This is a genomic window from Cellulomonas terrae (assembly GCF_007990265.1).
GTDB lineage: Bacteria > Actinomycetota > Actinomycetes > Actinomycetales > Cellulomonadaceae > Cellulomonas > Cellulomonas terrae.
The window spans coordinates 343,796-385,134 of record NZ_BJWH01000002.1; the positions used below are offsets into that span (position 1 = coordinate 343,796).

General features: G+C 73.1%; 42 protein-coding genes (1 of these 42 cut by a window edge). 24 read left to right on the top strand and 18 right to left on the bottom strand.

Annotated elements, in window-relative coordinates; all coding sequences use genetic code 11:
• The 4 genes in view from ribH to CTE05_RS03705 are tightly spaced (at most 20 nt apart) and all read left to right on the top strand, a layout consistent with a single transcriptional unit that may run on beyond the window.
• Positions 1 to 423, top strand: the 3' portion of a protein-coding gene (gene ribH / locus CTE05_RS03690) for a 6,7-dimethyl-8-ribityllumazine synthase (RefSeq protein ID WP_146844743.1). The gene continues 72 nt to the left of window position 1, outside the view; 423 of the gene's 495 nt are visible here — the last part of the coding sequence; the start codon falls outside the window, past its left edge; its stop codon occupies positions 421 to 423.
• Complete coding sequence (locus CTE05_RS03695) at positions 420 to 683, top strand: phosphoribosyl-ATP diphosphatase (RefSeq protein ID WP_056027473.1); 264 nt, start codon at positions 420 to 422, stop codon at positions 681 to 683. Before ribH ends, CTE05_RS03695 begins: the two co-directional genes overlap by 4 nt.
• Positions 684 to 694: 11 nt before the next feature.
• Positions 695 to 1,543, top strand: coding sequence for an ATP phosphoribosyltransferase (gene hisG / locus CTE05_RS03700; protein WP_146844744.1), 849 nt, complete (start codon positions 695 to 697; stop codon positions 1,541 to 1,543).
• A 20-nt stretch (positions 1,544 to 1,563) separates the two neighbouring features.
• Complete coding sequence (locus CTE05_RS03705) at positions 1,564 to 1,998, top strand: PH domain-containing protein (protein WP_246123238.1); 435 nt, start codon at positions 1,564 to 1,566, stop codon at positions 1,996 to 1,998.
• 3 nt (positions 1,999 to 2,001) lie between these two features.
• On the opposite strand, the gene CTE05_RS03710 is transcribed toward CTE05_RS03705, so the two are convergent.
• Positions 2,002 to 3,108 (bottom strand): DUF3866 family protein, encoded by a 1,107-nt coding sequence (locus tag CTE05_RS03710; protein WP_146844745.1) that lies wholly within the window; start codon positions 3,106 to 3,108, stop codon positions 2,002 to 2,004.
• A gap of 34 nt (positions 3,109 to 3,142) precedes the next feature.
• Here CTE05_RS03710 and CTE05_RS03715 point away from each other — a divergent pair, with 34 nt between their 5' ends.
• From CTE05_RS03715 to CTE05_RS03760, 10 genes are all read left to right on the top strand, one after another.
• A complete protein-coding gene (locus CTE05_RS03715) occupies positions 3,143 to 4,156 on the top strand; it encodes a helix-turn-helix transcriptional regulator (RefSeq protein WP_146844746.1) in 1,014 nt (337 codons plus the stop codon).
• Positions 4,149 to 5,111 (top strand): helix-turn-helix transcriptional regulator, encoded by a 963-nt coding sequence (locus tag CTE05_RS03720; protein WP_146844747.1) that lies wholly within the window; start codon positions 4,149 to 4,151, stop codon positions 5,109 to 5,111. Before CTE05_RS03715 ends, CTE05_RS03720 begins: the two co-directional genes overlap by 8 nt.
• Before the next feature lie 2 nt (positions 5,112 to 5,113).
• Entirely contained in the window at positions 5,114 to 5,437 is a 324-nt protein-coding gene (locus CTE05_RS03725; RefSeq protein ID WP_146844748.1) for a hypothetical protein, read from the top strand.
• A gap of 72 nt (positions 5,438 to 5,509) precedes the next feature.
• Positions 5,510 to 5,824 (top strand): Sec-independent protein translocase subunit TatA, encoded by a 315-nt coding sequence (gene tatA / locus CTE05_RS03730; RefSeq protein WP_146844749.1) that lies wholly within the window; start codon positions 5,510 to 5,512, stop codon positions 5,822 to 5,824.
• Positions 5,825 to 5,867: 43 nt separating this feature from the next.
• The gene (gene tatC / locus CTE05_RS03735) at positions 5,868 to 6,662 is read left to right on the top strand and encodes a twin-arginine translocase subunit TatC (protein ID WP_146844750.1); all 795 of its coding nucleotides are present in this window, start codon (positions 5,868 to 5,870) and stop codon (positions 6,660 to 6,662) included.
• Complete coding sequence (locus CTE05_RS03740; protein ID WP_146844751.1) at positions 6,659 to 7,573, top strand: diacylglycerol/lipid kinase family protein; 915 nt, start codon at positions 6,659 to 6,661, stop codon at positions 7,571 to 7,573. Before tatC ends, CTE05_RS03740 begins: the two co-directional genes overlap by 4 nt.
• A gap of 95 nt (positions 7,574 to 7,668) precedes the next feature.
• The gene (locus CTE05_RS03745; RefSeq protein WP_246123239.1) at positions 7,669 to 10,488 is read left to right on the top strand and encodes a DEAD/DEAH box helicase; all 2,820 of its coding nucleotides are present in this window, start codon (positions 7,669 to 7,671) and stop codon (positions 10,486 to 10,488) included.
• A gap of 52 nt (positions 10,489 to 10,540) precedes the next feature.
• Positions 10,541 to 12,169: an amidohydrolase gene (locus CTE05_RS03750; protein ID WP_146844753.1), complete on the top strand. Its 1,629-nt coding sequence runs from the start codon at positions 10,541 to 10,543 to the stop codon at positions 12,167 to 12,169.
• Positions 12,170 to 12,587: 418 nt separating this feature from the next.
• Positions 12,588 to 14,153: an apolipoprotein N-acyltransferase gene (gene lnt, locus CTE05_RS03755; protein ID WP_146844754.1), complete on the top strand. Its 1,566-nt coding sequence runs from the start codon at positions 12,588 to 12,590 to the stop codon at positions 14,151 to 14,153.
• Positions 14,150 to 14,920 (top strand): polyprenol monophosphomannose synthase, encoded by a 771-nt coding sequence (locus CTE05_RS03760; RefSeq protein ID WP_146844755.1) that lies wholly within the window; start codon positions 14,150 to 14,152, stop codon positions 14,918 to 14,920. The genes lnt and CTE05_RS03760 overlap by 4 nt, the downstream gene beginning before the upstream one ends.
• A gap of 27 nt (positions 14,921 to 14,947) precedes the next feature.
• Here CTE05_RS03760 and CTE05_RS03765 read toward each other — a convergent pair whose 3' ends face one another.
• On the bottom strand, positions 14,948 to 15,292 hold the full coding sequence (locus tag CTE05_RS03765) for an RNA polymerase-binding protein RbpA (RefSeq protein ID WP_055914529.1): 345 nt from the start codon (positions 15,290 to 15,292) through the stop codon (positions 14,948 to 14,950).
• 197 nt (positions 15,293 to 15,489) lie between these two features.
• On the opposite strand from CTE05_RS03765, the gene CTE05_RS03770 reads away from it, so the two are divergent.
• Positions 15,490 to 16,440 carry an aldo/keto reductase gene (locus tag CTE05_RS03770; protein WP_146844756.1) on the top strand — a complete coding sequence of 317 codons (951 nt, stop codon included), beginning with the start codon at positions 15,490 to 15,492 and terminating at the stop codon, positions 16,438 to 16,440.
• 20 nt (positions 16,441 to 16,460) lie between these two features.
• On the opposite strand, the gene CTE05_RS03775 is transcribed toward CTE05_RS03770, so the two are convergent.
• The 3 genes from CTE05_RS03775 to CTE05_RS03785 form a co-directional block, all read right to left on the bottom strand.
• Positions 16,461 to 16,967, bottom strand: coding sequence for a hypothetical protein (locus tag CTE05_RS03775; protein ID WP_146844757.1), 507 nt, complete (start codon positions 16,965 to 16,967; stop codon positions 16,461 to 16,463).
• Positions 16,968 to 17,056: 89 nt separating this feature from the next.
• Positions 17,057 to 17,530 carry a heme-degrading domain-containing protein gene (locus CTE05_RS03780; RefSeq protein WP_146844758.1) on the bottom strand — a complete coding sequence of 158 codons (474 nt, stop codon included), beginning with the start codon at positions 17,528 to 17,530 and terminating at the stop codon, positions 17,057 to 17,059.
• On the bottom strand, positions 17,527 to 19,818 hold the full coding sequence (locus CTE05_RS03785) for an LLM class flavin-dependent oxidoreductase (RefSeq protein ID WP_146844759.1): 2,292 nt from the start codon (positions 19,816 to 19,818) through the stop codon (positions 17,527 to 17,529). Before CTE05_RS03785 ends, CTE05_RS03780 begins: the two co-directional genes overlap by 4 nt.
• Before the next feature lie 111 nt (positions 19,819 to 19,929).
• On the opposite strand from CTE05_RS03785, the gene CTE05_RS03790 reads away from it, so the two are divergent.
• Genes CTE05_RS03790 through CTE05_RS03805 form a run of 4 tightly spaced genes read left to right on the top strand, consistent with a single transcriptional unit; the run spans position 19,930 to position 23,662 of the window.
• Positions 19,930 to 20,379 (top strand): helix-turn-helix transcriptional regulator, encoded by a 450-nt coding sequence (locus tag CTE05_RS03790; RefSeq protein WP_146844760.1) that lies wholly within the window; start codon positions 19,930 to 19,932, stop codon positions 20,377 to 20,379.
• A gap of 5 nt (positions 20,380 to 20,384) precedes the next feature.
• Complete coding sequence (locus tag CTE05_RS03795; protein WP_146844761.1) at positions 20,385 to 20,795, top strand: VOC family protein; 411 nt, start codon at positions 20,385 to 20,387, stop codon at positions 20,793 to 20,795.
• A gap of 50 nt (positions 20,796 to 20,845) precedes the next feature.
• Positions 20,846 to 23,209 carry an ATP-binding cassette domain-containing protein gene (locus tag CTE05_RS03800; protein ID WP_146844762.1) on the top strand — a complete coding sequence of 788 codons (2,364 nt, stop codon included), beginning with the start codon at positions 20,846 to 20,848 and terminating at the stop codon, positions 23,207 to 23,209.
• Between the two features lie 27 nt (positions 23,210 to 23,236).
• A complete protein-coding gene (locus CTE05_RS03805) occupies positions 23,237 to 23,662 on the top strand; it encodes an iron chaperone (protein WP_146844763.1) in 426 nt (141 codons plus the stop codon).
• Positions 23,663 to 23,665: 3 nt separating this feature from the next.
• Here the strand turns inward: CTE05_RS03805 and CTE05_RS03810 are convergent, their stop codons facing one another.
• The 4 genes from CTE05_RS03810 to CTE05_RS03825 form a co-directional block, all read right to left on the bottom strand.
• Positions 23,666 to 24,667, bottom strand: coding sequence for a tyrosine-type recombinase/integrase (locus tag CTE05_RS03810; RefSeq protein WP_146844764.1), 1,002 nt, complete (start codon positions 24,665 to 24,667; stop codon positions 23,666 to 23,668).
• A 471-nt stretch (positions 24,668 to 25,138) separates the two neighbouring features.
• Positions 25,139 to 25,639: a GNAT family N-acetyltransferase gene (locus CTE05_RS03815; protein ID WP_146844765.1), complete on the bottom strand. Its 501-nt coding sequence runs from the start codon at positions 25,637 to 25,639 to the stop codon at positions 25,139 to 25,141.
• Positions 25,640 to 25,674: 35 nt separating this feature from the next.
• Positions 25,675 to 25,836 (bottom strand): hypothetical protein, encoded by a 162-nt coding sequence (locus tag CTE05_RS03820; protein ID WP_186814723.1) that lies wholly within the window; start codon positions 25,834 to 25,836, stop codon positions 25,675 to 25,677.
• Between the two features lie 60 nt (positions 25,837 to 25,896).
• Positions 25,897 to 26,541 carry an MBL fold metallo-hydrolase gene (locus tag CTE05_RS03825; protein WP_222595400.1) on the bottom strand — a complete coding sequence of 215 codons (645 nt, stop codon included), beginning with the start codon at positions 26,539 to 26,541 and terminating at the stop codon, positions 25,897 to 25,899.
• Between the two features lie 77 nt (positions 26,542 to 26,618).
• Between CTE05_RS03825 and CTE05_RS03830 the strand changes: the two genes are divergently transcribed.
• Positions 26,619 to 27,383, top strand: coding sequence for a ParA family protein (locus CTE05_RS03830; protein ID WP_146844766.1), 765 nt, complete (start codon positions 26,619 to 26,621; stop codon positions 27,381 to 27,383).
• Between the two features lie 52 nt (positions 27,384 to 27,435).
• Here CTE05_RS03830 and CTE05_RS03835 read toward each other — a convergent pair whose 3' ends face one another.
• The 8 genes from CTE05_RS03835 to clsA all read right to left on the bottom strand — a co-directional run bounded on the left by CTE05_RS03835 (position 27,436) and on the right by clsA (position 33,268).
• On the bottom strand, positions 27,436 to 28,029 hold the full coding sequence (locus CTE05_RS03835; RefSeq protein ID WP_055914562.1) for a MerR family transcriptional regulator: 594 nt from the start codon (positions 28,027 to 28,029) through the stop codon (positions 27,436 to 27,438).
• 182 nt (positions 28,030 to 28,211) lie between these two features.
• The gene (locus CTE05_RS03840; RefSeq protein WP_146844768.1) at positions 28,212 to 28,736 is read right to left on the bottom strand and encodes a bifunctional nuclease family protein; all 525 of its coding nucleotides are present in this window, start codon (positions 28,734 to 28,736) and stop codon (positions 28,212 to 28,214) included.
• 69 nt (positions 28,737 to 28,805) lie between these two features.
• The gene (gene ftsR / locus CTE05_RS03845) at positions 28,806 to 29,567 is read right to left on the bottom strand and encodes a transcriptional regulator FtsR (RefSeq protein WP_246123240.1); all 762 of its coding nucleotides are present in this window, start codon (positions 29,565 to 29,567) and stop codon (positions 28,806 to 28,808) included.
• A 40-nt stretch (positions 29,568 to 29,607) separates the two neighbouring features.
• The gene (locus CTE05_RS03850) at positions 29,608 to 30,072 is read right to left on the bottom strand and encodes an FHA domain-containing protein (RefSeq protein ID WP_146844769.1); all 465 of its coding nucleotides are present in this window, start codon (positions 30,070 to 30,072) and stop codon (positions 29,608 to 29,610) included.
• Positions 30,073 to 30,214: 142 nt separating this feature from the next.
• On the bottom strand, positions 30,215 to 31,402 hold the full coding sequence (locus CTE05_RS03855; RefSeq protein WP_146844770.1) for a DUF881 domain-containing protein: 1,188 nt from the start codon (positions 31,400 to 31,402) through the stop codon (positions 30,215 to 30,217).
• Positions 31,399 to 31,731 (bottom strand): small basic family protein, encoded by a 333-nt coding sequence (locus tag CTE05_RS03860; protein WP_056027523.1) that lies wholly within the window; start codon positions 31,729 to 31,731, stop codon positions 31,399 to 31,401. Before CTE05_RS03860 ends, CTE05_RS03855 begins: the two co-directional genes overlap by 4 nt.
• Positions 31,728 to 32,672, bottom strand: a complete 945-nt coding sequence (locus CTE05_RS03865; protein WP_146844771.1) for a DUF881 domain-containing protein — start codon at positions 32,670 to 32,672, stop codon at positions 31,728 to 31,730. Before CTE05_RS03865 ends, CTE05_RS03860 begins: the two co-directional genes overlap by 4 nt.
• Positions 32,669 to 33,268 (bottom strand): cardiolipin synthase ClsA, encoded by a 600-nt coding sequence (gene clsA, locus CTE05_RS03870; protein ID WP_246123241.1) that lies wholly within the window; start codon positions 33,266 to 33,268, stop codon positions 32,669 to 32,671. Before clsA ends, CTE05_RS03865 begins: the two co-directional genes overlap by 4 nt.
• Positions 33,269 to 33,372: 104 nt before the next feature.
• On the opposite strand from clsA, the gene CTE05_RS03875 reads away from it, so the two are divergent.
• Positions 33,373 to 33,786, top strand: a complete 414-nt coding sequence (locus CTE05_RS03875) for a CoA-binding protein (RefSeq protein ID WP_146844772.1) — start codon at positions 33,373 to 33,375, stop codon at positions 33,784 to 33,786.
• A gap of 258 nt (positions 33,787 to 34,044) precedes the next feature.
• Positions 34,045 to 35,808, top strand: coding sequence for a DEAD/DEAH box helicase (locus tag CTE05_RS03880; protein ID WP_146844773.1), 1,764 nt, complete (start codon positions 34,045 to 34,047; stop codon positions 35,806 to 35,808).
• Positions 35,809 to 35,860: 52 nt separating this feature from the next.
• Here the strand turns inward: CTE05_RS03880 and CTE05_RS03885 are convergent, their stop codons facing one another.
• Positions 35,861 to 38,596 (bottom strand): substrate-binding domain-containing protein, encoded by a 2,736-nt coding sequence (locus tag CTE05_RS03885; protein WP_307724277.1) that lies wholly within the window; start codon positions 38,594 to 38,596, stop codon positions 35,861 to 35,863.
• 167 nt (positions 38,597 to 38,763) lie between these two features.
• Here CTE05_RS03885 and CTE05_RS03890 point away from each other — a divergent pair, with 167 nt between their 5' ends.
• Both CTE05_RS03890 and CTE05_RS03895 read left to right on the top strand, forming a co-directional pair.
• Complete coding sequence (locus CTE05_RS03890; protein ID WP_246123242.1) at positions 38,764 to 39,753, top strand: LacI family DNA-binding transcriptional regulator; 990 nt, start codon at positions 38,764 to 38,766, stop codon at positions 39,751 to 39,753.
• A gap of 210 nt (positions 39,754 to 39,963) precedes the next feature.
• A partial coding sequence (locus tag CTE05_RS03895) for a glycoside hydrolase family 6 protein (protein WP_246123243.1) occupies positions 39,964 to 41,339 on the top strand: 1,376 nt, incomplete at its 3' end.

The window sequence follows — 41,339 nt, forward strand, 5'->3', positions numbered from 1 at the left end:
TGGCACACCGTCGTCATGGACGGCCTGCTCGCCGGCGCGCAGCGTGCGCTCGCCGCGGCGCACGTCGAGGACGTCACGGTCGTCCGCGTCCCGGGGACGTTCGAGCTGCCGGTCGCCGCTCAGGTCGCGGCCGAGAACGGTGCCGACGCGGTCGTCGCGCTCGGCGTCGTCATCCGCGGCGGCACGCCCCACTTCGAGTACGTCTGCCAGGGCGCGACCCTCGGCCTCACGGACGTCGGCATCCGGACCGGGGTGCCCGTCGGGTTCGGCGTGCTCACCTGCGACAACGAGGAGCAGGCGCTCGACCGGGCCGGTCTCGAGGGGTCGCACGAGGACAAGGGCGCCGAGGCGGCCGAGGCCGCGGTCGCAACCGTGGTCGCCCTGCGCACGCTCCGTCCGGGGACGTCTAGAGTCTCCGCGTGAAAACCTTCGACACCCTGTTCGCCGAGCTCTCGGAGAAGGCCGTGACCCGCCCCGCGGGCTCCGGCACGGTCGCGGAGCTGGACACCGGCGTGCACGGCATCGGCAAGAAGGTCGTCGAGGAGGCTGCCGAGGTCTGGATGGCCGCCGAGCACGAGTCGGACGAGCGGACGGCCGAGGAGATCTCGCAGCTCCTCTACCACCTGCAGGTGTTGATGATCGCGCGCGGGCTCACGCTCGCCGACGTCTACACCCACCTCTGAGGAGAACGACCGTGCTGAGGATCGCCGTCCCGAACAAGGGCTCCCTGTCGGAGCCCGCCGTCGAGATGCTCAGGGAGGCCGGGTACCGGCAGCGTCGCGACTCCCGCGAGCTCGTGCTGCCCGACCCGGACAACGACGTCGAGTTCTTCTTCCTGCGTCCCCGCGACATCGCCGTGTACGTCGGTGCGGGGACGGTCGACGTCGGCATCACCGGCCGCGACCTCATGCTGGACTCCGAGTCGGCCGCGGTCGAGCACCTGCCGCTCGGCTTCGCGCGCTCGACGTTCCGGTTCGCCGGGACCGCGGGGGAGTGGACCGACGTCAAGCAGGTCGGGGGCCGCCGCGTCGCGACGTCGTACCCCGTGCTCGTCCGGTCCTACCTGCGCTCGCTCGGCATCGAGCCGGCGGGCGTCGTGCGCCTGGACGGTGCCGTCGAGTCCGCCATCAAGCTCGGCGTCGCCGACGTGATCGCCGACGTCGTCGAGACCGGAACCACGCTGCGTGCGGCCGGGCTGGAGATCTTCGCGGAGCCGATCCTGCGCTCCGAGGCCGTGCTGGTCCGGCGCGCCGACGGTGACGAGCCGGCCGGCCTCGACGTGCTCACGCGTCGGATCCAGGGCGTGCTGACGGCCCGCGAGTACGTGCTCATGGACTACGACGTGCCGCTCGGGCTGGTCGACGCGGCCGTCGCGATCACGCCCGGCCTGGAGTCGCCGACCGTCTCGCCGCTGCACAACCGCGACTGGGCGGCCGTGCGGGCGATGGTCCGGCGCGACCAGACCAACCGGGTCATGGACTCCCTGTACGACATCGGTGCGCGCGCGATCCTCGTGACGTCGATCCACGCGTGCCGGCTCTGAACGGTGAACGAGGGGCAGTCGTGGACGACCTGACGGCTCCCTTCCGACCCCGTCTCGCGCGCGTCGTGACGCTGGCGCTGGCGCTGCTCGTGCTGGGGTCGACGGTGGCGATCATGCTGGCGATGACCGTGCTCTCGACCGGGGACCGCATCGGCTTCGCGCTGGTCGGCGGGCTCATCGTCTGGTTCCTCTGGCGGCAGGCGTCCGTCGTGGCACGGGTCGACGACGACGGGCTCACCGTCCGGAACCTCGTCTTCACGCGGCGCCTGGAGTGGGCCGAGATCGTGTCGGTCCGGTTCGGGTCGGGCCGGCCCTGGGTGCAGCTCGACCTGTCCGACGGCGACACGCTCGCGGTCATGGGGATCCAGCGCGCCGACGGCGACTTCGCCGACGCCGAGGCGCGCCGCCTCGCGATGCTGGTCGCGAGGCACACGGCCACCCCGCGGGACGACTGAGCCCTACAGCTCCGTCGCGTGCACCCCGGCCGCGGCGGCCGCGAGGAACGCCTCGGGGTCCTGGTCGAGGCCGCGGCCCATCGTCGACAGCCGGACCGGCGAGCCGGCGAGCGCCCCGCGCAGGTCGGCTCCCGCCGGGACCTCGACGAGCCGGTGCCGCGCGGCCAGGGCGGCGGCCTGCTCGCGGACGCGCACCCCGAGGTCCCCCTCGAGCAGTGGGACGACCACGTCGGCGGGGGCGAGCGCGACCCGGCCGTAGGCCGTCAGGGAGTGGTGCGACACGCCGAGGTGGCGTTCGCGCTGGTCCGCGCCCGAGACGCGCAGCGAGGCGACCGGTCGACCGCCGAGCGCACCGACCGCGTTCACCGCCTCCCCGGCGGCGACGCCCGAGAAGCCCCACCGGGTCCCCGTGCCGAGGTTGCCGGGCCCCTGCGCGACGACGACGAGGTCCGCGCCGACGACGTGGCGGGCCGCGAGCAGCCCGGTGTGCACCGTGACGGCCTCGAGATCTCCGCCGAACGACTGCCCGGTGGTGATGCACGCCTCGACCCAGCGCGCGGAGCGCAGCCCGGCCACGGTGCGCGAGAACCACGCCGGCAGGGCGCCACCATCGGTCATCACGTACGCGACGCGTGGCATCGGCCGGCCGGCACGGTCGGCGGCGAACCGGGCGCCGGCGACGATCGCGGGCAGCGCGGAGTGGAGGTCGGCGACGACGACGGGCAGTCCGTCCAGGTCGTCGGCGTCCCGCAGGAGCTCGTGGTGCGGCGACTCCTGGTCGTCGACGCCCAGGACCATCGCCTGCAGCGGGGTGTAGCGCGCCTTGACCAGGTGACCCGGCCCCGCGGGCGGGTCGGGGGGAGTGCGGTCGGGCAGGGCGATGACGAGCGCGTAGCCTCCGGTGCCGAGCCCGCGCGCGAGCGCGGAGACGTTCAGGAGCACCCGGTCGCCGATCTCCGGGCTCCCCACGAGCGCCGGGAACGCCAGCGCGCGGACCGTGTCACCGGCCGTCGCGGTGCCGACGGGAGCCTCCAGCTCGACCGTCACCTCGGCGGCGCCGGGCCACGTGGCCCCGAGCGACACCACGACACCCGCACGCCACGTGATCACGCGCCCACGCTACCGGCCACTACGGTGGTCCTCGATGGCCGCTGCGATCCCCCCCGCCGAACGCCTGCTCAACCTCGTCATCGCCCTGGTCAACACGGCCGGGCGGATGACGAAGGAGCAGGTGCGCACCAGCGTCGCCGGGTACCAGGAGGCACCGTCCGACGACGCCTTCGAGCGGATGTTCGAGCGCGACAAGGACACCCTGCGCGACCTCGGCATCCCGATCCTCACGGTGACGGACGCCGGGCACGGCGACGACATCGGCTACCGGGTCGACCTGGACGCCTACGCGCTGCCGCCGCTCGAGCTGACCGCCGCCGAGCTCGGCGTGCTCGCGATGGCCGCCCAGGTGTGGCAGGACCAGGCGGTCCGCGCCGACACCACGCGAGCGCTCACCAAGCTCCGGGCGGTCGGCCAGGCGCCGGAGTCGACCGACCTCGTCGCCGGGCTCGCGCCCCGCGTGCGTGCGGGCGGCGGCGCCTTCGGACCGCTCGTCGACGCCGTGCAGGCCCGTCAGGCGGTCCGGTTCACCTATCGCGCGGCCACCACGGGCGAGGTCCGCGAGCGCACCGTCGAGCCGTGGAAGCTGCTGGCGCGCCGCGGCGGCTGGGTCCTGGTCGGTCGCGACCGGGACCGGGACGCCAGCCGGTCGTTCCGGCTGAGCCGGATCGAGGGCGCGGTCCGGACGGTCGGCGAGCCCGGCTCGTTCGCGGCCCCCTCCGCCGAGGAGCTCGCGGACGCGCTCCAGACGTGGGGGAGCGGGCCGGAGCGCGTCGCGACGCTCGCGATCCTGCCGGAGCGTGCGAGCGCCCCCCGGGCGCGTGCGGTGCCCGCGCCCCCGGGGGAGCCGGACTGGTCTGCCGACCCTCTGCTCGCGCACCGCGACCTCGTCCACGTGCCGTTCCGCGCCGAGTGGGAGCTCGCCGAGGAGCTGGTCGGGTACGGCGACGCGGTCGTGGTGCTCGCACCCCCGGGGCTGCGGGAGTCGGTCCTGCACCTGCTGCGCACCGCGGCGACGCTCGACGGGGCGGTGGGCACCGTTGGCTGAGCGGGCGAGCGACCGGCTCCTGCGGATGCTCGGGATGATCACGTACCTGGACCGCCACGAGGGTGTCCCGGTGGAGGCGATCGCCGAGCAGTTCGGGGTGACCACGCGCCAGGTCATGGACGACATCGACACCCTGTGGGTCACCGGCACGCCGGGCTACTACCCGCACGACCTCATCGACTTCGACGCGGCCTCCTACGAGCAGGGCGTCGTCCGGCTCACCGAGTCGCGCGGCATGACCCGGCCGCTGCGCCTCGGGGCGCGCGAGGCGGTCGCCCTCGTCGCAGCCCTGCGTGCTGTCGAGGCGGCGCTCGGCGACGCCATGGACCCGGAACGCGCCGCGGTCCTGCGCTCCGCGCTCACGAAGCTGACGGCCGCGACCGGCGACGCTGCGGCCGCGGTGGACGTGCAGCTCTCGGTCGACGCCGCCCCGGAGGTCGCGGCAGCCGTCGCGACGGCCCTGCGCCACGGCCGCCGGCTGCACCTGCGGTACGTCAACGCCTCCGACGTGACCACCGAGCGTGACGTCGACCCGATCCGCCTCGTGACCGACGACGAGCGCTCCTACCTGCTCGCGTGGTGCCTGCTCGTGGACGGGGAGCGCCTCTTCCGGGTCGACCGGGTGCTGTCCGCCGAGGTGCTCGACGCCGACGCCGAGGACCACGAGGTGCCGGCCGGTGCCGAGGTCTTCTCACCCGGCCCCGAGGGCGAGCTGGTCACCCTCCACCTGACGAGCCAGGGCCGTTGGGTGGCAGAGACGACGCCGGTGGACGCGGTGCGCAACCACGAGGACGGGTCGTTCGAGATGGACGTGCGCGTGGTCCAGCACGCCTGGCTGCGCCACCTGGTGCTGCAGGTGGCCGACGACGTGCTCGAGATCCGGCCGGCGCGCATCGCGCAGGAGGTCGCAGCGGCCGCACGGGCCGCGCTGCGCGCGTACGGGGAGAGGATCTGACGATGCTCTGGTTCTCGGTCTGGACCGTCCTGGTCCTGGCGACCCTCGGCGGAGCGTTCCTGCTCGGGCGGAGCCTGTGGCGCTCCGCCGTCGCGCTCGGCCACGAGCTGGCCCGCGCGGCCGAGGTCACCGCGCAGCTGGCGGAGCGCGTGGACGAGCTCCAGGCGGCAGCGGGACCGCGGGACACCGGTCCGACGCTGTTCGCCGATCGGGCCGTCCTGCGTGCCCGGCTCGACGCTCTGCGCGAGGCGGCTGCCGGTCGTCGGGCGGAGCGTGAGCAGCGGCACGTGGCCACCCGGCTCCGGTGGCAGGCGTACTGGCGGTAGCCGGCTGCACTCGATCCCCAGGTGACGCGGGTACTATCACCCGGTCATCGAGATTCCGACGGAGGACCTGACGTGTTGCGAAACATCAGCGCCTGGCACGTGATCATCGTGGTGCTCGTGGTCGTCCTGCTGTTCGGCGCCAAGCGCCTCCCCGACCTGGCCAAGAGCGTCGGCCAGTCGATGAAGATCTTCAAGCACGAGGTCAAGGACCTGCGGGACGACGACGCCCCCGCGACCACGACGACCGCGACCCCTCCGGTGGCCCCGCCCGGCGTGACGGCCGTCGGCGCCCCGCCCGCCGTTCCCCCGACGGTCGAGCCCCAGTACGTGACCCCGGTCCGGCCCACCACGGAGCCGACCGAGGGCAACGCCCCGCCGAAGGCCTGACCCTCACGTGAACGCTCGCCGCGGGGGTGAACCCGGCGGCCGGATGCCGCTGCGCGCACATCTGGTCGAGCTCCGCCGACGCGTCTTCCTGGCCGCGATCGGCGTGGTCGTCGGCGCGGTCATCGGCTGGTTCCTGTACGACCCGGTGTTCACCGCGCTCCAGCGGCCCATCGAGCTCGTGGCAGCGGAGCGCGACGACCTCATCACGCTGAACTTCGCCGGCATCGCCACCTCGTTCGACATGCAGGTGAAGGTGTCGTTCTTCCTCGGCATCATCCTGTCGAGCCCCTGGTGGCTGTACCAGTTCTGGGCGTTCGTGACGCCCGGGCTGACCCGCAAGGAACGCGGGTACGCCATCGGCTTCGTCGCCGTCGCGGTGCCGCTGTTCCTCGCGGGCGCGTTCATGGCGTGGTGGGTGCTGCCCAACGCGGTGCGGCTGCTGACCGAGTTCACGCCGACGGGCGCGACCAACATCATCGACGCCCAGACGTACCTCGGCTTCGTCATGCGGATCATGCTGGCGTTCGGGATCGCGTTCCTGCTGCCCATCATCATGGTCGCGCTCAACTTCGCCGGGATCGGCACCGCCGCCACGTGGCGCAAGGGCTGGCGGTGGGCGGTCCTGCTGTCGTTCGTGTTCGCCGCGATCGTCACCCCGACGCCCGACGCGATCACCATGCTCGCCGTCGCCATCCCGATGAGCGCGCTGTACTTCCTGGCCCTCGGCGTCTGCGTCCTGCACGACCGTCGCGTCGACCGCCGCCGGGTGGCCGCCGGCCTGCCGCGGCTGGACGGCACGATGGCCGACGAACCCGGCACCGCGGCCGGCCCGGCGTGATCCACCTCGGTCTGGTCGTCAACCCGACCGCCGGCAAGGGGCGCGGCACGCAGGCGGGTCGTCAGGCGCACGAGCTCCTGCGCGCCCGCGGTCACAAGGTCGAGGACCTGTCGGCCTCCACGCTCGCGCAGGCGACGGACCGGGCGCGGGCGGCGGCGGTCCAGGGGCTCGACGCGCTGGTCGTGGTCGGCGGCGACGGGATGGTCCACCTCGGCGTGAACGTCGTCGCGGGCACCGGCCTGCCGCTCGGCATCGTCGCCGCGGGGACCGGCAACGACATCGCCCGCACCCTCGCGCTCCCGCGCGGCGACGTGCAGGCCTCGGTGGCGGCCGTCGAGCACGGCTTGCTGGACGGGCCGCGCCGGGTGGACGCCGTCCGGGTCGGCTCTCCGGAGCACGCGGCGCACGAGTGGTTCCTCGGCGTCCTCTCGTGCGGCTTCGACGCCGCGATCAACGCGCGCGCGAACGAGATGACCTGGCCGAAGGGGTCCGGTCGCTACGTCCGGGCGCTCGCCGCCGAGCTCGGCCGGTTCCGGCCCTACGGGTACCGCGTGACGCTCGACGACTCCGTGTGGGAGTCGGCCGGCACGCTCGTCGCGGTCGCCAACGTCCCGTGGATCGGCGGGGGCGTGCAGATCGCGCCCGACGCGGTGATCGACGACGGTCTGCTCGACGTCGTCGTCGCCGGTCCGTTCTCCAAGCCCGGGGTCGTGAAGATCTTCCCGGGCCTCTACCAGGGCAAGCACATCGGCCACCCGTCGGTCGACGTGCGCCGGAGCCGGTCCGTGCTGATCGAGCCGCTCACCGACCTCGGACCGGTCCCGCCGGTGGCGTTCGCGGACGGCGAGCGCATCGGCCCGCTGCCCCTGCGGGTCACGGTCGACCCCGGCGCGCTGTCCGTCCTCTGCTGAGCGCGCCGTGGGCGTGCGGCCCGGGGTGGTGTGCCTAGGGTGTGCAGGTGGTATCCCGCTCCCGGAGATCCGTCCCGCCGTCCTCGTCACCGCGCGTGAGCGCGCCGCCCGCTGAACCCTCACCGGCCGAGCGCTACGCCGCGGCCCGGCGCCGGGCCGAGATCGACCGCAGCGAGCTCGGGCAGTTCCGCGAGCTGCTGGGCTTCCCCCTCGACGAGTTCCAGGTCGAGGCCTGCCAGGCGCTGGAGCGGGGGAGCGGCGTGCTGGTGGCTGCACCGACCGGCGCGGGCAAGACCGTGGTCGGGGAGTTCGCGGTGCACCTCGCGCTCGCGTCGGGCCGCAAGGCGTTCTACACGACGCCCATCAAGGCACTGTCCAACCAGAAGTACTCGGACCTCGTCCGCCGCTACGGTGCCGACCAGGTCGGTCTGCTCACCGGGGACACCACCATCAACGGCGACGCACCCGTCGTCGTGATGACCACCGAGGTCCTGCGCAACATGCTCTACGCGGGGTCGACGACCCTGCAGGGCCTCGGGTTCGTGGTCATGGACGAGGTGCACTACCTCGCCGACCGGTTCCGCGGCCCGGTCTGGGAGGAGGTGATCATCCACCTCACCGACGACGTGCAGCTGGTCTCGCTGTCCGCCACCGTGTCCAACGCGGAGGAGTTCGGGGACTGGTTGGCGACGGTGCGCGGGGACACCACCGTGGTGGTCAGCGAGCACCGACCCGTCCCGCTCGGTCAGCACGTCCTGGTCCGCGGGGACCTGCTCGACCTGTACGCGGGTCACGTCGACCCGACCGCACCGGGCGTCGACCCGCCGATCAACCCGGACCTCACGCACCTCCTGCGACGCAGCAACCGCGAGGAGCCGGGGCAGCCGCGGCGTGGCCCGCGCGACCGTGGGGGGCGTCCCCGTCCGGGCGGCGGACGTCCCGGCGGAGGTCGTCCGACGCCGCGGTTCGCGGTGGTCGACGCCCTGGACCGCGACGGGCTGCTCCCCGCGATCGTCTTCATCTTCTCGCGGGCCGGGTGCCAGGGTGCCGTGCAGCAGTGCCTGGCCGCCGGCGTCCGGCTGACCACGCCCGCGGAGGTCTCCGAGATCCGTCGGATCGTGGAGGAGCGCTGCGCCGCCGTCCCGCCCGAGGACCTCGACGTCCTCGGCTACTGGGAGTTCAGCGACGCGCTGCAGCGCGGGGTCGCCGCGCACCACGCCGGCATGCTCCCGCTGTTCAAGGAGACGGTGGAGGACCTGTTCTCGCGCGGCCTGGTCAAGGTGGTGTTCGCCACGGAGACGCTCGCGCTCGGCATCAACATGCCCGCGCGGTCCGTGGTCATGGAGAAGCTGGTCAAGTGGGACGGCTCGAACCACGTCGACGTCACACCGGGGGAGTACACGCAGCTGACGGGGCGCGCCGGCCGGCGCGGGATCGACACCGAGGGCCACGCGGTCGTCGTCGCGCACCCCGGGCTCGACCCCGTGCAGCTCGCGGGGCTCGCGTCCAAGCGCCTGTACCCGCTGCGCTCGAGCTTCCGTCCGACGTACAACATGGCCGTCAACCTCGTCGCGCAGGTCGGCCGGGACCGTGCGCGAGACGTGCTCGAGACGTCCTTCGCGCAGTTCCAGGCGGACCGGGGCGTGGTCGGCCTCGCGCGGCAGGCACAGGGCCATGCAGAGGCCCTGGAGGGGTATGCCCGCGCGATGGTGTGCCACCTGGGCGACTTCGCGGAGTACGCGGACCTGCGACGCCAGATCACGGCGCGCGAGAAGGACCTGACCCGGGCCGAGGCGTCCGCCCGCCGCGCCGAGGTCGCACGCACGCTCGAGGGCCTGCGGGTGGGAGACGTGCTGGAGATCCCCGTCGGGCGGCGGTCCGGGCACGCGGTCGTCATCGACCCGGGCGGCGCCGCCGGGTTCGACGGCCCGAAGCCGACGGTCCTCACCGTCGACCGCCATGTGCGCAAGCTCACCGTCGCGGACGTCGGGACCGGGGTGAGCACGGTGGGCTTCCTGCGCGTGCCGAAGGGCTTCACCGCGCGGGTGCCCGCGGCGCGTCGTGACCTCGCGGCGGCCCTGCGGTCCTCCGTCGGCACCGGGACCGGTCCCACGCGCAAGGACCGGCCCAAGGCCGGGCGGCGCGCCGCGCAGGACGACGCCGAGATCGCCGCCCTGCGCCGGCGGCTGCGTGCGCACCCGTGCCACAGCTGCCCGGACCGCGAGGAGCACGCCCGCTGGGCGGAGCGGTGGGCGCGCCTGGCGGCCGAGCACGACGCCCTCGTCGCACGCATCGCCGGGCGGACGGGCTCGATCGCCGCCGTCTTCGACCGGATCTGCGACATCCTGCTGCGGCTCGGCTACCTGGCCACGACGACCGACGACGCCGGCCGCACCGCGCTCCAGGTGACCGACGACGGTCGGTGGCTCCGCCGCCTCTACGCCGAGAACGACCTGCTCCTCGCCGAGTGCCTGCGACGCGGGGTCTTCGACGAGCTCGACGCGCCCGGCCTGGCCGCCGCCGTCTCGACGCTCGTGTACCGCTCCCGGCGCGACGACCAGGGGGAGCCGCGCATCCCCGGCGGCCCGAACAGCCGGCTCGGCGTCGCGCTCGACGGCTGCGTCCGCGCGTGGTCGGAGCTCGACGACCTCGAGACCGAGCACAAGGTCGAGACGATCCAGCCGCTCGACGCGGGCCTGGTCGAGGCGGTCCACCGATGGGCCGCAGGACGCAGCCTCGACGCCGTCCTCAAGGGCGGCGAGCTCTCGGCGGGGGACTTCGTGCGGTGGTGCAAGCAGGTCATCGACGTGCTCGACCAGGTCTCCCAGGCGGCACCTCACCAGCGGCTGCGGGACACGGCCCGGCAGGCGGTGGACGCCCTCCGACGCGGGGTCGTGGCGTACTCGTCGGTCTAGCCCGGCGCCTTCACCCGGTTTGTCGGGCTGACCTGCCCTATCGTGTGCCACTGTGAGCTCGACCCTGTACCGGCACGGCGTGGTGCACTCCGCCGCCGACCCCTTTGCCGAAGCGATCCTGGTGGACGACGGGACGGTCGTCTGGCTCGGCGCGGACGACACCGCCGACGGTCTGGTGGCGCGCGCCGACGAGGTCGTGGACCTCGACGGTGCGCTCGTCGCACCCGGCTTCGTCGACGCGCACGTCCACGTCCTCGAGACCGGCCTCGCCCTGGACTCGGTCGACCTGTCGCCCGAGGGCGGCGTGCACTCGCTGGCGGACGCCCTCGACGCCGTGCACCGGGCGGCGCGGGACAGGACGTCCGACGCGCCCGTGCTCGGTTTCGGCTGGGACGAGCTGCGGTGGCCCGAGGGCCGCCCGCCCACGCGCGACGAGCTCGACGCGGCGGCCGGCGGGGCACCGGTCTACCTCGCGCGCGTCGACGTGCACTCGGCGGTGGTGTCGAGCGCGCTGTCCGACGCCGCGGGCCTCGACCGGCTGCCGGGGTGGAGCTACGACGGCCGCGTCGAGCGGGATGCCCACCACGCCGCGCGCGACGCCGCTCGCCAGGTCAGCCCCGAGCGGCGGACCGCCCTGTACCGCCGCGCGCTCGAGCACGCCGCCGCCCGCGGCGTCGTGTCCGTGCACGAGCACTCCGCGCCGTCGATCGACACCCGCGCCGGGCTGGTCGAGCTGCTGGAGCTGACCGCCGACGCCGCGAGCGGGCTTCCGCACCTCGTGGCGTACCGCGGGGAGCAGTGCGTGACGGTCGACGACGCACGCGAGATCCTCGCGGCGATCCCTGGCCTGACGGGCATCGGGGGCGACCTCAACGTCGACGGGTCGCTGGGCTCGCACACCGCTGCCGTCCGCTCGCCGTACACGGATGCGCCCGAGAGCTCCGGGGTGCTCTACCTGACCGCCGAGCAGATCTGCAACCACCTGACGGCCGTGACGCGCGCCGGGGTGCAGGGCGGCTTCCACGTCATCGGCGACCGGGCGATGGACGAGCTGCTGCTCGGGCTGCGTGCGGCTGTCGACGTGGAGGGTCCCGACGCGATCGCGCGGATGGGCCACCGGCTCGAGCACGCGGAGATGGTCGACGCCCCGACGCTCGCCGCGCTCGTGCTGCTGGGGGTGCGGCTGAGCATGCAGCCCGCGTTCGACGCCGCGTGGGGTGGTCCCGAGGGGATGTACGCGACCCGGCTCGGTGCGGGGCGCGCCGCCGCACTCAACCCCCTCGCGGACCTGGCCGCCGCCGGCGTGCCGCTCGCGTTCGGGTCCGACTCGCCGGTGACCCCCGTCGACCCCTGGGCGGGCGTCCGGGCGGCCGTGCAGCACCGCGCGGTCGACCAGCGGATCTCCGCGAGGGCGGCGTTCCGTGCGTCCACCCGCGGCGGCTGGCGGGTCGCGGGACTCGACCACACGGGCGCCGGGGAGCTGCGCGTCGGTGCGCCGGCCCATCTCGCCGTCTGGCGCGCGGAGGACCTCACGGTGCAGGCCGCCGAGGGGCAGTTCTCGTCCTGGAGCACCGACGCCCGTGCCGGCATCCCGCTGCTGCCCGACCTCGGCCCCGACGCGCCCGCGCCGGTGTGCCTGCGGACGGTCCGCGGCGGCGTGGTCCTGCACGACACCTTCTGAGACCGGCGGAGCCTCGACCGGGTGAAATCTCGCCCGTTCGCGCACGACCGGATCCGCCCGCTTCGACCGGATCCGACGACACGCGCGGCGACACGCCGAGTCGAACCGGTCAGACGGGACCGATGGTGCGCGGATGACCTGCGAGTACGGCTCCCACCTGCACCGACGCGGCCTTGACACTCCTGAGGATCTCGGTAGGTTCCTCAGGAGATCCACCGTTGCCGACATGCCTACGACGACGCCGTCGCGGCCTGTGAGCGCAGGGGTTGGGGGAGGGCTCCGACCGGGCCCGCGTGTTCAGTAGACAACGGTCCGTGCGCCTGCACGCCGACCGGTACGAAGGACACGCGGGCCGGTCGGTCGGAGCCTCGCGCGGCCCTCTCGTCGGGCCCTCAGCCCGCTGACGTACCCTCCAGGGGTGCCCGCCCGTGAACCCGCCCGCTGGTGGACTCTCGTCCTCGCCGTCTCAGGTGGCCTGCTCACCCGCCTCGCGTTCCCCGAGCCAGGATGGTGGGGGACGGCCTTCCTCGGCGTCGCCTTCCTGTACCTGGCCCTGCGCCGCGACAGCGCGCGCTGGAACGCGCTCGTCGGGCTCCTGTGGGGCCTCACGTTCTTCCTGCCCCTCATCACGTGGGCCGACGAGGCGGTCGGCCTGGTGCCGTGGCTCGCGCTGAGCACGCTCGAGGCGGCGTACTTCGCCCTCTTCGGTGCCGCCTGGAGCTGGGCACGACGGGGCAACGCGGTCTGGCGCAGCATCGGCCTGCAGGTGGTCGTCTTCACGATCCTGTTCGTCGCCACCGAGGAGCTGGCCGCGGCCTGGCCGTTCGGGGGCTTCCCCTGGGGACGCCTCGCGTTCTCCCAGGCCGACTCTCCCCTCGCGGCGCTCGCCTCCCTCGCGGGCACCCCGCTGCTCTCCGGGGCCGTGGTCGCCGTCGGCGTGCTCCTCGCGCGCATCATGCTGGCCGCCCGCCGGCTGGAGATCGGTCGGCTGGTCGTCGCCACGGCGGCCGCCGCGACCGTGCTCGTCGTCGGTCTCCTCGTCCCTCTCGACACGCAGGCGCAGAGCGGGGGCCTGCGGATCGGCGCGGTCCAGGGCAACGTGCCCGGGACGGGTCTGGACGCGTTCGGCCAGCGCCAGGCGGTCCTCGACAACCACGTCGCCGGCACGTTCGCGCTGCTCGACCAGGTGGAGCCCGGTGAGCTCGATCTCGTCCTGTGGCCGGAGAACGGGACCGACATCGACCCGCAGGCCGACCAGGCCGCGGCGGACCTCATCGACGGCGCAGCGCAGGCCGTCGACGCCCCCATGCTCGTCGGGACCGTCGAGTACCCACCGACCGGCGGGCGCTACAACACGGCGGTCCTGTGGGAACCGGGCGTCGGGGTCACCGCGACGTACACCAAGCAGCACCCGGCGCCGTTCGCGGAGTACATCCCGATCCGCTCGTTCGTCCGGCAGTTCTCCTCGGCGGTGGACCTGGTCACTCGGGACATGCTCCCCGGCACCGAGCCCGGCTACGTCCCGCTCGACTCCGAACGGCTCGGGCGCACGGTCGGGATCGGCGACGTCATCTGCTTCGAGGTCGCCTACGACGGCATCGTGCGCGAGGCGGTCCGGGCCGGGGGAGAGGTGCTCGTCGTGCAGACGAACAACGCGTCGTTCGGTGTCTCGGACGAGTCCACGCAGCAGCTGGCGATGTCCCGGATCCGCGCGATCGAGCACGGCCGGGCGACCGTGCAGATCTCGACGGTCGGCGTCAGTGCCGTCATCGAGCCCAACGGCGTGGTCAGCCAGCAGACAGGGCTCTTCACCGCGGAGCAGATGGTGGCTACCCTTCCCCTGCGCGACACGCTGACGCCCGCAACGAGGCTGGGCTCGTGGCCCGCATGGATCATCGACGCCCTCGCGGTGTGCGTGGTGCTCGCCGGTGCAGCCGGGGCGTACCGGGTGCGCCGCGCCGACCGGATCGAGACAGCCGTATGACCGAGGCCCTTGCGCGTGTGCTCGTGATCGTCCCCACCTACGACGAGCGCGAGAACCTGCCCGGCGCACTGGACCGCCTGCGCACGCACGTCCCCGACGCGGACGTGCTCGTCGTCGACGACGGGTCGCCCGACGGCACGGGCGAGCTGGCCGAGAAGATCTCGGAGGCCGAGGCGTCCGAGGGGCGCCAGCGTGTCCACGTGCTGCACCGGGCGGGCAAGCTCGGCCTGGGTACCGCGTACGTGGCCGGATTCGGCTGGGCGCTGGAGCGCGGGTACGACGTCGTGGTCGAGATGGACGCGGACGGGTCGCACCGCGCGGAGGACCTCCCGCGGCTGCTGGACGCGCTCACGGATGCCGACCTCGTGCTGGGCTCGCGGTGGGTGCCCGGGGGGAGCGTGCTCAACTGGCCGGTGAGCCGCCATGTGCTCTCCCGCGGCGCGAACACGTACACGCGGATCGTGCTGGGCATCCCGCTGCGCGACGCGACGGGTGGCTTCCGCGCGTACCGCGCGGGACTGCTCGGCCGGCTCGGTCTCGACGACGTCGCGTCGCAGGGCTACTGCTTCCAGGTGGACATGGCCTGGCGGGCCGTCCGCACGGGCGCGCGGGTGGTCGAGGTCCCGATCACCTTCGTCGAGCGGGCGCTCGGCCAGAGCAAGATGAGCCGCGCCATCGTCGTCGAGGCGCTCGTCAACGTGACCCGGTGGGGGATAGCAGAACGCTCCCGCCGTGTGGCGGGAGCGTTCCGTCGATCTGGGCGCTGAGCGGCCGGGGGCGCCGCTCCGCGCGGGTCAGGCGCTGCGGCGCAGCTTGCCCGACCGGAGCAGGTCGAGGCGCTCGTCGAGCAGCTCCTGGAGCTCTCCGACGGTGCGGCGCTCGAGCAGCATGTCCCAGTGGGTGCGCGGCGGCTTGCCGGCCTTCACCTCGGGCTTGGACGCGTCGCGCAGCAACGCCTCCTCGCCGCAACGGCACTCCCACACCACCGGCACGTCGGCCTCGACCGAGAACGGCAGGATGATGGTGTGCCCGTTGGGACAGTCGTAGTGAGCCTGGAGGCGGGGGGCGAACTCGACGCCGTCTTCCGTCTCCATGCTGTGGGACCCGATGCGCATGCCGCGCAGGGACCGGTTTGCCATCTGGGGAACCTCCGTGCCGTTGTACGGCCGTCGAGAGTGAGAACTTCCACCGGTGTCAACGGTGGCCGCCCCTCCAGTGTTCCAGGAGGACGTGAAGGTCTCGTGAATGCACCTGGTGTGCGGGGGAGAGGCTTAGGGTTGCCCGGGTGAGCAATTCGACCCCTCCCGTTCCCCCAGCCTCTCGCACTGACGCCGAGATGTCTTTTCGACAGCTCGGCGACAGCGGCCTCGTCGTCTCGGTGGCCGGTCTCGGCTGCAACACGTTCGGTGCCACGCTGGCGCCGCACGACGTCCCGGCGCTGGTCGGCGCGGCGCTCGACGCGGGCATCACGTTCTTCGACACGGCGGACGTCTACGGCGGTGTTCCCGGTCAGAGCGAGGAGCTGCTGGGCGAGGCCCTGGCCGGTCGACGTGACGATGTGGTGATCGCGACGAAGTTCGGCATGGACACCCGCGGGCTGAACGGTCCCGACTGGGGTGTCCGGGGGTCTCGGCGCTACGTGCGCCGTGCCGTCGAGAGCTCCCTGCGCCGGTTGCGCACCGACCACGTCGACCTGTTCCAGATGCACGCGCCCGACCCGGTGACGCCCATCGAGGAGACGCTCGCGGCACTGCACGAGCTCGTCGTCGAGGGCAAGGTCCGGTACATCGGGTCCTCGAACTTCGCGGCCTGGCAGGTGGTCGACGCGGACTGGAGCGCCCGCACGGCCGGAGCGACCCCCTTCGTCTCCGCGCAGAACCGGTACAACCTGCTGGACCGCAGCGCCGAGGCTGAGCTGGTCCCGGCAGCGGAGCAGGTCGGTGTCGGCCTCATCCCGTTCGTCCCGCTCGCGTCGGGCCTGCTCACGGGGAAGTACCGGCGCGGCGAGGCCGCACCCGACGGGTCGCGGCTCACCCGGATGCCCGACCGGCTCGCGCGGGCCGACTTCGACACGATCGAGGCACTGGAGTCGCTGGCGGCCGCCTGGGGCATCGACCTCCCGACCCTGGCGCTCGGCGGGCTGGCGGCCCAGCCGGCGGTCGCGACCGTCATCGCCGGTGCGCGCACGCCCGAGCAGCTGCGTGCGAACGTCGCCTCGATCGCCTGGTCGCCGACCCTCGAGCAGCTCGCCGCCATCGACGAGGCGGCGCCCGGCCCGTCGGCCTGACGCGGGCCGCCGCACCGTCCTCACCACTCGAGCACGCGCGCCCGGCTCTCGCCGATCGCGACGACCGCCCAGAGGCGCACCCCGACGTCGTCCGCGGCATCGCGGAGGGCGGGCACCCACTGCGCCTCGAACGCGCCGAGGTCTCCACCAGCGGCACGGACGAGCCCGACGACGACCGACCCGCCGGGCGCGTCCGCCCGCAGGACCGCGTCGAGCACCGCGACGAGCCTGTGAGCCACGGTGCGGTCCGCCCGCACGGGCACGTCGACGACGGGCAGCACGACGGGGGTGGTGTGGTCCGTGGCGTCGAGCAGGACGAACCAGAGCGCCGGCGCTCCGGCCCGCTCAGGTCCGACGAGGTCGAGCAGGACCGCGAGCGCGTCGCTGCCCGACCGCAGCGCGGCGCCGGGTGGGGCGGGCAGGTCGTGGGCGAGCCCGTCGGCCCCGACCGCCACCGGGACGGTCTCCCACAGGGCGTCCTCGTCGGCGTCGTCCCAGTCCTCGTCGAACCATCCGTGCTCCGTCATGCCGTCAGGCTCGGGCGCGCCGGACGGCCGTGGTGACCGCCGGCGCGGATCTGTGCGAGATCACCGCGCCCGTCCGGGCTGTGGGCGCCTCAGGCGAGGTGTGCGACGAGAGCCTCGACGACGAGCGCGTGGTCGTCGGCCTGGGGGAGACCCGAGACCGTCACCACGCCGACGATGCCGACGTCGCGGACGCGCACGGGGAACGCCCCGCCGTGCGCGGCAAACTGCTGCATGGGCAGGTCGTGCTGCGCGGCGAACGTCGTGCCCTTGGCCGTGGCGCGCAGCCCGACGAGGTACGACGACGCCCCGAACCTCTCCACGACGCGGACCTTGCGCTCGATCCAGCTGTCGTTGTCGGGCGTCGTCGCGGGGCGGGCCGCGTGGAAGAGCTGCTGGGTGCCGCGACGGATGTCGACGGTGACCGGCAGGTCGCGCTCCTGGGCGAGCTCGACGAGCAGGCAGCCGAGGCGCCAGGCGTCGTCGTTGGTGAACGTCGCGAAGACGAGGTCGTGCTCCTGCTGCTCGACGCGGGCGATGACGTCGGCGATGTCGTCGGTGCTCATGTCGCCATCGTGGCACGCGTCTCGTCGGGCGTCGGCGTGACCCCGAAGTTCCCGTCGAACACGTGGTCGGGGTCGTACACGGCCTTGAGCCGCCCGAGGCGCGCGAGCGTGGCCGGTGGGAAGGCCTGGGCGAGCCGGGCGGGGGACTGGTTGGTCTCGAAGCTGAGGTAGACCCCGTCCAGGTGGGGTCCGAGCCGCTCCCACCACGCGTCGATCTGCGCGCGCCGGCTGCCCCGGGCGGCGGCGAGGAGCGAGAAGTTCTGCGTCCGGTGGGCGTAGGCCGTGGCCGCGGGGTCGACGTCGTTGACGGCACCCCCGACGGCCCGCAGCTGCACCATGTCGGCGTCGCGGCTGGCGAGCAGGTCGGCGAGCAGCGCGGCGAGCCCCGGCGTCACGTGCTCGACGAGGCCGCCGCGGGTCGCGGGCGCGGAGCCGCCGGTGTGCTCGCCGTGGTGGGCCGCCACGGTCGCGGCGTAGGGCACGAGACGAGCCTGCTGCTGGAGCACGGGCGCCAGGTCGAGGAAGGGCTCGATCGCGGCGACGGCGGCCTCGGCGTCGTCGTTCGCCCAGACGACGATCGCGTACCCGACGGCGGGGTCCTGGCCGCGGGCCGGCACCAGGCTGAGGAAGCTGGTGAGCTCGCGCGGGGAGGACTCGACGAGGTCCGCCCACGCCTGCACGAACGGTGCCGTGTCGGTCGCGTCGACGAGGATCGTCGCGTGCACGACGTCGCCGACCTCGGCCGCCTCGATCTCGACGGCGGTGACGATGCCGAAGTTCGCGCCTGCACCGCGCACCGCCCAGAGCAGGTCGGGCTCGTGGTCCGCGTCGGTCCGCACCAGCCGCCCGTCGGCGAGCACGAGCTCGGCCGCGACGACGTGGTCGAGCGTGAGCCCGTAGGACCGTCCCAGGAAGCCCTGCCCTCCCGCAGTCACGAGCCCGCCGACGCCGACGTCCCCGTAGTCGCCGGAGCTGATCGCCAGCCCGTGCTCGGACAGCGCCGCTGCCACGTCGCCCCAGCGGGCACCCGCACCGAGCCGGACGAGCCGCCGCTCGCGGTCGAGCACCTCGACGGTGTCGAGCGCGCCGACGTCGATGACGATGCCGCCGTCGTTGGTGGACCGGCCGCTGATCCCGTGCCCCCCGCTGCGCACCGCGAACGGCACCTCCTGCGCTCTCGCGAAGGTGATCGCATCACGGACGGCCTCGGCGTCGTGGGGCCGCAGGACGAGCCCGGGGGAGCCCGCGTAGACGTACGACGACCGGACTCGGCCGTACTCCCGGTCGCCGGGCTCGACGGCGGTGTCCACCAGCGACGCGGGGAGTCCGTCGTAGTCGATCCCGGGCCGCCGCTGGGCCAGCGACGCCGCCGCGCGGACAGCGCCGGTCACGGTGCCGGCCGACCGGCGGGCGGCTGCGACGGCGTCGCGCAGGGCGGGCGCGACCTCCTCACCGAACCGCGCGATCGCCACGGGGTCGTCGCTGCCGAGGATGAACGTCGAGACGCCGTCCTCCAGGACGAGGGGGAGCAGGTCCTCGACCCACCGCTCGGGCGGCCCCTGGAGGAAGCCCGCCCCGGAGAAGGACCCCGCACCCAGGTTGAGCAGGCGGCGGACCTCGCGGGGGTCGCGGCCGGCCGCCTGCGCCGCCTCGTCGATCCGGGCGTTGCCCGCGGCAAGGTCGCCGTCCTTCAGGTAGCCGAGGCTCGGCAGCCACCCGTCCGCCTTGCGGCCCACGAGGCCGAGCATCCGGGGCTTGTACGCGCCGAGCCAGATGGGGATGTCGTGGGCGGGTGCCGGACCGCGCTTGGCGCCGTCGACACGGTGGTGGGTCCCGCCGACCCGCAGCGGGGACCGCTCGTTCGTGTCCCAGATGCCGCGGACGACGTCGATCGCCTCGTCCAGCGCGTCCACGCCCTGTCCGGGGGTGAGGCGCGGGGAGCCCATCGCGACGATGGCGTCCCAGAACGCCCCGGAGCCGAGACCCAGCGCGAACCGGCCGCCCGACAGCAGGTCGAGGCTCGCCGCGGCGCGCGCGAGGACCGCCGGAGGACGCAGCGGGAGGTTGAGCACGTTGCCCGCGACGTGGACGCGCTCGGTCGACGCGGCGACCCAGGACAGCAGCGTCCACGTGTCGAGGAACGCCGGCTGGTAGGGGTGGTCCTGGAACGTCACGAGGTCCAGACCGGCGCGCTCGGTGGCCTGCGCGAGCGCGACGACCTGCTGAGGGTCCTTGGCGGCGGGGGTCAGGAACGTGCCGAGCACGAGGTCGTGTCCGTAGTCAGGCATCGAGCGAGCTCCTCATGGTTGAGAGTTCAACTATACCCACGATCCCGCCAGGACGGGGCCGTCGGCGCAGGGGACGCGGCACCGTCGGCACGACGTGGCACGATCGGTGACGTGAGCAGCACGCCCGCGTCGGCCCATCACCTGAGCGACCTCGTGCGTCTCCGACGCGTCCGGGACCGCATCGACCGCGAGTACGCCCAGCCGCTGGACGTCGAGGCGCTCGCGCGAGGGGCGCACATGTCCGCCGGGCACCTCAGCCGCGAGTTCCGCCGCGCGTACGGCGAGTCCCCGTACGCCTACCTCATGACGCGCCGCATCGAGCGCGCGATGTCCCTGCTGCGCCGCGGCGACCTGAGCGTCACCGAGGTCTGCTTCGCGGTGGGCTGCTCGTCGCTCGGGACGTTCAGCACGCGCTTCACCGAGCTGGTCGGCGTGCCTCCGAGCGTCTACCGACGCGAGCACGCAGGCGTCACCGAGGGGATGCCGTCGTGCGTCGCCAAGCAGGTCACCAGGCCGGTCAGGAATCGAGAAGCGCGGACCCCGGAACCCCACCTAGCGTGACCGTCATGGACCTCACCCTGCACTACGCCTTCCTCCCGCACGACGACCCGGACGCCGCGCTGGGGTTCTACCGCGACGCCCTCGGCTTCGAGGTCCGCAACGACGTCGGCTACAACGGCCTGCGCTGGATCACGGTCGGCCCCGCGGACCCGTCGGCCCCGGCGATCGTCCTGCACCCGGCGGCCGCCGAGCCCGGCCTCACCGACGACGAGCGCCGGATGATCGTCGAGATGATGGCCAAGGGCAGCTACGCCGCCATCACCCTGGCCACGCACGACCTCGACGGTGTCTTCGCCCGGCTCGAGGCCAGCGGCGCCGAGGTCGTCCAGGAGCCGACGGACCAGCCGTACGGCGTCCGCGACTGCGCCTTCCGTGACCCGGCGGGCAACCTCCTGCGCATCAACGAGCTCGGCTGAGCGACGCCGGTGGGATCGAGACACGCGCTGCCCACACAGAGGGAGCCAGGATGAGCACGACGACGCATCCCGCGGACAGCCACGACCTGATCCGGGTGCACGGCGCGCGCGAGAACAACCTCAAGGACGTCAGCGTCGAGATCCCGAAGCGCCGCCTGACGGTCTTCACCGGCGTCTCCGGCTCGGGGAAGAGCTCGCTGGTGTTCGACACGATCGCCGCCGACTCGCAGCGGCTGATCAACGAGACGTACAGCGCCTTCGTCCAGGGCTTCATGCCGACGCTCGCACGGCCCGACGTCGACGTCCTCGACGGTCTGACCACGGCGATCATCGTCGACCAGGAGCGGATGGGCGCCAACCCGCGCTCCACCGTCGGCACCGCGACGGACGCCAACGCGATGCTGCGCATCCTGTTCAGCCGGCTCGGCACCCCGCACATCGGACCGCCGCAGGCGTACTCGTTCAACGTCGCCTCGATCAGCGGCGCCGGCGCGGTCACCATCGAGCGCGGCGGCCGGGAGACCAAGGAGCGGCGCAGCTTCAGCATCCTCGGCGGCATGTGCCCGCGCTGCGAGGGCCGCGGCTCGGTCAACGACATCGACCTGACGCAGCTCTACGACGCGAGCAGGTCCCTCAACGAGAACGCCCTGACGATCCCCGGCTACAGCATGGACGGCTGGTACGGACGGATCTTCCGGGGCTGCGGCTTCTTCGACCCCGACAAGCCGATCGCGAGGTACACCAAGCGCGAGCTGGACGCCCTGCTCTACAAGGAACCCACGAAGATCCAGGTCGACGGCATCAACCTCACGTACGAGGGGCTGATCCCACGGCTCCAGAAGTCGTACCTGGCCAAGGACGTCGAGGCGCTGCAGCCGCACATCCGCGCCTTCGTCGAGCGGGCCGTGACGTTCTCGACCTGCCCCGACTGCGACGGCACCCGGCTGAGCAAGGAAGCCCGCTCGTCGACGATCGAGGGCAAGAGCATCGCCGACGTGTGCGCGATGCAGATCAGCGACGTCGCCGAGTGGGTGCGGGGGCTCGACGAGCCGTCCGTCGCGCCGCTGCTCACGGGGCTGCAGCTGCTGCTCGACTCGTTCACCGACATCGGTCTCGGCTACCTGTCCCTCGACCGGTCCTCCGGGACGCTGTCCGGGGGAGAGGCGCAGCGCACCAAGATGATCCGGCACCTCGGCTCGTCCCTGACCGACGTCACCTACGTCTTCGACGAGCCCTCGATCGGCCTGCACCCGCACGACATCCAGCGGATGAACCAGCTGCTGCTCCAGCTGCGGGACAAGGGCAACACCGTGCTCGTCGTCGAGCACAAGCCGGAGATGATCACGATCGCCGACCGCGTCGTCGACCTCGGCCCCGGGGCCGGGGCCGCCGGTGGCACCGTCTGCTTCGAGGGCACCGTCGAGGAGCTGCGGACCAGCGGCACCCTGACCGGCAAGCACCTCGACGACCGCGCGTCGGTGAAGGACGAGGTGCGGTCACCGACCGGCAGGCTCGAGATCCGCGGCGCGACCGCCAACAACCTGCGCGACGTCGACGTCGACGTCCCGCTCGGCGTCCTCGTCGTCATCACGGGCGTCGCCGGCTCCGGCAAGAGCTCGCTCGTCCACGGGTCGATCCCCGAGGGCGACGGTGTCGTGTCCATCGACCAAGGAGCGATCCGGGGGTCACGGCGCAGCAACCCGGCGACCTACACCGGCCTGCTGGAGCCGATCCGCAAGGCGTTCGCCAAGGCCAACGGCGTGAAGCCGGCCTTGTTCAGCGCCAACTCCGAGGGCGCCTGCCCCGCGTGCAACGGCGCCGGCGTCATCTACACGGACCTGGCGATGATGAGCGGCGTCGCCACCGTCTGCGAGGTGTGTGACGGAAAACGCTTTCAGGCCTCTGTGCTCGAGTACCGCCTGGGCGGTCGCGACATCAGCGAGGTCCTCGCCATGTCGGTCACGGAGGCAGAGGAGTTCTTCGGCGCGGGGGAGGCCCGCACCCCGGCCGCCCACGCCGTCCTGTCGCGGCTCGTCGACGTCGGGCTCGGTTACATCAGCCTCGGCCAGCCATTGCCGACGCTGTCCGGCGGGGAGCGGCAGCGACTCAAGCTGGCGACGCACATGGGGGAGAAGGGCACGGTCTACGTGCTCGACGAGCCCACCACCGGTCTGCACCTCGCCGACGTCGAGAACCTGCTCGGCCTGCTCGACCGGCTGGTCGACGCGGGGAAGTCGGTGATCGTGATCGAGCACCACCAGGCGGTCATGGCGCACGCCGACTGGATCATCGACCTCGGGCCCGGCGCCGGCCACGACGGCGGCCTGGTCGTCTTCGAGGGCACGCCCGCGGACCTCGTCGCCACCCGCACGACCCTGACCGGTGAGCACCTCGCCGCCTACGTCAGTGCCTGACCACACACCACGAGAGGAGACCTGACCATGGCGGAGAGCAAGAAGGCCGGAGCGTTCACCGAGGAAGAGCGCGACGCGATGAAGGAGCGCGCCAAGGAGACGCGGCGCGGATCGAAGGCGGCCAACGGCGAGCAGGACCTGCTCGAGAAGATCGCGGAGATGGACGAGGACGACCGCGCGATGGCAGAACGCATCCACGCCATCGTGACGGAGACGGCCCCCGAGCTCGCACCGAAGACCTGGTACGGCCAGCCGGCCTACGCCAAGGACGGCAAGGTCGTCGTCTTCTTCCAGGCCGCCTCGAAGTTCAAGACGCGGTACGCCACTCTCGGCTTCAACGAGGAAGCCCGGCTCGACGACGGCTCGATGTGGCCGACCGCGTTCGCCCTGGTCTCCCTGACCCCGGCCGACGAGAAGCGCATCGCAGAGCTGGTCAAGAAGGCGGTCGGCTAGCGCCTACGGGGTGCGGTCCCGCAGCACCTGACGGGCGGGGGAGAGCAGGGCGGCGTCGCGGACGTCGGCTGCCGTCGCCTTCACGTAGATGCCGGTCGTCTTGAGGTCCTCGTGGCCGAGCAGCGCCTGCACGGCGGGGGCCGGCACGCCGGAACGGATCAGCCCCTTGGCGTAGGTGTGCCGGAAGCCGTGCGCCGACTCGCCCTCCTGCTTGGGGACCCCGGAGCGGGCGATCCACCCGTCGACGAGGTGCCGCAGGGCGCCGCGGGTGAGCGGGACGCCGTCGGCCCGGCGCAGCAGGGGAGACGCGGCGGGGAACGTCCCGAACCGCGCGGTGCGCTCCCGCAGGTACTCCTCGACGAAGGTGATCGCCTCCGGCGGCACGGGCACGATGCGCTGCCGGTTGCCCTTCCCGATGACCGACATCACGACCTCGCCACCGGAGTCGCGTCGCAGGGACTGCTCGGAGACCGCGCACAGCTCGGCGGCGCGGACCCCGGTGGTCGACAGGAGGGCGAAGGTGGCGCGCTCCAGGGCGGGCCAGCGGCGTGCGTGCGGCGCGCGCTCCTCCCACACCGCGTCGGCGAGCCGCTCGAGCTCGTCGTCGTTCCAGCCGGCAGGCAGACGGACGGGACGCTCGGGCGCCTCGATGCGCAGCGTCGGGTCGACGCCGAGGTGCCCCTCCAGCTGGAGCCAGTGGCACAGCAGCCGCAGGGTGCCGACCCGGCGCTGCGTGGTGCTCACGGCCTCCTGGAGCCGGATGACGCGGTACGCGTTCTTGATCTGCGTCTCGGTCAGGTCGTCGACGAGGACCACGGTGAGCGGAGCGGGGTCATCCGGTGCCGGCTTGTCGCCGAGGCGTCCGGTCTGACGCGCGATGACCGTGGCCCACACGACGATGTCCCGGCGGTAGTTCTCCCGTGAGCTCTCCGTGAGGCCACGGCGCGTGAGCGTCGCGCGGTCGATGAGGAACTGGTCGACGACCTCGCTCAGCGGCACACCCATGCAGTGCACGGTAGGTCGGCGTCGAGCCGGAGCAACGGTGCCGCGCCGCAGCTTGCGCGCATGGGGGCGCGTTCGGCGGTGGGACGAGGGGTTCAGATGTTTCTCGCATAGTGCCGCCTATGTGCGTAACAGCACCATGTCCACGCTCAGAAGGGGGTCAGGACGTGGACGCTGTGCTCCGGCGCCCGTGTCGCCACGGCGACCGACGGCGTGGAGTCTCGCGACGGCCGTGCCCTCGCACAGGTCCATCGATGCGAGCGTCCGGGGTCCACGACCAACCGGCCGCCGGGCGACCCGGCTCGTCCGGCGTCCGGTCGTCCGGTCGTCCGGTCGTCCGGTCGTCCAACACGACGATCGTGCCGGCGTCGCCGCCAGACCCTGACGCACGGACGTGTCGGCGACACCTCGCGCCAGGTCGTGAGCCTGCTCCGCGGAGCCCGCCCAGCCACCACGGCCGCAGATTATGACAATTCAGGCCGACGCCGCGTCACGAAGCGTCACGACGTACCGTTCCTCGGTCTGCGACGTGTCCCGTGGGACGACCTGACGCTCACCGGTGCGCGTGAAGCCGGCCCGGACGAACAGGTCCCCGGCGGCATGGTTGCCGTCGAGCAGCCAGAGCGACACGGTCCGTGCGTCCTGCGCGACGGCCGCCTGACGCACGGCGTCGAGCAAGGCCCACCCGACGCCCTGTCGTCTCGACTCGGGCGCGACCCACAGCGCGACGATGTGCCGGTCGTCCACGGGCGAGCCCGGCTCCTGCATCATCGTGACGATCCCGCGGCCCGCACCGTCGACGTCGACGGCGACCCATGTCGTCGTCGTCCGGATGCGCATCCGCCAGTGCGACTCGGTGAACCGTTCTTCCCTGCTCAGCGACGCACCGAACACGTCCGGGTCCTCGCGCAGGGCGCGCAGCCGGACATCCTGGACGAGTCGCCAGTCGTTCTCCACCACCTGTTGGACAAGCACAGTCACAGGATGCCTCACGCCGGAGGGATGGACGCTCAGGCGTCGTCGCGCGCCGTCGGTTCGTCCGCCGGTGCACCACCGTGGCCGGCGGGATCCGGGACGGCGCGTGCGGCGTCGGCGATCTCCTCCTCCGGCCGGGGCGGCACGGTCTCGTCGTACTCCAGCTCGGGCACCTCGTGGCCCACGGACTCCGTCACAACGGTCTCCCTCCGTCGCGACCACCGTACGGGCGGGGGACGTGCTGCGACAGCGGAGACTCAGACATCGATGCCGTCGCCCGGGTCGAGCGAGATCGGCTCCCCCGCGCCACCCAGGCGGCCGAGCAGACCGATCGCCATGCCCTGACCGATCGCACTGAGCAGGGCGTCGTGGACCACCACGACGCGGCCCGGTCCGATGCTGCGCACGTAGTCGACGACCTCACCGAGCTTCAGCCACGGCGCTCCGAGCGGTGCGCACAGCACGTCCACCGTGGCACCCGCCGGGTCGACGTAGGCGTCACCCGGGTGGAGCACGCCCTCGACGAGGTAGCCCACGTTGTGGATGCGCGGCACGTCCTGATGGACCACGGCGTGCCACTCCCCCAGCGCCGCCACGTCGAACCCGCCGGCGGAGAACGTCTCGCCCGCACGGACCGGGTGGACGCGGTCCTCGGGTGCCCCCGCCTCGACGAGCACGTCGACGACAGACTGCGGCGCCCAGACGTCCACGCCGCCCTGGACGGCCTCCACGAGCGGCTCCGTGGCGACGTGGTCCGGGTGCTCGTGCGTGACGAGGACCGCCTCGACCCCGTCGAGCGCACTCGGGAGATCGGAAAAGACCCCCGGGTCGATCACCAGGCGGTCGGGGCCGCGGTCGAGTCGGATGCAGGCGTGTCCCCAGCGCGTCAGACGGATGCTCATCCGAGCAGTCTGTCCTGACCAGCGCGAACGCGCGCGGCGTTTCGCTCCCGACGCGTCGCCCGGCTACGGTTGCGCACGTGCTGGTGCTCGGGGTGTGCAGTCTCAAGGGTGGCGTGGGCAAGACGTCGATCACCCTCGGTCTCGCGTCGGCGGCCCTCGAGCGCGGGCTGCGCACGCTGGTCATCGACATGGACCCCCAGGGCGACAGCACGATGGCGCTCGGCGCACGGCCGCAGACCGGCGACGTCGCATCGGTCCTCGACGAGCCGGGCGAGTCGACGATGACCGCGGCGACCGTGCTGTCCTCCTGGGCCGACGACGGCCTCGACGTGCTCGCCGGGTCGGAACGGTCCGCCGTGCACGACCGCATGGACGGCACCGACGTCGACCGCCTGCGCTACGCGCTGTCGTGGGTGCACGGGTACGACCTCGTCATCGTCGACTGCCCGCCGTCCCTCGGCGGGCTCACGCGGACGGGACTGGCAGCCTGCGACCGCGCGCTCGTCGTCACCGAGCCGGGACTGTTCGCCGTCATGGCGGTCGGTCGGGCGATGCGGACCATCGACGAGCTCCGCCGCGGTCCGGCACCCGCGCTCCAGCCGCTCGGCATCGTCGTCAACCGCGTCCGCTCCCGCTCGATCGAGCAGGCGTTCCGCCTTGAGGAGCTGCAGACGCTGTACGGGCCCCTGGTCCTCACTCCCCCGGTGCCGGAACGCGCAGCACTCCAGCAGGCTCAGGGCGCTGCCCAGCCGGTGCACGCGTGGCCGGGTGCCGCGGCCGCCGAGCTGGCCCGGACGTTCGACGCGCTGCTCGACCGGGCGCTGCGGGCGCCCCGGCACTGACGAACGAGAGAGCGGCCACCCGGACGGGCAGCCGCTCTCGACGTGCGTGGGATCAGCCGGCGGTGCGCGCCTGCCGACGCAGCGCGAGCTCGTCGTGGGCCGACGGCTGGATGACGAGCTCGTCCTCCTCGTCCGCTCGCTCGGTCGGCAGCGCGGCGAGGGTGCCCTCGACCTCCCGCCAGACCCGGCCGACCGCGATGCCGAAGACACCCTGGCCGCCCTGGACCAGGTCGATGACCTCGTCCGCGGACGTGCACTCGTAGACGCTCGCGCCGTCGGACATCAGCGTGATCTGGGCGAGGTCGTCGACCCCGCGCTCACGCAGGTGGCTCACCGCCGTGCGGATCTGCTGCAGGGAGACACCCGTGTCGAGCAGCCGCTTGACCACCTTGAGCACGAGGATGTCGCGGAAGCTGTACAGCCGCTGCGTGCCCGAGCCGGTGGCCGGGCGGATCGACGGCTCGACGAGGCCGGTGCGGGCCCAGTAGTCGAGCTGGCGGTAGGTGATCCCGGCAGCCCGGCACGCGGTGGGGCCGCGGTAGCCCGTCGCGGTGTCGAGGTCAGGGAGGTCGTCGTCGAACAGCATGCCCTGAGCGCGCTGCGGCACTGCCCCGCTGACGCTCTCGGCGCTCTCGTTGCTGGTCACGGATCCTCCACTCGTCGCACGCCGGTCGGCGGACATCTCCCCCGGCTGCTTGTCAGACTAGGCCCGTGGGGGTGCAGACGCCATGACGCCCCACGGGCGTGTCGCGTCGGGCGAGTCTCACCTTCGACCTGAGGGCGAAGGTTCACCCGTTCGGTGCTCACGAGCAACCGTCGGGCACGGCCTCAGCGGCCCTCCCCGCCGCCCTGGTCGTCCGGCTCCACCCCGGTCGTGAAGTCCTCCGGGGTGACGACGTCCAGGAACCGCCGGAACCGCTCGAGGTCCTGCTCCGACGTGGTCGTGCGCACCTCCACGCCGGCCACCGCGACGACCTCGGCGGAGCACAGGACCGGGCACCCGAACCGCAGCGCCATCGCGATCGCGTCCGAGGCGCGCGAGTCCACGCGGGGGCCGGTGCGCAGGACCAGCTCGGCGTGGAACACGCCGTCCTCGAGCCGGGTGATCTCGACCCGCGTCAGGCCGGAGCCCGTGGCGATCAGCACGTCGCGCAGGAGGTCGTGCGTCATCGGCCGCGGGGGCACGATCCCCGCCTGCGCAGAGGCGATGGCGCTCGCCTCCGCCGGCCCGATGAGGATGGGGACGAGGAGCTCGGAGTCCGGGTCGAGGAGCAGCACGACGATCTCCTCGTCGGCCAGGTGCTGGCGCACGCCGACGATCTCGACCGGAACCAGCTCGGCGTCCTCTCCCATGCGTCCCACGCTACGACGCGGACGCCGATCCGGCTCCCCCCACAGGCCTGCGAAGTGTGCCCGGATCCCTCAGGGGGTCAGGTCGGCCACAGCGGCGCGCACGAGAGCGGTGTGCATCTGCGTGCACAGCTCGCCCACCTCGGCCGCCAGCGTGCTCGCCCGCGCACGCGACGACGCGCTGCGCTGACCACGCCACGGGGTGACGACCTGCTCGACCAGGTCCGCCTGCCGGTCCGCGGCCGTGCGGAACTGCCGCAGGTGACGCGCGTCGATGCCGTGCTCGGCCAGCGCTGCGGCCGCGACCACGATCTCCCTCGCCCACAGGTCGAACGACCCGGAGCGGTGCACCCGCAGCACGCCGGCGGTGACGAGCTCCTCGACGAAGCCCACCTCGACCCCGGACTCGCGCGCGAGCACGTCGATCGTCCACCGCGTCCCGGCGACCTCGCGGACCCCGTCCCGCGTCGCGAGACGTGCTCGCGGGGCGGGCTCGTCGTCCTCGCCCGCGTCGAGAGCAGCGAGGCGGTCACCGATGACCTTCAGCGGCATGTACCGGTCCCGCTGCTGGCGCAGCACGAACCGCAGGCGCTCGATGTCGGCCGGCGAGTACTGCCGGTAGCCGGCCGCGGTCCGCACCGGCTCGACGAGCCCCTGCTCCTCGAGGAAGCGGAGCTTGGACGTGGTGACGGCAGGGAACTCGATCTGCAACGACGCCAGCACGTCGGAGATCCGCATCGACGCCTGGCGGGAGATGCCGCGAGGCCAGGGCTCGTGCTCGCGGTCGGGCGCGACCTCCGTGGCCTCGACGCGCTGCGCGCGTGCGCTCGTCACGAAGCCGCTCCCTTCGGGCCCACCGTCCGGGACCGGCCGGTCACGCGCCGGCCGCGTCGCGGTGCGGGCTGGGGTGGAACGTCATGCGGTACTTGCCGATCTGCACCTCGTCGCCGGACCGCAGCACGGACTGGTCGATCCGGGACCGGTTGACGTAGGTGCCGTTCAGCGAGCCGATGTCCCGGACGGCGAACGTCGTCCCCTCGCGGACGAACTCCGCGTGCTTGCGCGACACCGTCACGTCGTCGAGGAAGATGTCGGCAGCCGTCGACCGGCCCGCGACCGTGCGCTCGGCGTCGAGCAGGAACCGCGCCCCGGCGCTGGGGCCCCGCTGCATGACCAGGAGGGCGGACGTCGGCGGCAGCGCGTGCACCGCCGCGACCTCGTCCGGCGTCAGGCCGACGGGCGCGGACGCCTCGATCTCGACCGGCTCGATCGCTCCGAAGCTCATCGTCGTGTCGGGTCCGTGGGCTTGCCGCCCGACCTGCGGGTCCTCGCCGCTCATGCCACCTCCCGGGCCCGTTCTTCACGTCGACCACCGGCGTTCCTCGGGGTCAGGCACACCCTATGCGGACCGAGCGGGTCGGCGCAGCACGTCCCACGCTCGTGCCGGGCACGATCGTGCTGGTCGGCCGCGCAGATCAGGACTAATCGCCCTGCGGCGGGACCGGGGTCGCGTACACCGGGTCCGGCACGGCACGCACCGCGTCGACCTCGACGAGGTCGAGCCGGTCCACGGTCCCCTTGCCGCCGTTGTTGCGCACCTGTGCCATCGCGCCACCGGGGATCTGCAGCGCCGGCGCGATGTTGTCCGGGTCACCGATCGCGATCCACCGGTACGGCGCGCTCAGCTCGACGCCGTCGAGCACCACCGCGCCGGCGGTGCCGGTGAACGCGCTGCTCGCCGTGATGCGCTGGTCGTTGAGCTGGATCGCCTCGGCCCCGGCGTTGCGCATCTCCTCGAGCATGTTGAGCATCGTGAACGGCTTGATGGGCCGGTCGGACTCCGTGAGGGTGACGATCACCCCCGGGCCCTCGGCCGGCAGCCGGCCGGCGAGGATCCCCTGGGTCTCGGCGCTGCGTCGCAGCGCGTCCAGCGCCGCCTGGCGACGGTCAGACCCGGACAGGAGGTCGTCACGCTCGCGTGCCAGGTCGGCGGCCTCCCGCGCCAGCGCGTCCCCCCGGTTCGTCGTCTCGTCGAGGATCCGGACGAGGTCGCCCTGCCGCATCCCGGCGAGGTCCGTCTCACCCGACTGCCGCACCTGCGCCACCAGCGCGAACCCGAGGACCGCGCACAGGACGGCCGTCACGAGCTGCGCCCGGGTCGCCCGCGGCGCCAGCGCGCGACCCAGGACGGCCCATCCGCTCGGCGGCTCGACAGGCGCGGGCGCCACGACCTCCGCCCCCTCCGCGGCGTCCGGCTCGTCCCGCGAGTCCTCGGGTGCGACGAACACCCGGACGTCCTGCGGGCGGGCCTCGACGTCGTCGGGTGCCCACGGCGGGGAGTCACCGTCGTCGGGCCCGTCCGGTGCCGACGAGCCGGGCACCCCAGGCTCGGGCGCCTCGGGCACGACGGGCGGCAGGGAGTTCGGCTCGTCGTCCTGCGGCGCGTCGTCCTGCGGCTCGTCGGGGACGACCGTGGGCAGCTCGTCGTCCTGCGGCTCGTCGGGCACGACCGGCGGCAGCGAGTTCGGCTCGTCGTCCTCCGGCTGCTGCGGCACCACGGGCGGCAGGGAGTTCGGCTCGTCGGGAACGACCGGCGGCAAGGAGTTCGGCTCGTCCTCGGGCAGGACCGCGTCCTGCCCGTCGCGACCGTCCTGTGGCTGCACCGTCACGCCTTGAACAGGTGACGGCGGATCGACGCGGCGTTGGAGAAGATCCGGATGCCGAGCACGACGACGACGGCGGTCGACAGCTGCGTGCCGACGCCGAGCTGGTCGCCGAGGAACACGATCAGTGCGGCGACCACGACGTTGGACAGGAACGAGATGAGGAAGACCCGGTCGTCGAAGATCCCGTCGAGCATGGCGCGCAGCCCGCCGAACAGGGCGTCGAGGGCCGCCACGACCGCGATGGGCAGATAGGGCTGGAGCTCCAGGGGAACGGTGGGCTGCAGGAGCAGACCTCCGACGACCCCGATGACCAGGCCGATGACTGCGATCACGTGTCGTCCCTCCCTGTCGGACCAGCAGACCCTGCCACACCGGCCTCGTCCGGCGCACCCTCGCCCGCCCCGGGCTCGGGTGCGGGAACGGGAGCGGGAGTCGGCACCTGCGCGGAGTACAGGGTGACCAGACCGGTGCCGGGCAGCTGGAGCTCGCTCTGCGACGACATCTGGACGCCGATGCCCCAGTTCGTCCGCAGCGTCGCCAGGTGCTGTCCGGCGCTCGCGCGCGCCAGCTCCGTCTGCATCTCGACGGCGTCGCCGACGGCCTCCACGGTGTAGGGGCTGCTGAGCGCGACGAGGTCGACCAGCACGGCGTCGCCTGCGCTCCGGATCGCGGTCATCGCGGTGAGCCGCTGCCCGTTCACCGCGATGGCCTCGGCCCCCGCCGCCCAGAGCCCGTTCACGACCACCTGCAGGTCGACGTCCTGCACCCGCAGGGACATGTCCAGCTCGTCAGGGTCGTCGGAGGGCGAGTCGGTCAGCACGAGCCGCAGGCCGCGCCCGGTGACGGGCATGACGCCGGCCTGGACCGCGTCGGCCTCGATCTGGTCCCGGACGGACTGACCCTCGTCGCCCAGGAGCTCCTCCTGCAGGGTGGCGATCTCGTCCGTCATCGCCGTGATGTCGTCCTGGATCGCGTCGGCGTCGGCGCTGCGCTGCTCGATCTGGGTCTGCAGCAGCTGCCGTGCCTCCTGGGCGGAGCTGGTGGGCTGCCGCAGCGCGAGCGTGGCCGCCGTCGCGCCGAGGCCCAGCCCGATCGCGAGCGCCACGAGGCCGACGGTCGAGCGTCGCGTCCGGCGGGGCTCCGAGCCGGCGGCGCGACGGGCTGCTGCGTCCGCGTAGCCGGGGTCGAGCGGCCGGCGGTAGACCTCGGTGAGGAGGGTCATCGAGGCGTCCGGGATGCGCGGGGTCTCCCCGGACCCGTGCCGCGGCGTCATGCGGTGTCCGCCGACTCGCGCAGGAGGTGCCGCGCCTGGGTCAGGTAGACGACGGCGGAGAACCAGTAGAGCGCGACGCCCCACAACGCGCAGGCCCATCCCACGACACCGGCGACGGCGCCGACCCACGAGCTCCACTGCGCGAGCAGGAGCAGCGGGAACGCGTAGAGCAGCGCGAACGTGCCGGCCTTGCCCGCGAGGTGCACCTGGAGCGGGGCGAACCCTGCCCTGGCGAGCACGACGAGCATCACGGCGAGGACCACGTCACGCAGGACGAGGACGCCGAGCAGCCACCAGGGCACGACGCCGCTCCAGGCGAGCGCGACGAGGGTCACGACGATGAAGAGGCGGTCGGCTGCCGGGTCGAGCAGCTGGCCGAGCCGGGAGACCTGTCCGAGCCGGCGCGCGAGGACCCCGTCCAGCCAGTCACTGGCGCCGGAGACTGCGAGCACGGCGACGGCCCAGCCGTCGTGGCCGCGCACGATCAGCAGCGCGAACACCGGGACCAGCAGCAGCCGCACGAGGCTGATGACGTTGGGGACGGTCAGCACGCGCGTGGAGACGACGTCGTTGCTCGCCACTGCCTCCCCCGTCACCGTCTCGTCCTGGCGGCGTCGATCCTATGCGGCCACGGAGCCGGGTCCGACGACGGCGCGCTCGTGTGGCTGCGGCACCGCGCGGGTGGTGCGACAGTTCGGAGATGATGCATCGCAACGATCCCGACGTCATCACCCGTCTGCTCACGACGCCGGGACGGTGGGCGGTCGTCGGCCTGTCGACCAACACCTCCCGTGCCGCGTACGGCGTCGCGGCGTACGTCCAGTCGCTCGGGCACGAGATCGTCCCGGTGCACCCGCAGGCACCGACGGTGCACGGTGCCCCCGGCGTGCGGTCGCTGGCGGACGTGGACGGTCCGGTGGACGTGGTGGACGTCTTCGTCAACAGCGCGCTGTGCGGCGACGTCGTCGACCAGGCGATCGCGGTGGGAGCCGGCGCGGTGTGGCTCCAGCTCGGGGTGGTCGACGAGGCAGCCGCCGAGCGGGCCCGTGCGGCCGGGCTCGACGTCGTGATGGACGCGTGCCCCGCGATCGAGGGTCCGCGGCGCGACCTGTGACGTTGTGCGCGACGTCACCTGTCGCACCCTGCCGACGACGGCAGTCCGACCGGTAGACTCCTCGGTGAATCTGGAGTTCGTCGCGTCCCCCTTCGAGGCGTCGCCACCACCGCTGAGCCGGTCGGGGCCCGCCTCGCGTCGTGTGGTCTAGGCATCGCGTGAGCGGTTGCCGCTGGGTGGTCCGGGGCTGCGACCCGCTGTTCGCCGACCTGGTGCACGGTTCAGGGCTCCGCCCCGCGATGATCGGTTCCCCATCTCATGAGCTCTGCCCTGTCCACGAACGCGCCCGCTGACACTCCTGCCGACGCCACGTTCGCCGACCTCGGTCTGCCGCCGGCCCTCGAGGCCGCGATCTCCGACCTCGGCTTCACCGTCCCCTCCGCCATCCAGGCCCAGGCCGTCCCGGCGCTCCTGAACGGCCGCGACATCGTCGGCGTCGCCCAGACCGGCACCGGCAAGACCGCCGCGTTCGGCCTGCCGCTCCTGGCCGCGATCGACTACGACCTGCCGGCCGTGCAGGCTGTCGTCCTGACGCCGACGCGCGAGCTCGCCATGCAGGTGGCGGACGCCATCCAGTCGTTCGCGACGCACCTGCCCGGGCTGAACGTCCTCGCGGTGTACGGCGGCTCGCCGTTCCTCCCGCAGCAGCGCGCCCTGGCCCGCGGCGCTCAGGTCGTCGTCGGCACCCCCGGGCGCGTCCTCGACCACCTCGACCGCCGCACGCTGAAGATGGACAACGTCCGCTTCCTCGTGCTGGACGAGGCCGACGAGATGCTCCGCATGGGCTTCGCCGAGGACGTCGACAAGGTCCTGTCCGCGGCCCCGCGCGAGCGCCAGGTCGCCCTGTTCTCCGCCACGATGCCGCCGCAGATCCGCCGCGTCGCCGAGCAGCACCTCAACCGCCCGGTCGAGATCACCGTCTCGCGCCAGGCGTCGACCGTCACGAGCGTGCGGCAGACGTACGCCGTCGTCCCGCACCGGCACAAGACGGGGGCGCTCGCCCGCGTCCTGGCCGTGTCGCCCGCCGACGCCGCGATCGTGTTCGTCCGGACCCGTGGCGCGGCCGAGGAGGTCGGCAGCGCGCTGATCGAGCGCGGCATCTCCGCCGCGTACATCTCCGGCGACGTCGCCCAGACCGAGCGCGAGAAGATCGTCGACCGGCTGCGCACAGGAGCGCTCGACGTCCTCGTCGCGACGGACGTCGCCGCACGTGGTCTGGACGTCGACCGCATCGGTCTCGTCGTCAACTTCGACGTGCCGCGCGAGCCCGAGACGTACGTGCACCGGATCGGCCGCACGGGCCGTGCCGGGCGCGAGGGTGAGGCGCTGTCGTTCGTCACGCCGTCCGAGCAGTCCCGCCTGCGCCAGATCGAGCGCACGACGCGGCAGTCGCTCCTGCAGGTCGACATCCCGTCGCCCGCCGAGGTCTCCGCGCACCGCGTGCAGACCCTGCTGGCCCGCACGGGCGCCCGTGCCGAGCTCGACCGCCTGGACCTGTACCGGGAGGCGATCGCGGTGCACCTCGCGCAGAACCCGGACGTCGACCCCGTCGAGCTGCTCGCGGTCGTGACGGCGCTGGCCGTCGGCGACGAGGGTCCCGTGGCTGTCCAGCACGGCGACGACCTCGACGACGCGCTGTCCCGGGCGCACCTCACCGGCGGCAGCAACGACCGCAGCGACCGGCCCGAGCGCGGCGAGCGGCGTCGTTCGGACACGCACGTGGCCGGGGGTGCGCCGCGGTGGCGCGTCGCCGTCGGGCACCGGGACGGCCTCCAGCCGGGCGCGCTCGTCGGCGCGCTCACCGGTGAGGGCGGCCTCACGGGCAAGGACGTCGGCAAGATCGACATCTTCGGCAGCTTCGCGCTCGTCGACATCCCGGCCGGGCTGTCCGCCGACGTGATCGACCGTCTCGCGCGCACCCGGGTCGCCGGTCGCCCGCTGCGCATCCGTCTGGACTCCGGCCCCCGTCCGGGGCACGGGGCCTCGCGCCCCACGCACGGCCCGTCCCGCGGCCGCAGCTGATCGCTCACGACGACGCCCCTGTCTCCCGTCACCGGGAGGCAGGGGCGTCGTGCTACCTCAGGACGGAGCCGGACCGCCCCTGCCGGGACGCTCCGCGCAGCAACGTGATGTCGGCCTCGCGCAGGACCTCGCCCACGTCCCGGAACCCGCGGATGCTGCCGAGGACCCCGATGGCGAGCCGGGAGCCGAGCTCCTGGCGCAGCTGGTCGAGCAGCAGCGAGAGGCGGGCAGGCACTCCTCCGGGGCCGACGTCGTCCAGCAGCACCACGAAGTCGTCCTCCGCGATGCGCGCGGGAGTGTCCCCCTCGCGCAGCGGACGGCGCAGCCGGCGGACGAGCTCCCGGTGCAGGTCGAGGCGCGCGTCCCCGTCCGACTCGAGCCGGCCCTGCGTCGGTATCGCCGCGCCGTCGAGGACGCGGACGAGCGCGAGAGCGCAGTCGTAGCCGGGGGAACGCCGGGTCCGGAGCACGGCGGCCCCGAGGCGGTCGAGGAACAGCAGCCGGTTGACCAAGCCCGTCTCCGGGTCCCGCAACGCGTCGCGCTGCAGGGCGATCTCCTGCTCCTTGCGCTCCGTCACGTCGACGAGCGCACCCACCAGGCGGGCCGGGCAGCCCGCGTCGTCGAGCACGGTGACGGCGCGGCAGAGCATCCACCGGTAGTCACCGGAGGACGTCCGTACCCGGTGCTCGAGCTCGAGGGGCGAGCCCGCACCCGCCAGCTGGGAGGCGATCGACGCCGACAGCTCGTCGCGGTCGGCCGGGTGCACGCGCTCGAGCCACTCCCCCGGCGAGTCGCCGATGACGTCGTCGTCGTAGCCGAGCGTCTGCTTCCAGCGCGGCGAGTAGTAGACCGTGCCGGCGGAGACGTCCCAGTCCCACGTCCCGTCGTGCGCCGCCATGGACGCCAGGGCGTACCGTTCCTCGCTCGCCCGCACGGTGTCCGCCAGCGAACGCTCGCGGGCGGCCGCCTGCTCCAGCGCACGGCGCTGCTCGCGCAGGTTGGCGAGCAGCCGCTCCTGGTCGAGCGCGACCGCGAGCAGGGCGGCCCAGTGGTTGAACCGGTCCCGGGCGCTGGTGGCCCGCGTCTCGACGGTGCCGTCGATGGCGAGCAGACCCCAGTCGCTGCCCCCGAAGGTCACGGGGACGACGAAGGTCAGCTCGTTCGACCCGACGGTGCCGGCGCGCGTGAGGGCCGCCGGCGGGAACTGGCTGGCCGTCGTCCGCACGCCGACGAGCCGCGACAGGGTGCCGGACGTGTCGTGCACGCCGACGATCTCCATCTCGCGGTCGCCGGGACCGCGGTCCGCCCCGAGCCACAGCCCGAGGCACGCGTGGCCACGGACGCCCCGCGGCAGCCAGCCCAGAGCTCGAGGGCTGGCGCCGTCCCCGCGCAGGAGGTCCATGTCGACCTCGTACTGGTCGACGATCGTGCGCTCCAGCTGACCGCTGCGGGCGAGCATGGCGCGGGTGCATCCCTTGGTGAGCGCCAGGAGCACCTCGGTGACGGCACGCCGGACGGCGGTCTCGTGCTCGGGGCGCGAGAGCGCTTCCACGACGTCTGCCTCCACGCCGCGCAGGCAGATGACCAGCTGTTCCAGCGCCTCGGGGTGCGGCTGCATCGCGGACGTCACGTCGGCGAGCCTCGCGAGCGTGGCGGTGCTGGGGACGGTCCCGCGCTCCGCTGCCGTCTCGATCGGCTCCACGACGGCGTGCCACCAGGTCTCGCGGGGGGCCACGCCCGTGCGGCGCGCCCCGCCCACGCCGGACGGACCCACGAAGGCCGTGCCCGCGAGGGCACGCAGGACCTGGTACCCGCTGCGGCTGCCCGAACCGGCGCCGGCCGCCGGTGCCGACCGGGCGGACTCGGTGCACCCGCACGACTCGCGCAGGACGAGGGTGGACGGTGCCCGGTACTCGCCGCCGGGGACGTCCTCGCCGCGCATCCGGGACAGCAGCAGGGACACCGCGGTCTCCCCGACGCGGTCGTAGTGCGCGTCGACGGTGGACAGCCGGGGGGTCACGCGCGCCCCGGAGTCGGCGTGGTCGAACCCGATCACGGCCTGGTCCCGCGGGAGCACCAGACCGGCCGCGCGCAGTGCACGCTGGAAGCCGATCGCGTTCCGGTCGGTCGCCGCGATCACGGCGGTGGTCGGGGAACCCGCCGCCAGCATCCGGGCTGCGGCGTCCGCGCCGCCCTGCTCGTGGTTGTCCGACGACTCGTAGATCCAGGTGTCCGGGGGCTCGATGCCGTGGTCGGCGAGCGTCGCGCGGTAGGCCGCGAAACGCTCGCGCATGTCCCGCTGCGTCAGGCAGCCGACGAAGCCGATCGTGGTGTGCCCGTGCCCGAGCAGGTGCTCGACGGCCGCGCGCACCCCGCCGAGGTTGTCGGGCAGGACGACGGCGTCGTCACCGGACTGCGGCTCCTCGCTCACGAGCACGAGGGGCAGTCCCCACTGCTGCACGGAGGCGAGCCGGTCGCTGCGCAGCGCCTTGCCGACGACCACGAGCCCGTCGACGGCACCGAGCGCCACGGGCGCGTCGAGGATCGACTCGTCGGGGTACCGCTCCCTGTCGAGCCCTGCCGGGTACGTCTGCACCGCGACCACGCGATGACCTGCCGCCCGGGCCGCTCGTGCCACCCCGGCGATCAGGGCCCCAAAGTAGAAACCGCCGACCACCGGCGAGAGGACGCCGATCGTCCGCCTCGCCGTCGGTGAGACCGGTCCACGCCGCACTGTTCCCATGACCCCACATCCCTCGCCCACGTCGTCGGAGCCGAGATGATGCATTTCACCCGCATCGGGCGACACACTAGGTGATCGTGGTCACACCTGCATATGACTCCGGAGTACCCGGCTCTTCCGCGTCGCCTTCGACGCCGTCGTCCGGGCCGTCCTCCCCCGCCCCTTCCCATGCCCCGGCACCGGCGCCGGCGCGACGTCCGACGATCACCGACGTGGCCCGTGCCGCGGGGGTCTCGATCGCCGTCGTGTCCTACGCGCTCAACGGTCGGCCGGGCGTCTCCGCAGCAACCCGCGAACGCGTCCTGCGCGTCGCGGACGAGTTCGGCTGGCGCCCCAGCGCGGCCGCGAGGTCGATGCGCACGGGACCGCGAGCGATCGGCCTCGTGTTCGACCGCGGGGCCGCCGGGCCCGTGGCGCAGGCCACGGGCGTGCTCGAGTTCGTCATCTCGCTGCAGGAGGTCCTGGCGACCCGCAACCTCGCTCTGGTCCTCCAGCTCGTCGACGGCCCGGAGGCAGCCGTCACCCTGTACGGCGAGTGGTGGGCGGAGCGCCGGTTCGACGTGATGGTCGTGACGGACGTGCTCGCTGAGGACCCGCGGATCGACGCGCTGCGCCGCCTGCGCGCCCCGGCGGTGATCGTCAGTGCAGGTCAGAGCGATGTGGACCTCGCCTCGGTGACGCTGGACGACGCCGAGGCGTTCGTCCGCGTCGGCCGCTACCTGCTCGAGCTGGGGCACCGGCACGTGGCCCTGGTGAGCGGACCGAAGGAGCTCGTGCGTACCCGGGAGCGGTTCGCGGCGCTCACGGGCGTGCTCGACGCGGCGAGCGGTGTGCTGATCCACGAGGCCACCGGGGGGACCGCCGAGGAGGCCGCCGTGGCCACGCGGCGCCTGTTGACGGGTGGTCGCGCGCCGACCGCGATCGTGTACGACTCGGACCAGATGGCGGTCGCGGCACTCGATGTCGCACGCCGGACCGGCCTCGCCGTGCCCTGGGACCTGTCCATCGTCGCGGGGTCCGACTCGGCGCTGTGCCGGCTCGCCACGCCCTCGATCACGACGCTCCCCTCGGCCCAGCGCGAGCTCGGGACGGCCACCGGCGAGGCGGTCCTCGCGGTGCTCGACGGTGAGGTGAGGGCGCGCCGGGAGCTCCAGATCGGAGGCCTCGCGGTGCGCGGGAGCACCGGTCCCCGATCAAGATGAGAACGTTCTCATTCGTGTCACATTTTGGTAACGGGCAGAACCTAAACGATTTGCCCCGTGCCGCCCGGAAAGTCCGCATGGTGATCTACGTCCAGTCGCCGTGGACTTTCCCGGCCGACATGCGCCCGGACGGGACGGCCGACCGGGCACGCCGAACGACACCCGGAGGACTACGTGTCCACACACGGCAAGAGAGCGGTGAGGCAGCGCGTGCGCGCTGTCACGACCGCAGCAGCAGCGATGGCGCTGCTCGCAGCCCCCCTGTGCATCACGACGAGCGCGAGCGCGGCCGAGGCGCACGTCGACAACCCCTACGCTGGCGCGACGCAGTACGTGAACCCCACGTACGCGGCAGCGGTTGAGAGCGCTGCCACACGTGCCGGCGACGCCACGCTGGCCGCGAAGATGCGGACGGTGGCCAAGCAGCCGACCGCCGTCTGGATGGACCGCATCAGCGCGATCACGGGCAACGCGGACGGCAACGGCCTGAAGTTCCACCTGGACAACGCCGTCGCCCAGAAGGGCTCAGGCCCCCTCGTGTTCAACCTGGTCATCTACGACCTGCCCGGTCGTGACTGCTTCGCCCTGGCATCCAACGGCGAGCTCCCCGCCACGGACGCCGGTCTGGAGCGGTACAAGAAGGAGTACATCGACCCGATCGCGGCGCTCCTGGCCGACCCGAAGTACCAGGACATCCGGATCGTGGCGACCATCGAGCCCGACTCGCTGCCGAACCTGGTCACGAACATCTCCGAGGCCGCCTGCCAGCAGGCCGCGCCGTACTACAGGGCCGGCGTGAAGTACGCGCTCGACAAGCTGCACGCCATCCCGAACGTCTACAACTACATCGACATCGGCCACTCGGGCTGGCTGGGCTGGGACAGCAACGCCGGTCCGTCGGCCACGCTGTTCGCCGAGGTGGCCAAGACCACGACCGCCGGCTTCGCGTCGATCGACGGTTTCGTCAGTGACGTGGCGAACACGACTCCGCTCAACGAGCCGTTCCTGCCGGACTCCTCGATCTCCGTGGGTGGCACCCCGATCCGTTCGAGCTCGTTCTACGAGTGGAACTTCGACTTCGACGAGGCCGACTTCACGGCGCACATGCACCGCCTGCTCGTCGCGGCCGGCTTCCCGTCGTCGATCGGCATGCTCATCGACACGTCGCGCAACGGCTGGGGCGGCCCGAACCGTCCGACCGCCGTGTCGACCAGCACGAACCACAACACCTACGTCAACGAGTCCAAGGTGGACAAGCGCGTCCACCGCGGCGCGTGGTGCAACCCGCTCGGTGCGGGCATCGGCGAGCTCCCGCAGGCGACGCCCTCGGGCTACACGGCCTCGCACCTCGACGCGTTCGTCTGGATCAAGCCCCCGGGTGAGTCCGACGGTGCGTCCACCGAGATCGAGAACGACCAGGGCAAGCGGTTCGACCGCATGTGCGACCCGACCTTCGTGTCGCCCAAGCTGAGCAACCAGCTCACCGGCGCCACGCCGGGTGCGCCGCTGGCCGGGCAGTGGTTCGAGGCGCAGTTCAAGACGCTCGTCGCCAACGCCTACCCGGTCATCCCGGGCGGGACCACCCC

Coding starts and splice junctions, on each gene's coding strand:
- tatC (WP_146844750.1), top strand. CDS start 5,868: ATGCCGCTGCGCGCACATCTGGTCGAGCTCCGCCGACGCGTCTTCCTG.
- CTE05_RS03800 (WP_146844762.1), top strand. CDS start 20,846: ATGAGCACGACGACGCATCCCGCGGACAGCCACGACCTGATCCGGGTG.
- CTE05_RS03850 (WP_146844769.1), bottom strand. CDS start 30,072: ATGAGCGGCGAGGACCCGCAGGTCGGGCGGCAAGCCCACGGACCCGAC.
- CTE05_RS03795 (WP_146844761.1), top strand. CDS start 20,385: ATGGACCTCACCCTGCACTACGCCTTCCTCCCGCACGACGACCCGGAC.
- CTE05_RS03875 (WP_146844772.1), top strand. CDS start 33,373: ATGATGCATCGCAACGATCCCGACGTCATCACCCGTCTGCTCACGACG.
- CTE05_RS03725 (WP_146844748.1), top strand. CDS start 5,114: ATGCTCTGGTTCTCGGTCTGGACCGTCCTGGTCCTGGCGACCCTCGGC.
- CTE05_RS03880 (WP_146844773.1), top strand. CDS start 34,045: ATGAGCTCTGCCCTGTCCACGAACGCGCCCGCTGACACTCCTGCCGAC.
- CTE05_RS03765 (WP_055914529.1), bottom strand. CDS start 15,292: ATGGCAAACCGGTCCCTGCGCGGCATGCGCATCGGGTCCCACAGCATG.
- CTE05_RS03770 (WP_146844756.1), top strand. CDS start 15,490: ATGTCTTTTCGACAGCTCGGCGACAGCGGCCTCGTCGTCTCGGTGGCC.
- CTE05_RS03865 (WP_146844771.1), bottom strand. CDS start 32,672: ATGACGCCGCGGCACGGGTCCGGGGAGACCCCGCGCATCCCGGACGCC.
- CTE05_RS03840 (WP_146844768.1), bottom strand. CDS start 28,736: ATGGGAGAGGACGCCGAGCTGGTTCCGGTCGAGATCGTCGGCGTGCGC.
- CTE05_RS03780 (WP_146844758.1), bottom strand. CDS start 17,530: ATGAGCACCGACGACATCGCCGACGTCATCGCCCGCGTCGAGCAGCAG.
- CTE05_RS03825 (WP_222595400.1), bottom strand. CDS start 26,541: ATGAGCATCCGTCTGACGCGCTGGGGACACGCCTGCATCCGACTCGAC.
- CTE05_RS03715 (WP_146844746.1), top strand. CDS start 3,143: ATGGCCGCTGCGATCCCCCCCGCCGAACGCCTGCTCAACCTCGTCATC.
- CTE05_RS03775 (WP_146844757.1), bottom strand. CDS start 16,967: ATGACGGAGCACGGATGGTTCGACGAGGACTGGGACGACGCCGACGAG.
- CTE05_RS03885 (WP_307724277.1), bottom strand. CDS start 38,596: ATGCATCATCTCGGCTCCGACGACGTGGGCGAGGGATGTGGGGTCATG.
- CTE05_RS03760 (WP_146844755.1), top strand. CDS start 14,150: ATGACCGAGGCCCTTGCGCGTGTGCTCGTGATCGTCCCCACCTACGAC.
- CTE05_RS03810 (WP_146844764.1), bottom strand. CDS start 24,667: ATGGGTGTGCCGCTGAGCGAGGTCGTCGACCAGTTCCTCATCGACCGC.
- CTE05_RS03805 (WP_146844763.1), top strand. CDS start 23,237: ATGGCGGAGAGCAAGAAGGCCGGAGCGTTCACCGAGGAAGAGCGCGAC.
- CTE05_RS03785 (WP_146844759.1), bottom strand. CDS start 19,818: ATGCCTGACTACGGACACGACCTCGTGCTCGGCACGTTCCTGACCCCC.